Here is a 57671-nt window from a genome sequence, read left to right as displayed (position 1 = left end):
AATCGTCGGCATTTGCCCAATCAACGTATCAATGTCTTTTTCATACGCTAATCGACTTAACGACAGTAAAACTGGTTGGTCTGGAGTGATTCCCAGTTTCTTCCGTAATTCTGCTACATTCCCGCCATCTTCATAATGATGTAAATCGACTCCCGTTGGAATGATGCGAATTGGACTTTTTACGCCATAGTCAGTTAGTTTATCTAGCACGCGTTTACTTGGGGCTACAATCCCATCTAAATGACGGCAAAAGGCCAGCGTCCCCTCTTTAACGTGAATTGGTTTAAGTAAATGACCGTTGGCCACGTAATGAAGGTAATCTTCGTACATGGTGTGGTACGTGTGCACACATGGAATGTTAAGATTACGCGCCACAAACTTGCCAATCACTCCCATCGAAAACTCAGTTTGGGTGTGCACCAGGTCTAGATTTAATCCCTTCGCAATTTGGGTGGCCTGAAAAAGCCCCCGAACTGCAATCCGTCGTTCTGTAAACGAAATAAATGGAATGCTAGAAAAGCGATAAATGCCTGCTTCCCGTTCCTCATCCGCATTTGGGTCTGTGGTCGTAAAAATATAGACATGATTGCCCCGTCGTTCTAATTCATCCTTTAACGTTTTAATGGAAGTTGCCACTCCACTAACTTGGGGGAAATATGTATCTGTAAATAAGCCGATATTCAAGCGCCGGTTCTCCCTTTCAAATTGACGATAAACAACTAAATTATATTGGTTTCCCAGGTAGTTTGCAAACTATGACCCTAAAGAAAAAGAGTTGCCGGAGCAACTCTTGGAACCTCAAAATCGACTATTCGATTAATCCTTCTTCTTTCATGGTTTTAGCGATAGCTTCTAAAGCATCCTTAGCATCGTCACCATCAGCAGTAATGGTAATCACTGCGTTTTGGCCGACCCCAAGTGACATAACTCCCATGATAGACTTCAGGTTCACCGTCTTATCTTCGTATTCTAGCGTAATGTTAGAGTCGAATTTACTAGCGGTTTGCACCAAAAAAGTAGCCGGACGAGCATGAATCCCAGTTTCTGCAGTGATTTTAAATTGACGTTTTTCCATAATAAACGCACCCCTTTGTTAACCATATTTATACTCTAAGAGTACCAATATATCGGTCAAAATACAAGTTTTTGCGCCTTAGCGCAGATTATTAAGCTTTCCTTAATTATCCGCTGCATAGTGGTACACCACCACGCCGTTTTCAAACGCGGTCCCCACTACTCGTTTGCGCGTCGGATAATCCATAAAAGCCTGCTGGAAAACAAAGAACTGATCCGGTTGCACGGTGAGCTCCTGAATGGTTCCGTTTTGCAGCTGTTCTAGTTGTTCTGTAAACGCTTCCTTCGTTGCTTCGATTGGATTCGCTTCCTTTCCGTTTCCTCATTTATTTTACCATAGTTGCTCACCAATTTTCCCAGAGATGTAAATCCTTGAAACCAAACTCGAGGTGAGTATAATAATAAACACAAATAAAAGTCAACAAAGGTCAAAAATGATCATTGATCAAAAGGAGGTTGTACCATGGAAGGACAACAAGGTGCATACGGATTTGGAAATCTTGATGATTTAATTCGCTCCATGCAAGGAAGTAATCAAAACGGGGCTACCGGAACGCAAAGCAGTAACGGTAACAACGGTCAAAAAGGAATTTTAGCAACTTACGGAACTGATTTAACCAAACTCGCACGGGCAGGAAAGTTAGATCCTGTGATTGGCCGGGATGAACAGACAGCCCGGGCCATTGAGGTCTTAAACCGACGTTCTAAGAATAACCCTGTTTTAATTGGAGAAGCGGGAGTCGGAAAAACGGCGATTGTGGAAGGCTTAGCCCAAAAAATTGCCGATGGAACGGTACCGCAGAAATTGCAAAGCAAGCGGATCATTCAGATTGACATGGTTTCGATTATTCAAGGAACCGGAATTAGAGGTCAATTTGAAAAGAAAATGCAACAACTAATTAAAGAGGTCAAAGCTGATCCCAACATTATTCTCTTCATTGATGAAATTCATGAAATCATTGGAGCAGGTAATTCTGAAGGTGGCTTGGATGCCGGTAACGTTTTGAAACCATCCCTAGCCAGAGGTGACTTTCAGTTAATTGGTTCCACCACGCTCAAAGAATACCGCGAAATTGAAAAAGATTCAGCCCTGGCCCGGCGGTTCCAACCAATTATGGTCAACGAACCAAGTCAAGAACAAGCCATTAAGATTTTACGGGGCTTGCAAAAGAACTACGAAGATTACCACCTCGTTCACTACACGGATAAGGCCATCGAAGCAGCCGTGAACCTTTCCAACCGTTACATTCACGATCGGTTCTTACCAGATAAGGCCATCGATTTAATGGACGAAACGGGCTCACGAAAGAACTTAACGCTCAACATCATTGACCCCCAGGCGATTGAAAAAGAGATTGCCCAAGCGGAGAAGCAAAAGGAAGCTGCTCTTCATAAGGAAGATTACGAACAAGCTGCTTTCTACCGCGATCAAGAAAAACAGCTAGAAGCCAAACGGGAGCGGGGGGCGAAAAACTACAACACCAATAACAACACGGTTACGGAAAAAGACATGCAACAAGTGGTCGAAGAAATTACTGACATTCCCGTAGGTGACTTGGAAGACCAAGAAAAAGAACAACTCAAACAGTTAGATCACAACCTAGAGGAGCACGTGATTGGACAAAACCAAGCGGTTTCCCAAGTGGCCAAGGCCATTCAGAGAAACCGAATCGGCTTCAACAAGTCTGGTCGTCCGATTGGATCCTTCCTCTTCGTCGGACCAACCGGAGTCGGAAAGACCGAGTTAGCTAAACAATTAGCCAACCAGCTCTTTGGCTCCAAGGATGCTTTGATTCGGTTTGACATGTCTGAATACCGAGAACCACAATCGGTTGCCAAGTTAATTGGAGCGGCACCGGGTTACGTTGGATACGACGAAGCCGGTCAGCTAACCGAAAAAGTCCGGCGACACCCATACAGCTTGATTCTGTTCGATGAAATTGAAAAAGCTCATCCAGACGTTCTGCACACCTTCTTACAGGTGTTAGATGACGGTCGGTTAACCGATTCGCAAGGTCGGACGGTTTCCTTTAAGGACACGGTCATCATCATGACCAGTAACGCCGGGACCAACGCTGGTTCAAACGTCGGCTTTGGTGCTGAAGCAAGTGGCAAGACTCACTCTGTCTTAGACAAACTGGGTGCTTACTTCAAACCGGAATTCTTGAACCGGTTTGACGGCATCGTTGAGTTTAACCAGTTAAGTCAGAGCAACTTAGTTAAGATTGTGGACCTCATGTTAGATGACATGAACCAGAACCTGCAAGACGCTGGTATTAACGTGGCGGTTACCCAACCTGCTAAGCAAAAATTAGTGGAATTAGGTTACGATCCAGCCATGGGAGCACGGCCATTACGGCGGGTCATTCAAGAACAAATTGAAGACCCAACGGCGGGATACCTCTTAGACCACCCAGACACCAAGAAATTGGTAGCCGATGTTGAGGACGATCAAATTCACGTTGCCGCTCAATAATGACCGCAAAACCCGCAGCTCTGATGAGTTACGGGTTTTTTTGTGGTTAAAATTTCAATCTAAGCGCACCAAAAAAGGCTTCAGCTGCTAGCTGAAGCCTTTGTGCTTACAAATTTTTATCCATGTCATAGGTTAACTTCGATAGGGTTAAGCCCTTAGACATCAGGGTGTTCATAAACTCGTGCACCCGATCGCGCATTTCGTTTGTTAAACTCTGATTTTGTTTTTCCAAGAAAGTCGGAACTTCCGCTTCTTCCAGGTGCCGGGCTTGGTAGATGGTGTTTTCCAAGTGGGTTAAGAACATCTGGTTGGCTTCTGTCTTAAAATCCCGGGCCATTTGGATAAACTGCGGATAATGTGATTCTACAATCATCGACAGTTTCCGGTACATCCAGTACGCACTTTGATCATCCATCGTTAACGGCGTAGTTTCGTAGGTTGCTGGGGTGTGCTCAACGTTTGCAAAGAACGGCACATACGGACTAAAGGCCGGTACTCCAAAGTTTAGCCACATAATTGCCGCCCACTGCGGATTCTCGGCGTCATTACGGAATTGCAACACGTGTGAATTTTGCGTCCGGTTCATGGAGACCGGCCGGAACTTCGTCTTTAATTCCTTGGGTCCATTGCCTAACGGATCATAGTCTGTTTCGTTGTAATGGGAACTTAAGATGCTTTCCACGTCCATCACCGTGATTTTCCGACTGGACTTGCGCAAGAATGGTAAATCGTTAGACACCGGTGACTGTTCTACCTCAGGATTAAGAATCTTTTGTCCGTACCAAACCCGAGGCGTGTTGTAGTGGCGGTCCTTTTCGTTGCAAGTCCCAAAGATTCTGCGGAAATTAAAACCGTCGTCCACCGTTGGATTTAAATGGTACTTCTCGACAAATTCTTGAATTCCGTCTGAATACATGAATTGACCTGAATCATCAAAGTCAACCTCTTGAATGGCAACTTGGTTGGCAACCACGGCGTAGCAATCATCAGGAATCCGTTCAGCCACCCAGTGGTGTCCCGTTACGATTTCCATGTACCACACGTCATTGGCATCTGCAAATAGCACCCCGTTTCCTTCGGGAGAGCCATATTGCTTAATCAGGTTACCGAGGTATTCTACCCCTTCGCGCGCGGAATTAATGTAAGGTAATACCACTGATTGGAGGGAATCTTCGGCGATTCCATTCGGAACCCATGGATCGTGTGACAATGCCCGGGGATTCCCATAGACACTTTCGGTAGCACTCATCGCCACGTTTTTTTCGTTAAATCCGCTTTCAGCAAACACGCCGGCGTGCTCCACGTCTGCATTGGGCGTCGCTAAATACCGATATCCATCCGTGGGCAACCCCATCCTAAAATCATTTTGGTTAGATTGCCAGGTCTTGTTTGATTGGTGGTACGCTGGCACGACCGTAAATCGTTGGGGTGTCAGGGGTAAAAACGTATCATCGTTTCGTGCAATCATGGTAGATCCGTCCACACTGGCATTCTTCCCGACCATCACACTGGTACATGCTGATAAATGTTTCATGATAAAACCCCTCCGTTGCTTATAACTTCGCCGTTAACTTCACATCCGGATACTTACTTTGGAACCAGCGTTCCGCAAATTGATTTTCAAAGAGGAATAGCGGATCTCCCTGCAAGTCCTTCACCAAAATGTTTCGTGAAGAAGACATCTTTTCATCCAGTTGATCTGGATCAATCCAACACGCAATCTTATGTCCCATTGGTTCCATTAAGACGTCCGAGTTGTACTCGTTTTGCATCCGGAACTGAAAGACATCAAACTGCAGTTGTCCCACGGCCCCTAAAATGTATTGACCGGTATCGTAGGTGGTATAGAGTTGAATGGCTCCTTCCTGAACCAACTGTTGAATTCCCTTGTGAAAGGACTTCTGTTTCATTACGTTCTTGGGAGAAACCCGCATGAAGAGTTCCGGGGTAAACTGTGGCAACTTTTCAAACTGCAATGCCTGTTTTCCGGTGTAAATCGTATCTCCAATTTGAAAGTTTCCGGTATCGTACAACCCAATGATATCACCAGCAACCGCAGTCTGCACGTTTTCACGCGTGTTCGCCATAAATTCGGTCACATTCGAGAGTCGAATCGCTTTTTGGGTCCGATTTAAGGTCACGTCCATCCCTCGAGTAAATTCACCCGAACAAATCCGAACAAACGCAATCCGATCCCGGTGTTGCGGATTCATGTTGGCCTGAATCTTAAAGGCAAAGCCTGAAAATTCATCGGCCGTAGGTTCCACCTTGGTCCCATCAGTCGTCCGGTGAGGTCCAGGAGCCGGGGCTAACTTCAGGTACGCATCTAAAAAGGTTTGCACCCCAAAGTTCACTAAGGCCGAACCAAAGAAGACCGGTGTTTGGTCCCCATGTGCAATTTTTTCTGGATCAAACTGGTTCCCCGCTTCAGAAATCAAGTCCATCTCATCTTTGGCTTCTTGATAAATGTCGTCGCCCGCTAAATCATTGGGTTCCGTAATTTCACCGTCGTCGTTGAGTGGTAAGAACGTCCGCCCGTCTGATTCCGGTTGGAATTTTTCAATTCGGTGGTTGTAACGGTCATACAGACCCTTGAAAATTCGCCCTGATCCGATTGGCCAGTTCATCGGATATGCTTCAATGCCCAGTACGTCTTCGAGTTGATCCACCAGTTCCATCGGTGGTCGGCTATCCCGGTCCAACTTGTTCATAAAGGTAAAGATGGGAATCCCCCGCATCTTACAAATTTGAAAGAGTTTCTTGGTCTGGGGCTCAATCCCCTTGGCGGCGTCAATCACCATCACGGCTGAATCAACGGCCATCAGAGTTCGGTAGGTATCTTCCGAAAAATCTTCGTGTCCGGGTGTATCCAAAATGTTAACTCGCTTACCCGCATAATCAAACTGCATCACCGAACTTGTCACGGAAATCCCCCGTTTTTGTTCAATTTCCATCCAATCCGATTTGGCAAAGTTCCCACTCTTCTTGGCCTTAACGGTTCCGGCTTCCCGGACGATTCCTCCAAACAGGAGTAACTGCTCGGTAATCGTGGTTTTCCCAGCATCCGGGTGCGAAATAATTGCAAAGGTCCGACGCTTATCTACCTCTGCCTGTAACTGTTGTTTTTGCATCTTTTCCTCCTGTTACAATGATCTTCTAGTCAACTAGCAAAAAAATCCGGAAATCCGGATTTTTTGGTTAATGTTCATCATGTTGTAATTGCCAAATGTGATAAAAGAAGCCAATCACGACTTTGACGATGGCATAAATTGGAATTGCCAAAATCATTCCTAACAGTCCGGCAATGTTTCCGGCCGCTAACAGGATAATAATGATGGTTAACGGATGAATGTTCAAACTCTTCCCAATCACATTCGGGTATACGAAGTTTCCATCAACTTGTTGCACGATGATCACCACCACAATCGTCCAGATGGCTTGCACTGGACTCACCGTAATGGCCACCAAAAGCGCTGGTAAAATCCCAATGTAGGGACCCACGTATGGAATCAGGTTACAAAATCCCGCAAACACTCCGAGAAGCAGGGCATATTTTTGACCGATTAGAAAATAACCAATCGAAGTAAACGTTCCCACAAATAGACATTCAATCACCTGACCACCAATGTAGTGGGAAAGGGTTTGGTTCATTTTTCTTAATAAAATCCGGGTTTGTTTGCGGTGTCTGTCGGACAGACCGGGTAACATCTTTTCAAGGCTAGGCACTAATTTATCCCCATCCTTAAGCATGTAGAACAAAATAATTGGTGCCGTAATGATGGTTACGACCACGCTGGCAGCCATTGAAATAATATTCCCAGCACTAGACGACAAATGGGCTAGTAACGTTTTGAGATAAGCAGAGTACTCACTCTGAACCTTAGCAATAATTGGATCCCAGTTAATGTTCTTTAAAAAGCCATGCTTCGTTAGTTTAGTTAAAGATTCCTCTTGGTGGGCGGCAAACTGGGGCATGTTGCTAGCCATGTTTGCAATTTGCGACACTAGCCGAGGAATAAAAGAAACCAACAAGAAAACAATCAATCCCAATAGAACCACAAAAATAATGGCAGTCCCTCCCGAACGACTAATCCGTTTGGTTTTAGTAATCGGAACCTTCATCAAAAGTTCCAAAATTGGGTTTAACATGTAGTACAAAAAGCCCGCGATTAATAACGGAGCGAAGATGGTCGAAATAAAAATCCCAATGGGTCGAAAAATAAAATCAATTTTGGTACAACCATAAATAATGGCGACCACCAGAAGGACTTCGAGCGTCCAAAATAGTAGTCGGTTGCCTTTCACGTTTTTCATTGCTACTCCTCTATGTTATCTAAAAATTGGTCAATGTCAGCGAAGGAAAAACCCTGCCGCATGAGTGCTTGCTTGACCTTTTGCACTCTTTGAAACCGTTCAGCTCCGCGATAACGATGCCAGGCCTTGTTTCCCGCCTTTTCCAATAACGCAGTTTGTTCAGTCTCATCCACCGTATCGTCTAGTTCAGTAATAGCTTCGTCAATCGTTGCAAAGGAAAACCCCTTCCGGACTAAACTCAACTTGGTCTTCTCAATTCTTTTATTATATGGGTAACGTGCATACTGGTCAAACGCTTTTTGCGCCAATGGCCGTGCGTTTGTTGCCGCTCGGTCCTCCGCATAAAACTGGGCCACCATCGTTTGCGCTAAATCTTCACTAATTCCCTTTTGCATTAGGTAGCGAACGGCTGCGGTTGGCCCTTTCTTGCCTGCTAAAGCTGCTTGCTGCACGTAACGTTGGGCGTACTGCTGGTCATTAATAAGGTCTAGTTGTTGCAGGTGCGTTAAAACGGCCTCAACTTGATCCGCATCCTCAGACAACCCCTGTAATTTGGTACGGACTTCTGCTTCCGTACGACTCTGATACGAAATGAAGTCAACGGCCTTGGCAAACAGTTTTGACTGTTGATCTGCTGCCTGAATCGTTTGTACCAACGCCTTTGTCAGCGTTTGTGCCTTAAAGAGATGGTACTGAATTAAGACCTCCTCACTCACGGGAAAGGCGTATTCACCGTCTAGGTAAATGTTATAGCGACCCGGGCGTTGCTGGGCTTCCACCTTGGTCACTTTGTGTAACTGGCTTTGTTCGGCCATCAGATCGCGTCCTTTCTAAAATTCACAATCACGAACGGTTCTGCTATACTAAAAAGAAAAATCGAAGGAAGTGCCTCAATGACTAAAGCACACGTGGTTTTTGCAACCATCACCGGGAACAACGAAGACATTGCAGACATTGTGACCGAGGGCTTAGAAGACCTAGGTATCGTGGTGCAAGAAACCGAAATTTCACAAACGGATGCCGCGGAACTGCAAGATGCAGACATCGTGGTTATCTGTCCCTATACTTATGATGAAGGAAATCTCCCCGAAGAAGGGCTAGATTTCTTCGATGATCTTGCTGATCTTGATCTTAGCGGGAAAACGTTTGGCGTTGCTGGTTCTGGGGATGTTTTCTATCAAGAATTTTACAACGTCGCTGTTGATAAGTTTGCAGATGCCCTCAAAAATACGGGGGCTAAGCAAGGCGCTCCCAACGTCAAAATTAACCTTGATCCTGACGAAGCTGACATCGAAACGTTGGATCAGTTTTCCCAAACGCTCGTGGATAATGCCCATCAACAAGGTTAACTCCTTTTTCATTTGCCCTGCCGGTTTCGGTGCGGGCTTTTTTCATAGAGCGCTTTTAAGGATGTTTGGGCCATTGATTCTGGCAACGATCCACCAAAGTACTCCTGCAGACTCGCATTGACCACCGCTCCAAACAAAAGAATTGTGCCAGTAAAGTTAAGCCATAGCATCAAGACCATCACGGTTCCTAAAGTTTTGTAGGCCGAAATGTTATGGAAAAAGGAACTAATGATTAACGAAAAGACTTGGGTCAACGCCAACAGGCCGATTAAGGCCACAATGGCACCCCACACCGTATACTTGAGCTTTGTTTCCACACTAGGAACGAAGTAGTACAACAAGGTTAAAATAACGATTGAAATCCCTAAAGTTACTGGAAGCCGTGCGGCGTTCAGCAGATTAATGATACTCATGGGTACGTGCAAATCATGGTGAGCAAAGTTCAAGAGTACGCGTCCAAATCCCATTAACACAATCAACACAAATAATAGGACGACCAGTAACAACATCCAGATAAAGGAAGTCAACCGATTCATCAGTGTACTTTGTTCCGTTACCCCATAAATCCGGTTAATGGTCCGTTGAAAGGCCGCCATTGAACTACTAGCCGACCAGATCACAATGATAATCCCAATTGACAGAATACTCCCTCCGTCGCCGGTAAAGATCGATTTTGCAATCGGGGCGATTCCCTGATAAATCGAGTCTGGAACTGCAGACTGAATCAACGCTAGGACGTGATTAACGTTCGAGTTCGTCAGCCGAATAATTCCCCCAACAATGATTAAAATCGGGAACAGTGAGAACAAAACGTAGTAAGCAAAGACAACGGCCGAATCAGACACGTTTCCAAGCGTATAGCGTTTCAAAAGAATCTTTAAAAACTGAATGAGACGTTGTTTCCGGGTTGCCATTGAGGGTCCTCCCTTATGGTTAATTAGTTAAAAATTAATTAAACAATTAAGTACCATTGTAGCAGAAATTCACATTCCGCATTAACTTAATTAATGCTAGAATGAAATAAGTATTTTATCCTTTTCAATCATCGTTTGAAGAGTATCAAGGAGGAACTAATTTGGAAACAATCAGTTTGATTGTCCCTTGTTATAACGAACAAGCATCAATTCAACTATTTTTTGAAACGGTGGAAAAAGTTTTTCACCAAATGAACGCCGAAACCAAGCAATATCAACCGGACTATCTCTTCATTAATGATGGTTCGAGTGATGATACCATCAAAATCATTCGCGAACTGCACAAAGCTCACCCTGATACCGTCCACTTCATCTCCTTTTCCCGTAACTTTGGAAAGGAAGCGGCAATGGCGGCCGGCTTAAGAAACGCCAAGGGTGATTACGTCGCCCTAATGGATGTCGACTTACAGGATCCGCCGGAATTGTTACCAGAGATGTTGCACATCATTAATACTGAACCGTACGACTGTGTGGGTTGTATCCAGACCAGTCGGAAACAAAACCCCATCCGGGCCTTTTTATCCGCTAGTTTTTACAAAGTCATCGACAGTTTATCTGACGTTAAAATCAAACCCAACGTCCGGGACTATCGTTTAATGACCCGACGCTACGTTCAAGCCGTGAACGAGCTAACCGAATATAACCGGTTTTCAAAAGGAATCTTTAGTTGGGTCGGGTTCCAGACCAAGTACATTAAGTATCAAGGTCGGGAACGGGCCGCTGGTGAAACGCACTGGTCCATGTTCCAACTATTCGAATACTCCATTGAAGGCATCGTGGACTTTTCGGATGCCCCGTTACGGATTGCAACCTTTGTTGGTGGCTTTTCCTGCTTCTTAGCTATGATTGGCATCCTGATTGTCGTCGTGCGGGCCCTCTTCTTCGGAGATGCGGTCGCCGGCTGGCCGTCTCTCGTTTCCATCATCCTGTTAATGGGTGGAATCCAACTCTTTTGTTTAGGAATCGTCGGCAAATACATCGGCAAAATCTACTTAGAAGCTAAACACCGGCCGCAATACATTATCGAGGAGCAAGAATGATTGAAAAAGTAATGCAGCTTTACCGGAATCACAAGGATGTTATCCCCTATTTATTCTGGGGGGTAGCGGCCACGGTCGTAAACCTGGTAAGCTTTTATCTTTTGGATAAATACACTAGTTTAAACTACGTCATTAACTACTCCGTGGCGTGGGTCATTACCGTGTTATTTGCGTTTTATACCAATAAATACTTTGTTTTTCACAACCAACATCACTCCACTAAAGAGTTTTGGTACCAAATGGCCACCTTTTTTGCCGGCCGTTTTTTAACCTTCATCATCGGAGCGGGAATCTTAATGTTTGGAGTTAGCGTTCTGAAGTTTGATTCCAGCCTAGGAAAAAACCTAGTCAACGTGGTCCAAAACATCGTGGTGATTATTCTCAATTACTTTTGGGCTATTTTGGTTTCCTTTCGCAAGAAAGAAGAACAGTCCCACTAAGTCACTTACCATTGCTTAACCATTACAGCAGATGGGAGCTATCATGCCAGAGACAATTAAATCCGAAATCAACGGTCGCCCAATTGTCACCAAGTCATCGCTCGTTCAACTATGGCAACGCCTAGGGATCCAAACGGGAGACACGGTCATCGTCCATTCCTCACTCAAGTCACTGGGCTTTGTAATTGGAGGTCCGGAAGCGGTCATTCAATCGTTGCTGGAGACTGTGGGTTCAACGGGCACGCTAATGCTACCGACCCAATCCGTGGAGCTTAGCGACCCGGGAACCTGGGAATATCCCCCAGCTGATCCAGCTGATTGGCAATTTATTCGGGACAATCAAATTCCGTACAATCCGCTCACGACTCCGGTTTCTAAAGGGCTTGGCATTATCCCCGAGACCTTTCGCAAGTATCCGGGGGTGGTGCGTACTAATCACCCGCTTTATTCGTTCGCCATTTACGGTGCACGACAGGCAGAGTTGGCTCACCACGGTTTTGACTATGGCTTAGGTCCAGATTCACCACTAGGAACCCTCTTTTCTAAACAGGTGCCTGCCAAAATTCTCATGATTGGGACGAACTTTGAAACCAATACCTCCATTCATTTGGCTGAATATTGGTTACACCGTCCAACCGTGACTCAGCTAGTTAATGTCTTAGAGGACGGTCACAAGGTTACCAAACAATACAAAGATATTGATATGGATCTCTACGATGATTTTTTAGAAATTCAGTCCGAATACCAAGCCCAGTCCCCCTATCAATCCGAACCAATTTACCAGGGAGATGCGGAGGTTTATGATTTTCGAACCGTCGTAGAAACGGCTTATCGGCATTTTCAAACAAAGGAATAGTGGTATTAATGCAAAAAGCAGATTACAATTAGTAATCTGCTTTTTTTGATGTAATCTAACCTCACATTAAACCTAGGTTCTCGTGGTTAAACGCAGTATGCTAAAAATGATTTGTGTCACCAATTACCTAGGAGGATTCCCATGCCCAACCACTTACAGGTTAACTCAGAAATTGGCACCCTACGAGAGGTGCTGGTTCATCGTCCCGGACCGGAGTTAGAAAACATTACACCGGATACCATGAAAGACTTACTTTTCGACGACGTGCCCTTTTTAAAAATTGCGCAGCAGGAACACGATCAGTTCACCGCGCTATTAAAACAACATCACGTTAAGCCCGTCTACATCGAACGCTTACTAAAGGAAATCCTTCGCAATGAGGCCGTAAAAACTGGCTTTATCCAAGATTATCTGGCTCAATTTGCACTCGATCCCGTTCAAATTCAAGCAACTGCTGCTTATCTACAAACATTACCAGCTGCGGAGTTAGCCACAACCGTCTACGCCGGCTTACGGAGTGAAACAGTCGAACTGCCGGAAGACTACCACCAACCATTCGTCTTGCCTCCCCTCCCGAACGCTTATTTTACCCGGGATCCGCAGGCCACCCTCGGCAACGGATTTACCATTAATCCGATGACCTTTGCGGCCCGAAAACCAGAATCCTTCATCTTCTCCTGGATTGTCGACCATCATCCGCGCTTTCACGATACTCCTACCTGGTTACAACCTACCCTTCCGACCCACTTAGAAGGTGGTGACGAACTAGTGCTCAATCAGCACACTCTGGCACTTGGGATTTCAGAAAGAACCACTAGCGAAGCGGCGCTTACTCTGGCGGAGCATCTCTTTAACGATCCAGCATCAACATTTGAAACAGTCATTGCCATACACATCCCCCACAATCACGCTATGATGCATCTGGATACCGTGTTTACGATGGTTAATCGCGATCAATTTACCATTTTCCCTGGTATTATGGACCAGGATTATCAATTAAACATTGAAATCTTGCGTCCCAACGGGAAAGAAGGCGTAAAAATTAAACAGGCGCATCATTTACAACCGGTCTTAAAGGAAGCCCTTGGGCTCAGTGAAATCGACCTGATTGAAACTGGCGGTGGTGACGCAATCATTGCACCACGGGAACAGTGGAACGACGGGTCAAATAACCTGGCAATTGCTCCCGGCGAGGTCATCACCTATGACCGGAACTACCGCTCCATTCAATTGATGCGGTCGCACGGATTGACCGTCCACGAAATCCCCTCTTCGGAACTAGCTCGCGGTCGCGGTGGTGCTCGTTGTATGTCACAGCCGTTGTGGCGAGATGAGCTTTAACCATTTAATCCCAAGCAAATTAAAACAACCACCCGCAAATGCGAGTGGTTGTTTTGGTTAGTGTTCCTGTAGAGTTAACGGTAGATGCTTTAAAATCACCGTCGCCAGTATCAGCATCAAAACGGTGGGTAGTAATCCCACTAATAACACCGCTAAATCAAAATTACCGTACGCCACCGAGCGTAACGCCCGGAGCTGATACGTTAACGGATTAAGATTAGCTAATAGCCGTAGATAAGCGGGTCCATGCCCGTCCACGTAAAACGACGGCGCTGTGAAGGCAATCGGAGAAAATACCAGTTGCATCACCACGTCCCGCTGTTGATAGTTCTTAAACCACGCACTGCAAATAATTCCTAACGAACTCCAAAACAACAAAAAGAAGGATCCGACGAGGATTGCCATGCTAAAATCAGCGAGCTTAATTCCAATTCCAATGGCAAGCGCTAATAACGTTAAGATAGCGCACTGGTAAAAGTAGCCTAGAATGGGAAAAATGCTCATCCCCATAATGTAATAACCGGGACGGACTCCACTCATAAACTTAACCGCCAGCAAGCCAAATTGTTTGTCCACGGTGCTCCGGTAAATCGCCTGTGACATCTGTGTCATCATGATTAAGCCAATGACTCCCATCACAGCATACATTGCGTACGAAATTCGGTGCCCGGCATACTGAACGGAACCAGTCGTTGCCGAAATCCCCATCACCAAAAAGGCAAAATACAGAATGGGTTGCATCGTCATGGACACCAACAGACCTAAGTTACTGCGAAAGGCTTGAATCTCGTTGAGAACCACCACTAGTAATCCCCGTAGTTCCAAGGATTGGCGGCGAAATTAACTAGGATTCATCAGCGGCCTCCTCCCGTTTGAACTGGAGATACCGGGTACGCAGATTTGGTTGAATGGTTTCGATTTTGTCGACTGCTAACTGGTGATCCGTTAGAAATTGCAACAGCTCCAGTAACTCACCTTGTGATACCGTAATCGTGCCATCCGAAGTAACCTGATATCCCGCTTGGGGTAGCATTCTCGAAGCATTTTCATTTGCTATCGTGACCTGCACAGTAGATGCAGTCTTACCGTTATTGATGAACGTGGCTAACGAACCTTGGTATTGAACTTGGCCCTGATCCAGCAAAATCAGCTGATTGGCGTATGCTTCCACGCTGGTTAAATCGTGACTAGCAATTAACACCAATGCGCCGGCTTCAGCACGAGCGTGCAAGTAAGTAAATAACTTTTCAATCGTTTCCACGTCCAGCCCCGTGGTCGGTTCGTCCAGCAAATAAATGGCTGGTTGCTTGGCCAATTCGCGAGCTAACTGAACCCGTTGCTGCTGACCACCCGAAATGTGATCCATGGCTGCCTTTTGCAACCGTTCAATTCCTAGTAGTCGCAAACTAGCCTGCACGTTCTTCCGACTAGTCTTCCAGGATTGGCCTGCTAAAAGTGGTCCAAGGCGCACGTTATCGCGGACCCGCGTGTACCAATCGACTAACGGAAACTGCGGACAAAAACCAATTTGTCCAAAGACTGGTTGCTTAGCATCTGTAACTGTCATTCGGACTCTGCCCGAGAGCGGTTTTAGCACTCCCACCATGATCTTCATGAGGGTTGATTTACCGGCTCCATTAGAACCGACAAGAGCGTAAAAATTTCCGCCGGTCAACGTTAAATCCACGTCGCGTAACACCACCTGGGTGGCAGAATAACCCAGCCGTGGTGTGTGTAATTCAATTTTTGGCATCAAAAAGTCCCTTTCTCAATTAAATCAATCATTTTCATTAGTTTGATTTAAAATGGGACTGATTTTGCTGACATAATCAGCAATGTTTAGTTTTAATTAGTCCCATTATGCTTGGGATCTTTTTTTCACCATTGGTTTGGACTCCTTTAAGTTAAAATTCGGTTTTTACAGAACTAACATTCCCAGATGAGAGCTTTAGTTCTGAATTAAAGCAAATCATACTAAAAATCTGACCAAAAAGATAGATCTTTCCTGAATTAATTAGTGGCGGTTGTGATAATCGTGCCAAATGGATTTAATTGCATAACCTAAAATCAGCAACCACACAATTACAAAAAGGACACTGAGTCACGTTTGGTGGAAGTGATAATCCGTTTTTTAACCAAGCAAAAAGGGTACCCCGCAATCGGATTACCCTTTTATTTATAATTGATTTTTAAACAACCATATTCAGCAAGAGCACCACAATTAGTCCCGTTACCGAAATCACGGTTTCGAGCGTGGTCCAAATTCCTAATGTTTGTTTGATGTCTAAGTCAAAGTATTCTTTGAACATCCAGAAGCCGGCATCGTTCACGTGCGATGCAGCCAACGAACCAGCTCCGATGGCCAAAGCCATCATTACAGGATTTACGTTTAAAGATGACATTAATGGCATTACCAATCCAGCAGCCGTCATTCCGGCCACCGTTGCCGATCCCAGCGAAACCCGGAGAATCACAGCAACTAACCAACCTAAGAGGATTGGGGACAGGCTGGAGTGCATCATTAATCCCTTAACGGCATTCCCTACCCCACCATCAATCAAAACTTGTTTGAAAGCACCACCACCGGCGATAACTAACAGTAACATTGCAATTGATTTAACGGCATCAGCGATACTAGCAGAAATTTGCTTCATGTCGCGACCACGATGGAATCCCATGGACCAGATGGCAAAGAGCAAGGCAATTACCATCGCAATCATCGGGTTCCCCAGCATGGAAATTACAGCATCGAACCCTTGTGGATTTTTAACTTCTTTTCCACCATGAACCACTAATTGATAAATCGTGTTCAATGCCATAAAGATGGCTGGTAATAATGAGGTCAAAGCGGATAACCCAAAACTAGGCGTATCCTTTAAATCGTATTGTTTCACTTCACCAAAGGCCGGCAAACTTTTCTTAACCACGAATGCATTCGGGAAGAAGCGCCTCACAACCTTTGTCCACAATGGACCAGCAACGATCACACAAGGAATCGCTACGATAATCCCAAACAGCAGCACTTGACCAATGTTAGCGCCTAAAGCTGTCGCAACCGCCGTTGGAGCGGGTTGTGGTGGTAAGAATCCTTGCGTGGCAGACAAAGCAGCAGCCATCGGAATTCCCAGGTATAGGAACGGTACATCAGCTTCCAAAGCAACCGCGAAGACGATTGGAGTTAATAATACCAATCCTACTTCGAAGAATAATGACATCCCGATGATAAAGGAAGCCACCACAATGGCCAGTTGTAACCGTTTCTTCCCAAACTTTTGAATTAGAGTTTGGGCAATCCGATACGAACCACCAGAATCAGAAACGAGTCGCCCAATCATGGCTCCAAACCCGAAGACGACCGCTAGTTCTCCCAGCGTATTTCCAATTCCCAACTTAATGGAGGAAGCAATCGAAGCTGGATTCATTCCAAGCCCCAAAGCTACCAAAATTGCTACTACGATTAAGGATACAAACGTATTAAGTTTGAGTTTGATAATCAAAAATAGCAATAACATGATTCCTAAAATTAAAACTATAAACGGCATCATATTCTAGTTCCTCTTCTCTTTCTTTTTAATCGGTACCATTTTTAGCACAAAGTATATTGTATGCGTTTTCATTGCGTATTTCAAGCTTTTTATTATTAATTTTGTCAATGTTATTAATATGGTAAAATGAAAGTAAAATTACAAAGGAGAGTCCCATGAATTCAGAAAACAAGAAATTTTGCACTAACTGTGGTAAAGAAATCCCGCAAACCGCCCAATACTGCCCATATTGTAATACCAAACAACCTAGCTTAGAACCTACTTATCTAAACCGGAGTGACGTGCGAACCCACCAATGTCCCCGGTGTAAAAATTTGATTCCCGATGGGGTTTCGTACTGTCCCTACTGTGACGAACCGCAAACAAGAAGTCAGAGTAATTCCAATCAGCAACAAACTGACCAACCCGCTAAAGCGCAAACTAAGAATACGACAAATCATCAACCTCGTCCCCGCAAATCTCATTTCTGGCGTAACGTCATCGTGCTGTTAGTGGTAATTTTACTGGCTGTAATTGCCTTCTTCACGTATCAGAACTATCACAACAGTCAAGTGCAATCCCAAAATCAAGCCAATCAGGCTCAAACTGGTAAAACTACTAATACGAAAGATCAGGACAACCAAAGTAAACCACAAAACAACATTGTTGAAATCGTGAAGTCCTTTACCCAAAACAACAAATACGAGTCGGGACAAGATGCGGCCCAAGCCGTACAAAAGGTCGTCGATAAAGTCCCAAATAGTGAAGGAACAAATGCTACTTGGGATCCAAATGCCCAAACGGTTAACGTGAACATCCCAGCTTCTTCCCCTATCGTCAAGAGTGTCGATTCTTCATCCCCGCAAGTTTGGGACACCGCCGTCAAGGCCTTACAGACCATTTCCAAAGAAATTAGCAATAATTCCACTGGCAACGATGATTACTCAAACATTAAGGTGGTGCGTGATGATACCGGCCAACCAATTTTACAGGTGGACAAGGGAAACGTATCGTTGAATAGTCGAACTAAATAATTAAATCAAAGCATCGCCAGATAGTATCTGGCGATGCTTTTTAGTTAGTAATCAAGCTAAGGTGTAAAAGTAAAATTTGAAAAAACATTCACAAACATTAGAAATTCATGCTAAAATAAAAATCGTTTGATATTAACGCATAAGCTTAGAATAGCTTTAATCTAATCTGGAGGATTGTATGACTATTACTGATGCATTCGTGAAGACTCTAACTAATCCCAGTATTGTTAGTGCCATCACTTCAACGATTTTTATTATTTTACTAGGGTTCTTTTTGCGGAAAAAGAACATCTTTTCCGAACAATTTGGAAAAACCTTAGCCAAGGTGACCCTTACCGTTGCCATCCCTGCTTTAGCCCTTAACTCCTTCATGGCACCCATTGACGGAAAAACGTTATCAGAAGGAATGAGTGTCTTAATTTGGGGCTTTTTAATCATCATTATTTTCCTCATTGTCGCTCCCTTTCTTTACATTAAGTTACCTAAATCAGAACGGGACGTAATGGGAATCCTAACCACCTTTGGTTCCACGACCTTCTTCGGAATTCCCATTGTGGGCGCAGTGCTAGGCCCCAAAGGAATTATGTATAGTTCCATCTTTAACATCGGCTATCGGGTTTTCTTGTATTCATACGCCTACATCAAAATGTCTGGCCTCAAAATGGAATTAAAGAACGTCAAAAAGATGTTGCTTAATCCTGTCGTAATTGCTACTTTCCTAGGTTTGATTTTATGGTTAATTCAAGACTACGTTCCTCACGTAACGGTTCCTACTTTCGTAAAAGGCGTTATTGATCAAAGCGCAGGAACTCATTCGGTAGCATTCTTCCGAATCGATCAAACTGCATTGTGGCTGTGGACTCCACTTAACTACCTGGCCCAATTAGCTTCACCATTAGCATGGCTTTCAATTGGGGTAACCCTCGGTTCTCTTTCTTTCAAACAAGCAGCCGGCAGCAAAATTTCTTGGTACTACGGTTTTAACAAAGTAATTCTGGTTCCATTAGTAACGTTAGTCCTAGCCGGTGGCCTCTCTGCACTGGGAATCCTGCCCATGAGCTTTATCGCCATCGCTACGATGGTCATTATGATGGCCACTCCAACTGCAACCGTTGCCTCTGCGTACGCCATTAGCTTTAATCGCAATGCTATCCTAGCTTCCAATGCCTCTCTGATTTCCACGGTCTTAGCCGTAATCATGATGCCGATTTGGATTGCACTTCTACAAGTAATCAATAGCACGGGACTACTGAAATAGAAAGGAAAACCACCATGGTAAAAATCACTGCATACGGGGTTCGCCCCATTGAAGTTGCCTATTTTAAAGAATTAAATACCCATGATTATGAATTGAACCTTGTTCCAGAACTACTAGACCACGAAAACGCCACTGCGGCACGGGGATCAACTGGTGTTTTACTGCGGGGAAATTGTTTAGGCGATCGGACTAACCTCGAAAAATTTAAAGCGTGGGGAATTAAATACGTCTTCACCCGAACCGTCGGAGTTGATCACCTAGATTTGACCGCTACCAAAGAACTAGGGTTAAAGGTAGCCCGGGTTCCCGCCTATTCCCCTTACGCCGTAGCAGAGCTAGCTTTAACGCTGGGAATGACTTTATTTCGGAAGGTAGCTCCAGAAATTACTAATACCCATAACGGGAACTTTAAAGTTTTGGATCACTATTTTAGTAAAGAAATTCATAGTTCCACGGTAGGAATCATTGGCTGTGGTCGGATTGGATCCGCGGAAGGCAAATTATATGCTGGAATGGGAGCCACTGTAATTGGTTATGATCCCAACTCAGCTGATCCCCACCAAAAAAATGGAATTACACTCGTTGGGCTTCCCGAATTACTCGCAAAGGCGGATATTGTTTCGCTCCACGTGCCCTTAATTCCTGGGAAAACGGAAAATCTCATTGATCAAGCTGAATTACAAGCTATGAAATCAGATGCAATCCTAATCAATACCGCTCGGTCTCAGGTTGTTAACTTACCTGCCGTTAATTGGGCCCTAGCCAATCAAGTGATTGGGGGCTATGGTGCCGATGTAGTGGTTGATGAAGCCCAAATTTTTGGAAAGGAATTCGATCATTTAGCCGCACTCCCCAATCAAGAAGTGCTCCAGCTAAGCCAGCAATTTCCGAATGCCATTATCACTCCCCACGTCGGCTCCTTTACGGAACCAGCTTTAAAAGACATGATTAGCATTAGTTATCAAAATTTTGCCACAACCATTGCTACTGGAACTTGTCCGAATGCGGTTCTTTAAATTTACCCTTGACAGTTCCGCCTAATCATTGTTTAATTAAGCCAACTTAACTTAGAAAGGAAAATTCATCATGACCAGTCAGTCACTTCGACCAACCAGCTTTTATTTTTACTTTACTTGGAATCCGCGCAGATCTAAGTAAGGTAATTTTTGGTTGCCTAGTTAGATCTGAAACGATTTTAACTAGGTTGGTCCGTTTGGATTGGAATTTTCTGGAAAAACTAGCCTAGTTAGAATCTCGGTTCTAACTAGGCTTTTTGTTTAGCATTGTTTAATTTAGAAAGGACCGCTTATGCCAACTTCGCTCAAAACTGCCACCAATAATATTTTAAACGGAATCTCGATTGGATTAATTGTGGCCCTCGTACCGGGTGCCATCCTGAATGCCATTGTGAAACCGTTGGTACCCCACGCCCCCTTTTTAAGCATCATCCTCGCTATGACCGGGATTGCGGCCATGCTACTGCCGGCCACCAGTGCCGTTTGTGTCGGGATGCTGGCCAAGTTCACGCCGATTCAGACTACTTGTTTAGCCCTTGCAGCCGCAGTTGGAGCTGGAAACGCCCACTTTAACCAAGGACAAATCGCTGTAACCGGGAGCGGAAACGTTTTAAACATCGGAATTACCATCGCGATAGCCTATGCCCTCATCATTTTCGTGGGCAAACGCCTTAAAGGTTACACAATTCTGTTATTGCCCACTCTAACGTTACTGATTGGCGGTGAGATTGGACTCGTGACCCTTGGACCAGTGACCGCCTTTACCACGGCCATTGGAAAACTAATCATGCAGTTCACGGGTTTACAACCGTTAATCATGGGCGCCCTCATGGGCATCTGTTTTGCGATTCTCGTCCTTTCCCCGATTAGCTCGGTAGGAATTGCCACTGCAATTGAAATTTCTGGTATTGCCGCTGGTTCTGCCAACCTGGGAATTACGGCCGCCGCCTTCACCGTTGCCATCGCGGGCTCATCGGTGAATTCCCTGGGGACCACCATTTCTCATTTCGTCGGAACCCCCAAAATTCAGATGGCCAACGTGTTAAAGAAACCGAAGTTGTTTATTCCTTCCATAATTAATGCCGCCATCGTGGGAAGCATCGGGGCGCTGTTCAACGTCAAAGGAACTCCAGTCAGTGCCGGATTCGGCCTTTCTGGCTTAGTTGGACCGCTGGCCAATTTAGACGCCCATCCGCATGCCACGGGAAGTGCCATCATCGTGAGTCTATTATTATTCATCGTCTTACCGGTTGCGCTCGCATTTCTCAGTCGCTACCTCTTTACTGACAAGCTCCATCTGCAAACGGCCGAAGATTTTCACATTGATTACCAATAATTTTAAAAGGAGATTTTACCATGCCTAATCCATTAGTGAACCACATGAACTATGAAATGCTCGAACTGTCACCCTCCGCCATTTTAAAATTCAATGACGACGTAAGCCAAATTCCTGATCTGATTCCTTTGACCCTCGGGGAACCTGATTTTCCGACCCCCGAACATGTTAAACAAGCGGCCATTGCCAGCATTAACAATGACGAAAGCCACTACGCTCCTACCCGGGGAACCGCGGCACTCCGGCAGGCCGCAGCCGACTTTTTGCACCAACGCTACGGCTTGAATTACGATCCGGAAACCGAAATTATCATGACCGCTGGGGCAACTGGCGGAATTTACGCAGCCCTCACCTCGATTCTAAATCCTGGTGATGACGTTTTGATTCCCACTCCCATCTTTCCGCTTTACATTCCAGTTACCCAGTTACGCGGCGCCCACCCCGTCTTCATGGACACCTCTAGGACCGGTTTTGTACTGACCCCCGAACAGCTTGAAGAAACGCTAGCAGCGCATCCCAACACTAAAGCTATCGTCTTAAACTTCCCATCCAACCCGACGGGAAAAACCTATGATCGCGCTGCTTTAGAAAAATTAGCTAAGATTATCAAGCAGCACAACATCTTCGTCATTTCCGACGAAATTTACAGCGAACTAACTTACAGCGGCCCCCACGTTTCGATCGCGAGCCTCCTGCCCGACCAAACCATCCTACTTAACGGAGTCTCTAAGTCTCACGCGATGACCGGCTGGAGAATCGGCATCATGGCTGCGCCTAAGGACATCACCGATCAACTTGAAAAAATTGATCAATTTACAATTACGTCTACCACAACCAACGCCCAAGCGGCCGCGACCGAGGCCCTCCAAAACGGAGCAGCAGACACGGCTGCCATGAAGGCCGAGTACGAAAGACGACGGAACTTCATCGTTCCCGCACTCCAGGACATGGGCTTTGAATTAGCTAATCCCGATGGCGCTTTCTACATCTTCGCCAAAATCCCGTCAGATCAAATTCAAGATAGCTTTGAATTCAGCTACGACTTAGCACGTAAAGGTAAAGTAGCGGTCGTGCCTGGGAAAGCCTTTGGACCTGGTGGAGAAGGTTACGTCCGGATTAGTTACGCCACTTCCATGGACAATCTACAAGCAGCAATGGAAAGAATCCAAGCATACTTAAACCGCAACGAATAGAAAAAGCCTCGTCACGATTGTGGCGAGGTTTTTAGTTGGGCTATAAACGCTGTAATGCTTGTTGTAACACCTTGATTTGAGCTGCATAAGTTGCAATCCCGTAATCAACGGTAAACTGTTGATTGGCCGTAATGCCATTTTGCTGCCATTCATCGCGGTTAGCATGGAGCGCATCCAGCTTGAGCTGCTTAAAATCTAATTCTTGTTGCAATAAATTCCGTTGTTGCTGCTTAGTGAGTTGATCCCCAAAGTACAGCTTTAACAAGAAATCCGACTTAAAGGTCTCACCCTTTAAATCAGCATGCAACGCCTTTTGAAAGACCTTTTTTCCCGCCGGCTGAATCGAGAAGACGTTTTTATTGGGCTTTTCCGTTTGGTTAACCTGCTGCTTGGTTACTAATCCCTCTTCTTCGAGCTTGCGCAGTGTGGGATAAATCATTCCATAACTACCATCATAGAAGTGGTTTAACTGCTGTTGAATGATTTCGTTAATTTCATAGCCAGTTAGCGGTCCTCGGGTGTCAAGCAATCCCAAAATTATTTCTTTTCCCTTCATTCCATCGGCCCTCCTGTGTTACTTCGTTGTTGTTATTATAAGCGTCTTTGTCGGGAAAAGAAAAACTTTTTTCTAACCTGAGAACGCTTAAATAAGAATCCGGTTAAAATTGCCAGACCACTCACTGGTAATGTTCGTTGGTACAGCCGTTGAAAGGCGCTCACAAAGTTAGCCTTCGTTTCCTTTTTAATCAAACCAATTTGGTGTTGCAGCCGTGGATCAGGAACTGACCGCGCGGTGAGCGACGGTTGCTGGTGTCGAATTGCTTGTTGGATTTGCCGTTCAATTACGTGCGTGACAGATATGGGAAATTGTAACCGCTCAATCCGCCGGTTGGCATCCATAATCGATTTTTGTTGGGCTTGTAGTAAATTGGTGTGTAGCGCCGTTACGAAAATGGCCACGGCTAACACGACCCCTACTTGGCGGAGCACCCCAGCAACGCTTTGCGAGGCATTCAACAGTTTCCCCTGAAAATCAGCAGCTGCAATAATCGTAATTGGTCCGGTAATTAAGCCAAAACCAGTTCCCAAAAACATTCCCGCCAGGATGGCGCCACTAAGCTGCTGTAAAGCATGCGTTGCAAAGCCCAGGTAACTCACAAAAATCAAGAAAAATCCGATTGTCACCAGCCAGCGTGCCCCGATCCGTTTCAAAAGCAAGCCCGCTACCGGCGCACTGATAAAAATCATCAGCGTAATTGGCAAGAGCAACAGGGATGCCTTTAACGAACTATAGTGTTCCAGACTAACGTAGTAGGTCGGGAGAATGACCGTCACCGCCACTAATAATAAATTACTAAGGATTAACACGACTGCCGCCCCGCGAAACTGCTGCTTTTGAAATAACGCCAACGGAATAATGGGGTCGGCTGCCACCCATTTTTCAACTCCGATTAATAGTAATCCCGCTACCAACGAGCTTACCAATAAAGTCAGCGTCGTAGCAGACCACCAGCCCCAGTCCCGACCGTTCACTAGGGCGGTAGTAAAGCTTAAAATGCCGATCATGATTAACAACGCCCCGAGCCAATCAATCTGGACAACTGAATGCCGGTCTCGTGGTTGTTGCTGCCGTAAATTCCAGGCACAAACCACTAACATCATGGCTACAATCGGGAGATTAATCCAGAAAATCCACCGCCAGCTCCAGTAGTTGGTAATTACCCCGCCAATCACCGGTCCAATGGCTGCAGCTAGTCCCTGCGTAACCCCGAGCGCCGCAATGATCTTGGTCCGGTCGCCGTTACCCACGGATTTAATCCCAAGCGTCATCGAAAGCGGAAACACCACGGCTGCCCCGATACTTTGCACGGCACGACTGGCAATCAAAAAGCCAGTGGTCGACGCACATCCTGACAATAGCGATCCGATTCCAAAGGTTACGATTCCGAGCCCGTAAAGTCGTTCTTCCCCAACTACTTCCCCCAGTTTCGTTAGCGGAATCGTGAGGGCCGCAAAGAGAATTGTATAGATGTTTAGCGCCCACGATAAGGTGTTCAGCTCCACGTGCAGTGAGGTTGCGATGGTCGGCAGAGCCACGTTCATCACCGTGGTATCTAACATGCAGATGAAAATCCCGCTCATGAACACGAGTTGCTTAATTAGTTTGGCTGTCATTAATTTGCTCCTTTTATATTAATATTGTTAATATACATTAAAACAATATAAAAGACAACCATTTCCAGCAAAAAAGTCAAGTGCTTAGCTGAGCACCTGACTTACTTTAGTTACGAAAATAATCTTACAATTGCCCGCAACATCCAAATGAAAAAACCGCCGAACGCAAAAACTAACCACCAATCTAGATGAATGAATTCCCAAAAGTTCATGCCCGTTGCTTTAGTTTTCTGTGGTTCAGAGGCCGGTTGGGCAAAAACCAACTCATCCAACGAACAATCCAAAAGCTGGGTTAGTTTAATCAACGTGTTTAAATCCGGTGTGGCGGTTCCTGCTTCCCACCGTGAAACTGCTTGGCGGGAAATAAACAGCTGCTGGGCTAAATCTTCCTGTGAGAACCCCTGTTTCGTTCGTAATTTTTTTAACTGACTAGCAAAATGATTTTCCATTGTTTCACTTCCTTCCAGGTTAATCTCATTATTCCGAATTAGCTTTCATTTGCAAAGCATTTTTCTGATTTTAGCGGTTGCAGCTTCGTTTCACCCCGCAATTCTGCGTTGCAAATGCGCAACTACCCGTTAACAGCCACAACTACATAAAAAATGGATAGAATGAAGTCGGAATTGCATCGACTTCATTCTATCCATCAAATTAGATTGGCTTTATTTAAGTTTTTGAATCACTTCAAGGTTTACTTACCTTTATTTTTCCGTAATGTTAGTTCCAAAATATTTCAGCGAAAGTCGTTTCAAAGTCCCATCTTTACGTTCTGATTGGATGGCCTTATCCATTTTAGCCTGAAGTTTAGCATTCTTCTTATTCATCATTGGTGCGATTGCACTGGGTTTAGTAACATTTTCAGGAATTTCAATGTAAGTCAAATCGGTATTCGAATGACTCTTCTTCCAATATTCAAAGGCTTCTCTTGAGTTAACTGCTCCCACTACTCGACCCTGGTTAATCATGTCCATTGAGGTTTGAAATTCAGGTGAAGAAATTGGATTAGCACCTAACTTTTTAGCGTTATTCCAGTTATCAGTTCCCGTTCCTTCAGCAACTTTCTTCCCCTTTAAATCCTGGGGAGCTTTAATCGCACCATTCTTTTTCGTGATAATCACAGACTTAGAATAAACATACGGGGTAGCAAAGCGGAACTTTTTTTGCCGTTCTGAGTTTTCCGCCAAATTATTGAAAACTACATCGTAATTATTAGAGTTCAAACCAGCAATCAACGAATCCCAGCCGGTCGTCACAAACTTAGGCTTTAAGTCCATCCGCTTAGCGGTTTCTTTTGCTAAATCAACTTCAAATCCCGTTAGTTTTCCATTTTGTCGGTAAGAATATGGCGCATATGTTCCTTCCAGCCCGATTGTTAAAACATGTGGAGTCTTAGTTTCAGCTTTCTTCTGGCCACAAGCAGCTAATACGAACGCAGCTAATCCAGCCATTAAAATCAGGGGCCACTTCTTTTTCATGAACCATCCTCCATTAAATTATGCTTAACCTAGTTTTTCCTTTAGCTTAGTAACCCTTCGGCGTCTTCCAGAAACTCTGCTTGTTGTGATCCTTCAGGTACTGTTTAAATTCTTTAGAGTGGTAAGCCTTTTTAACCGCTTTGGCCCACTTCTTGTTTTCACTCTTCTTATCTACAGCGGCCACGAGGTAGTAGTCCGGTTTAATATCTTCCGGCAATAACATCGTCTTCGTGGAAATCTTAGCTGGATAAGCAGTTGAACCTGGTAAAATTACGTAGTCAAAATCAGACCGTGATCGTGGAATCTGCACGTCTTGCATTTCTGTAATCTTTAAATTGTATTTGTTTGTAGCAATGTCCTTGCTAGTCGCTTTGATTGGGTCAACCCCCGGTTTCAAAGTAATCCAGCCAGCCTTAACTAACACGTTATAGGCCCGTGCCATGTTGGACGGATCATTAGGAATGGCTACTTTATCTCCGTCACTAACTTCCTTTAGACTATGTTTCTTGGCGGGATAAATTCCAGTCGGAACCGTCGGAATCTTAGTCAAAGCAGCTAAATGAGCATGCTTTTCATGATTGAAGTTGTTCATGTAAGCCGTGTGTTGGTCCACGTTCAGGTCAGCTTCGCCGTTATTAATGGCCACGTCGGCTAAGGAAAGGTCACTAAAGGACTGATTCTTAACTTTGTAGCCTTCCTTTTCGAGGATTGGCTTCACTCCCTTCAGGAATAATTCACTGTAAGGACCGGGCGAAGAAGCTAACCGAATCGTCTTCGAGTCATCCTGCTTGGGTTTGATGATAAACGTAAACACAAAGATTAGGGCGAAAATAACAATAATTCCGCTGATAATGTACTTTTTCTTCATTATAATGAGACCCCTTTATTTAATTACCAGTTTCTGCGGTGGTTCAAATCTAGTAACAATGTTAACAGGCTTGGCCACCGCGATATTTTCCTAGTAACGTAACTAATTTTTGATTCATTGTAATCCTCCTCAAACAAAAAAGGTCCTGTCAATTCATACTGACAGCGACCCCTTTTTCGTAGGTTGACAAGTAAATCCGCGAAAATGTGTTCTAGTTCAATATGAATTTTCCCAAAAATCCAGCGTCACCACTAATCAACGAGAAAATCCATCGGCTTTCAGCATTGATTAGTTAAGCATTGAACAACAACACATTGACATTAACATTAACATTCTCCACGGATCTCCTTTACTAATTTTTAATAAGTATAACACGAATCATTGACTAAAGCCAAACTTTTTTAATTTTTCTTTAAATTTAAGCTTGATTTCCCGAATAATATCGACACGAAAAGCCCAGGCAGCCACCCAAAAATATAGGAGCCAGAAAGCGATCAATGCAATTATTTTTAACAGTAACATCATGATTTCTCACTCCTTTTGGGATTAGCCAACCTAGTTGCGTAAATAACTGACTGGTTTCTGGACCTCAATCTTAGTTCCATCAAATTCACGCTGAACGTATTTTTGCACGGTTTTACTGTGATAAATCTGCAACAGTTTTTTGTACTGGTGTTTCTGTTGCTTTGAGGCATTTTTGGCGGTCGCTAGCACGTTAATATTGGCCTTGGTCGACTGGTTGACCTGCTCATGGTACAAGGAATCAGTCAACACGTTCAAATGCCCCTCCAGCGCAATCGTGTTACTAATCAACGCCGCGGCCACCTTCTGATCCTTAATTACCCGGGGGCCGGTCGTATCATCGATTTCCTGGAACTTAAATTGATGCGGATTACTTGCAATTCCGTTCAGCCCCGACAACGTGCTAAAGTTGGGCTTCAACTTAATTAAGCCGGCTTGAGCCAGTAACTTCAAGCCCCGGGCGGTATTAGCGGGATTATCCGCAATCGCAATTGTGCTGCCATCCGGAATTTGGTTGAGTTGCTTGTATTTCGTGGAATAAATCCCCAACGGTTCCAGGTACGTGGTTCCGATGACGTCGAGTTGCTGCTTCGGATTCTTCTGGTTATAGGCCTGCAAGTAAGCATCCGATTGAAAGGCATTCACGTTCACTTTGCCCTGTGCCGTGGCCGTGTTAAGCGCCACTCCGTCGGTGAAACTCTTAACTTGCAACTTGATGTGCGCTTTTTTCGTGGCCGGTTGCTTGGCAATGTAATTCCAAATTTTAGCATCCGAACCAATTGTTCCTAACGTAATTTCATCCTTTTGCTGGTGGGCATGCCCCCAAAAGGTCCACACTCCCAGGATCACCACTACGAGGACGATCCCAATTCCAATGATTCTTCCTTTTTTCATGAAAATACTCTCCCTTCTAGTTTTTTACCTCGCAACTAGTGGAAGCGCATCCCTCCGTCAATCAGAATGGATTGGCCGGTAATGTAATCGGCATTGGGTGAAGCTAGAAAGGAAATCACCTGAGCGACGTCCTCGGGAGTAGCGGCCCGTTTTAAGGCAATTTCATCCACTACTCCCTGGCGTTGTTCATCGAAAGTCGTATTTTTTAGTTTCGCAGTTGTTTCGTCAATCCCGTCCCGTAATGGAGTCAACACAATTCCGGGATCATAGGCATTCACGGTGATGTGATCCGGCGCCAGTTCCTTGGCTGCCGACTGTCCCAGTCCTCGAATTGCGAACTTTGAAGCTGAGTAGGCTCCTTGTAAGGCGGATCCCTCCACGGAAGCTAGGGAAGCAGCGTTAATAATCTTGCCGCCGGTGCCCTGCTTTTTAAACTGGGTGGCTGCCGCTTGAATCCCCCAGAAGGTTCCCAGCAGGTTAACGTTCAACAACCGTTTAACCTCCTCTGGATTACTGTCCACGATGGACGCAATGAAGGCGATTCCGGCGTTGTTGACAAATAAATCCAATTGGCCGAAATCCTGCACCACCTCGTTGACTAAGCGAAAGACCTCGTCACGTTCTGCCACGTCGACCACGTACGAACGGGCGGTTTGATTGTCTTGCTGATTGATATCATTAGCGACTTGATCTGCAGTGTCTGAATCAATGTCTGATACCGCAATCGCATAACCTTCTCCGGCTAATTGCTTAGCAATCGCAGCTCCAATCCCGCGACCGCTCCCGGTAATAATTGCTACTTTTTTCGGCATCGTTAGTCCTCCTTCTTTTCCGGCCAAATTTGGTTGGCCGTTTCAATCACAAGTTTAATTTTGTCCCACTGTTGAGCTTCCGTAAGGTGATTTCCTTCTTCCGTTGAAGCAAAACCACACTGAGTACTCAAGCCCAACCGGTCTAAATCGACGTACCGACTGGCTTCTTTTATGCGTTCCTTCAGCGTTTCTGGCTTTTCTAATTCTGGTCGTTTGGAAGTTACTAAGCCCAGCACCACGTTCTTCGTGGCTGGCACTTCCGCCAATGGTTGGAAGTCCCCGGACCGCTTGTCATCAAATTCGAGGTAGTAATTTTCCACGTTTTCCTTGTTAAACAACGTCTTGGCCACTGGTTGGTAACCTCCTTGAGCGGCCCAGGTTGAAGCGTAGTTTCCGCGACACACGTGCGTGCTGGTCCGTAAATCCGCCGGCAAGTCCACGAGTGCAGCGTTGTTAAAGGCCACGTATTCCTGTTGCAACTGCTCAATGTCTTCGGCTTGATCCGTCATTAACTTCCAGAAATCATGATCCGCTAACATTCCCCAGGTACAATCATCGAGCTTCACGTCCCGACAGCCAGCTTCGTACAACGCTAAGATCAGGTCCCGATAGGCTGTTCCAATGTCATGCACTAAGTCCTGATGATTCGGATAATACTTTTGGACCGCCGCAATGTTTTCGGGACCACGAACCAATTCGGCGTATAGTTGCGCGGGAGACGGAATGCTTTGCCGTGCGGTGATGCCTGGATAGTTTTTTACTACCGATTGTAAGTAACAAAAGGCCTGTAAGTCGGGATGGTTAGGATTAAACTTGATCTTGCCTTCCACCTGAGCCGAGTCGTTTCGGGTTTCTACTCCATGAAACTGGTAGCCGTGTTCCTGGTGGGTGTGCTTGATCCCATCAAAGCCCCAGAAGGTATCTAAGTGCCAGTAACTACGGCGGAATTCACCGTCAGTCACGGTTTTTAAGCCCACTTGGACTTCCTTTTGAACTAAATCAGCAATTTCCTGATTTTCCACGTCCGTTAAGTCATGGTCACTAATGTTGCCTGCTTGCCGATCGGCGCGGGCCTGCTTTAAGCGTTCCGGTCGTAAAAAACTGCCTACAATATCAAAATGGGTCGCTGTCATAATTAAATCCTCCTAAACTAATTTCCGTTCGTACGGGTCAGAACTAATGCCTTGGGCTAAAATGGCACGGGACCATTCCTTAGCCGAGAACAACGAGTGGTCGCGATAGTTCCCACAGCTATATTTGTCGGTTCCCTGCACGTCGTCCCATTCAATCTCATCTCGAATTTCTGTGAGAGCTGCTTTGAGGGCTTGTGCTACTTCCGCGGTCGTCGGGGTGCCCCACACAATCAGGTGAAACCCGGTTCGACATCCAAACGGCGAACAATCAATCACCCCATCGAGACGATCCCGTAGCAGTCCGGCTAGTAAATGTTCAATCGTGTGCAAACCGGCCGTCGGAATCGCATTGGCGTTGGGTTGCACCAGTCGTAAATCGAAGTTAGAAATCACATCACCCTGGGTTCCCTCCTCAGCTGCAATCAACCGTACATATGGAGCCTGTACCTGCGTGTGATCTAACGTGAAACTTTCTACTTTTGTCATCAAAAAAACTCCTTTCAAATCTTAATCAACCAATTTTCCAATTAAACGCGCCACAAAAGCCGGGAAAACAAAAAAATCCGCTCCTAGTCATTAACTAGAAGCGGATTTCTCCACGGTACCATTCTACTTTGATAGCTACTTACGCACCTATCCTCGCCAACGTCAAAAATTAACGCGTGCAGTGAATAATGGTTGCCACCCCATCAGCATTTAAATCTCAATGCTGCCAATTTGCGGGCCATATTCGCAAACGTCGATTCGATCTACTCACAGCAACCGTAGACTTTCTGAACTATCGAACGTTTGTTACTATCCCGTTCTTTTTGTTTATGTTTTACATTTAATTGTTGGTATTTATTATATATAGTTCGGATATTTTGTCAACCAGGAAATTCAAATTAATGGCAAAAAAAGAGTCCACCACCTTGTGATGAACTCTTTTAATCGTCTAATTACCAGGGTTTAAAGGATCACTATGCGTCGCACGAAATTCTTTTTTCGCCTGAGCTTCTGTCTTTTTATACTTGGGCGTAAAGTCTTTACTAACTTTGTCAATTTTTTGCTGGGTCGTAGTGGCATCCGCCTGGGCTTCTTTTCGCTGATTATAAATTGAAACGTTCCAAGTTACCAAGCCAGCTAAAATAACCACAGCAACCACCACGATTATCCGGGCGGGAGTCACAATTTGCTTTAACTTTTTCATCATCGTCTCTGCTCCTTAAAGATTTGGATGAGGTGGAACCGAACCTTGTTTGAGTTCAGATCGCCCTTATTTAAGTCCACTTTAAATAAGTACCGGTTGGTGTGTAAGCGCCGATGGTGCCGGCCGTAAAAGGTAACCGTTACGTTGGAGTAGTAGTAATGCCCGTTCCGTGCCTCGGGGCTACTGTAGTTATAGATGCTGACGTTATTTAATTGGGTCGTGCCCGGCACCGAGTTAATTAAAGCGGTTGCATCAGCATTTGACATGTATTGCTTTTGGACGGTTTTAATCGCCTTTTGCTTAGCATCGTCAGTCGGATAATTGCCAAACGTCTCCTGCATGACCTTTTTCAAAACGTCGTTGTTAGTTTGTGCAATCGTCTTCACGTTTTCATACGTCAAATTCTCCTGGTACGTTACGTCATCAGTCGTCATTTCATCGTATGATTTTTTCAACATGTGATACTTGGTATGCAAATTATCCGCTTTGGTTTGCTCCTGATAAAGCTGATATCGATTGACTCCGGTTAAAATCCCCACAATCACAACCACTAGAATTAGGAGACCAATCCCAATTCGTTTACGGTATTTTTTGAACGTTTCCACGACGTCCACCCCTTCTACTCTATTTTATATTTATTTAGTATAGCACCAGTTGATGGTTTCCGGTGGAAAGTTTCTCATGATCTTGGTTAAAAAAGAGTTAAGCAGCTTCGTTCCGTTCTTATGACTTCTCTTGTAAAATAGAACCGTTGAACTACTTTAAATTTCGTGAAAGAAGGATCATCATGCCGAAAAAAATTGCGATTCCAAAAAACCTTGAACCCGCAGGAAAACAGCTCTTAAAGGAACACGGCTTTACAATTGTTGAACTCCCCGACCAAAAGACGAGCACCTTACTTAAACTAGCTCCGGATGCCTTTGGAGTGATTCTCTATTCAGCTCCCTTCCCGAACGATACAATTGAACACATGCCGGACCTCAAAATCCTCGCACGCTACGGAGTGGGTTATGACAACCTTGACGTTCCGTACTTAAACAAGCATGGAATCTTCGTTACCATCACGCCACTTGCGAATGCCAGCACGGTCGCCGAAACCACGATGGCCTCGATTCTAGCGTTGTCTAAGCACCTAGTTCCCGCTACTAACGAAATGCGGGCAGGTCATTGGACCGAAGCGCGTAGCCACGTCGGCTTCGACCTCGCTGGTAAAACCCTAGGGATCATCGGTTACGGCCGGATTGGTAAAATGGTCGAAAAGAAGATGAGCGCCCTCGACATGCGGATTTTAGTCAGTTCACCCCACGCCACAAAAGCGGAGTACGGAACCGTGGTCGATCGCGATACCCTGCTACAAGAAGCAGATGTGGTCACACTTCACATGCCGGTCTTACCAGCAACCAAGCACTCGATTGCCGCACGCGAATTCAACCTGATGAAAGATTCCGCCGTCTTGGTTAATTTTTCGCGGGGAGCAATTATCAACACGCCTGATTTAATCACGGCGCTCCAAACCGGCAGCATTAGCGGGGCCGCCCTCGACGTCTTTGACGAGGAACCATTGCCGCTAAATAGTCCGTTGTACCAACTCGATAACGTTTTAATGACACCACACATTGCTGCCAACACCGTGGAATGTAACGACCGAATGGCCACGGATGCCGCTAAAGAAATCATCCGCGTCGCTGCTGGTGAACAACCACAATGGCCGGTTCACTAACCCAAGCAAAAAACACGAAACTCAACTGAGTTTCGTGTTTTTTAGTTAGATAATTCCAGAAAAAAACCGGATGCTGAATGACCCCACTCAGACTCGAACTGAGATCTGCCGCTTAGGAGGCGGATGCCCTATCCAGTTGTGCTATGGGGCCAAAAGCTTCCTGGTTATTTTCTCATGAAATTTTAGTTTCGTAAAGGTCATTAACGGCGCGGCTTCCCCTTATTCTTTCGGTCTCGTTTCCGGTTTTTCTTCCGCTTGCGTTGCTTAGGTGGGTTGGAAACCGGGCGGTCCGTGGCCGCTGGTTGCGCAGTCTGTTGCTGTGCTGCTCTAGCTATCGGTGTCGTTTTCTTGGGTTTTACCGGCGAAACTGACAGTGCGTCCACGTGGTCCACTAACTTACCGCGGTAGTAGTAAATCGGTTGGAGGTCGTACTCCGTGTCTTTCAAGAGCTTCTTTAGATCCCGGAGATCGTGATCATCACCAAAGTTGATGACCAGGCCTGGTTCCCCCATCCGACCGGTCCGACCCACCCGGTGCACGTAAGTCGTGGCGTCATCCGGCAGGTCATAGTTAATGACCGACGGTAGCTTCGGAATATCCAAGCCCCGGGCCGCCACGTCAGTCGTTAGCAAGAGCTTGATCTGCCCCTTACGAAAGGCCTTGAGCGCCCGTTCCCGTTGGAGTTTGTTTTCCGTTCCACTCAGCTTTTCTGCCGGTGAGTAGCCCTGGTGCTTAAAGAAGTTATAGGCCCGGTTTAACTCCGTGGTTTGGTTGAAAAAGACCAACGCCTTAAAGTTTAGTAACTTGGTGAGCCGGTTTAAGACGTCGTTTCGTTTCCCCCGCGAGACTTGGAATTGGCCGTGGCGCACTTCACCCCGACTTTGGTCTTGAGCACGCACGTCAATAATGTCAGCCGGTTTTCCCATTTCCTCATCGAGGTGGTGAAGAATCTCACTATCGGTCGCCGAAAAGTAGGCAACCTGGGAATCCCGAGGCACCATGGCAATGATTTGGCGCACTTTTTCTAAGGAATCATCCTGGAGTAAGTCATCCGCTTCATCGACGACCACGGTTTCAATCCCTTGCACCTTGAGCTTGTGGTCTTGTAAGAGACTCAACACTCGTCCGGGGGTTCCCACAATGATTTCGGGCCGTTTTTTCAATTTTTCCTGTTGGCGCTTGACGTTCGCGCCCCCAATGATGGGTAACACCTTGGCATGAAACGGTGCTCCCCAGTCTCGGATAACATTCGTCACCTGCATCGCCAATTCCTGCGAGGGTTCTAACACAATGGCTTGGGGCCCTTCGCCGGGCATCAGATTCGCCAAAATGGGCATTAAAAAGGCAACCGTCTTCCCCGAACCGGTTGGCGAAAGCCCTACGATGTCAGTTCCGCCGTCAATCATCGGTTCGTAGACGGCCTTCTGAATTGCCGTGGGCGCAACATATCCCAGTTGGTTAAAGCGAGTGGCAAATTGTTCTAACACGATTAATCTTCCTCCAGTTTAGTGGGGTATTCGATTCCAGCAAAGTTAGCCAGGCGGTTCAAGACCAGGTTCACGTTTTGCATTTGTTCTAACCAACGGTGGTAGTCCGCCTGGTTCTGTTCGTTATCAGGACCATTCAGAACCCGGGCAAAGTCACTCATTTCCGGAATCATCGGGTTCTTCCCGTACAAGGGACTCAAAATCTGACGTTGGTTTTCGCGAATGATGGAGGATTCCGTTACTTCCCCCGCGCTATCAAACGTGATGATTTCGCGGCCGTGATAAATTTCAGAATTATGGGTCGAAGCCGAGATTTTACTGAAGTTCAACGTGACGTCAAAATCCCCGTAGTTTAAGACTGCGGTTCCTTTCCCATCCACGCCGGTAGAAATCATGGTTGGGTAGTAGGCCAAGCGTTCGGGAACTCCAAACAAGCCGACGGCATCATAAACTGGGTACACTCCGAGGTCTGCTAACGCGCCACCCCCGAATTGCGGATTAAAGACGTTGGGCGTTTCTCCGTTTAAGACCTTGTCGTAACGGGATGAGTACTGGCTAAAGGTAAAGTCAGCCCCGTCAATTCCATCAACATCGTTCAGATAGTCAGCCACCACTTGAAAGGCCGGCATGTGAACGTTGCGAGCGGCTTCAAAAAAGTGGGCTTGTGGATGCAGAGCTAACTCATCCAAAATGTTTTGGAATTGGTATTGGGTTAAGACCGCCGGTTTTTCCACAATCACGTTCTTATCGTGTTGAATTACTTGGATAATTTGAGAATGGTGCAAAACGTTTGGTGAAGCAATGTAAATCACATCCACGTCATCCGCCGATAAAAATTGGTCTAGGTCAGTATAAACCGTCACGTCCCCGTGTCCGTTCGCAATCTTTTCACCGCTAGCTTCGTGACGGGAATAAACGGCCGTCAACAGGTAGTCCCCGGTGGCATGGGCCGCTTCGATCATGCGTTCCGTAATCCAGTTGGTACCAATCGTTCCTAGTTTAATCATTTAAATCACTCTTTCTGCTTTCATTTTGTTTTAACACTTGCAGGTACTGATTCCATTGTACCTTACTCCCGTGAAAGGCCGTCATCCGAAAATCGCTACCCTTACCGTTATTATAAAGCTGATCCTGCTTGGTTAAACTGGCAAAGGTCACGTTTTTGCCGGTTTTAGTCCGTGGTAGCATGAATTCCGTATCGGGTAGGTCACGTAGCGTGCGGTAGTTCGCAAAACTAGTCTTAATGAGGACCGGACGGTTGGAATAACGCGCCGTCCAGGCGACCAGTTCTCGCAAACGTCGTTTCAAGCGCTTTTGATCCACATTTTCCGCGTTATAATCGTTGTAATAGGACACGTTAATCATAATGGGCAGATCACCGATGTTATTGCCCAACGTTCGTTTCAGGTTTTGTTCCTGGTCTGGAATCGAACTACTAAAACTGTACTGGTGATAAACGCCCACCTTCAGCCCCGAACCAATGCTCCGGGTGTAATTATCGTTAAAGTCATCATCAGTAAACGTGGCTCCCTGGGTGGCGCGGATGTAAACGTACTTCATCCCGTTCGTTTGCAACTGGTTAAAGTCGGCATACTCATCCGTCTGGTCTAACATCACACCACGCACCGGGTAGTTGCGTAAAAAGGCCTGTTGGCGTTGATGGCGATTGAGAACCAGGTTGAAAACGAGTCCTCCTGCTATCAGGAGCACGGCCATGATGCCAAGGGTCACCAGGCGATGCTTATGTTGCTGACTGCGATGATAATCGGTTCGCTTCACTGTGTTTCTCCATCCCCATCCACTTCGTTTTTGGTACCCTTATCTTACCATGATTGGCGTGCTCTCGCTTGAAGTGCTCCCCGATTTCCCATATAATGTAAGCGTTACAATAAATCAACAACTAGTTGGCTGACCCAGCCAAAATACGCAGCTAAGGGGAATTATTATGGAATACGTAATTGGGCTTGACATTGGAACCACCAGTACCAAAACGGTGCTCTACGACGAAGCAGGAAAGGTCCGCGGCTACTCCAACGACTTGTACAACTTGTATCAAGATACTCCAGACATGGCCGAAGAAGATCCAGAAGAAATTTTCAGTGCCATCATCTCTGGGCTATCCAAGGTGATCGAAAAAGCAGACCTCAAACCGGGTGAACTCAAGGGCGTTTCATACTCTTGTGCCATGCACAGTTTAATTTGTCTGGATGAAAACTACAAACCCCTCACCCGCGCAATTACGTGGGCCGATAACCGGGCCGTTCAATATGCTGACGAACTGAAAAACAACGGCATCGGCATGGAACTTTACAAAAAAACGGGAGTTCCGGTGCACCCAATGACCCCACTGACCAAGATTATGTGGATTCGTAACGAACGCCCTGAAATCTACAAAAAGACCCGATACTTTGTGGGCATCAAAGAGTACGTGAACTACAAACTCTTCGGCACGTTAAAAGAAGACTACTCGATTGCAAACGCCACGGCCCTCTTCAACATCTTTAACATGGACTGGGACGACCAAGCCATGTCAGTTGCCGGGGTAACGCGCGACCAGTTACCTGAATTAGTGGACACCACCTACCAATTCCAAGGTATGAACGAACGCTACGCTAACATGATTGGCATCGACAAGGATATTCCGTTCGTAATCGGAGCTTCTGATGGTCCGTTGGCAAACCTCGGGGTGGATGCCATCAAACCTGGTGTCGTTGCCGTTACAATCGGAACTTCTGGTGCCGTCCGAGTTGTTAGCGACAAGCCCCGGATTGACCCGAAGGCCCGGGTATTCTGTTACTACCTTGCTAAGGACATGTGGGTAATCGGGGGACCCGTTAATAACGGTGGAATCGTCTTCCGTTGGATTCGGGACCAAATCTGCTTGCCAGAAAAAGTGACGGCTGAAGAGATGAACCTCGATGCTTACGACTTGTTAACCAAGATTGCTTCCTCCATTCCAGCTGGTTCTGACGGCTTGATCTTCCTTCCCTTCTTAGGTGGAGAACGAGCTCCAATTTGGGATGCCGACGCGCGCGGAACCTTCTTCGGTTTAACCCGGCAACACACGCGGGCGAACATGATTCGGGCCGCTCTCGAAGGAATCGTCTACAACCTGTACACTGTAATGCTGGCCCTTTCCGAAGTGGTGGGTGAGCCAACTAAGATTCAGGCTACCGGTGGTTTCGCCCGTTCCGAACTCTGGCGCCAAATGTTAGCCGATGTCTTTGAACAAGACGTTAACATCCCTGAAAGCGTGGAAGGAACGGCCTTGGGAGCTGCTGTGTTAGGAATGTACAGCCTCAAGATGATTGACAGCCTGTATGACGTTGACAAGTTTGTTGGTGTTACCAACACGCACAAACCGAACCCCGAAAATTACAAGGCTTACCGAGAATTAGTTCCAATTTACATTCGGTTAAGTCGGGCTTTACAACCAGAATACAAGAACATTGCCACGTTCCAGCGGCAAAGTGAAAACAACCATGACGATGAGCGAAAGTAATTGATAAAATGACCTGTCCCCTTGAGGATGGGTCTTTTTATTTGCCGTCATAATTGACACCCGTAAGTTGGATATTTATACTTACTAATAATAAGAAAATAACCATTAATTAACGTCCTAATTAATTTGTAACTTGCTAAAGGAGTTTATCATGAAATTTGATACGAAGTTATTGCACGGTGGAATCAGCGAAGACCCGACTACGGGTGCCGTTTCGATGCCCATCTACCGGGCCAGCACCTTTCACCAAAAGGAACTTGGTCACCCCGACTGGGAATACTCCCGGACGGGGAATCCGACCCGTCAGGCCTTAGAAGCTTTGATGGCTGACTTAGAGGTGGGGACCGCGGGTTTTGCCTTTAGTTCCGGTTCCGCCGCCATTCACGCGGTGCTGTCATTATTTTCTGCCGGTGATCACATTATCGTGGGAAACGACATTTATGGCGGGACCTTCCGTCTCATCAACCAAGTGATGAAGCGCTTTGGTCTCGAGTTTTCAACCGTCGATACCACTGATTTGGATGCGGTTAAAGCGGCCTTTCAAGATAATACCAAGGCCCTGTACCTCGAAACGCCCACTAATCCATTGCTGCGGGTTTCCGATTTAGTGGCCTTGAGTCAGATTGCCCAACAACACGGGGCTTACACCATCGTGGACAATACCTTTGCAACGCCCTACAACCAACAACCGTTGACGCTGGGTGCTGACATCGTGGTGGCTTCCGGGACCAAGTACCTCGGTGGTCACAGTGATTTGATTGCCGGAATTGCGGTGACCAATGATGACCAGTTAGCGGAACGAATCGGCTTCCTACAAAATTCGATTGGGAGCGTTCTGGCACCGGAAGAAGCATGGCTGTTGCAACGAGGAATTAAGACGCTGGGAGCGCGGATGCGAATTCATGAAGAAAACACCCAAGCAATTTTCCAGTTCCTCAGTCAGGATGACCACATTAGCAAGATTTACTACCCAGGTGATCCCAACAATCCGGGCTATGCGACTGCCAAGCGGCAGATGCGGGGCTTTGGTGCCATGTTGTCGTTTGAACTCAAGCCGGAGTACGAACCCAAACAGTTTATCGATCATCTGCAGTTGATTACCCTCGCTGAAAGCCTGGGTGGCGTGGATAGTCTGATTGAGGTTCCATCCATCATGACCCACGGTGCCATTCCGCGTGAAGAACGGATTAAGGATGGAATTCAGGACAACTTGATTCGGCTGTCGGTCGGAATTGAAGATCAAGCGGATTTGATTGAGGATTTGCAAACGGCGTTGCGTAGTTTGAATCACTAAAAAACTAGCTAGATAATGAAAAAGTCGAGGAGCTCGGTGCTTCTCGACTTTTTTGCGGTTAACTAGTCAATTATTTAAAAATTTCTTTGCAAAAACTTAACTTTTGCTTAATTTATTGTTAAAATGAAAAACGCTCAACTATTTTATAACTATTATTAATTTCAAGGAGACTTTTGTTTTATGAAACTTAAGCTTAACTATTGGGTTGCCGTTGATGACATCATCAATGCCTGCGTTTTTATTGTATCTTGGTTTTTAATCTTAGGAGCATCCTTTTCTGATGCTTTTGATAAAACCTCAGATTTAGCTAGCATCAGAATTTTCCTAGCTTTGTTGGCTTGTTTGGGATTAATTCTCCATCTGGTGCAACTCCAACAATGTCGCCGTTGGAACGTTTCAATCGTAGGCGCTATTTTAGGGATCATTGGAAACTGTTTATTTTTAATTGCACCTTTGTTTGCATTGCCCGCCTTCGTTCTTTTAATTATTGCGGCGGTTTTTGAATTTATTAATAAAGTTAAATCTCCCACCAAAACTCCTGTTAAAAAGGTCTGGTACAAAACGTGGTGGGTCTTGCTTTTAACTATTTTAGCAGTGCTCCTGTTTGTTTTTGCAGCAGTTTCCGCTAATCAAGATCAAAATGCCAGCGATCAACAAAATAAAAATACGCCTAATTTAACCAAAGAGGCCGAAAAAAATACCGAAAAGAATCCAAAATTACAAAAGAAAAACAAAGATTTAATTCACTTTAGCAACAACGTAATCATGACTCCTAAAGGTAAAATTGAAGTCTTAAAAGAGGCTTCCGGAAAAACTACGCATGGTAAATTGGGCATGATTTTTATGTATAAAATTACTAACAATACTGATCAAACTCTAACTCCAAAGCAAATTTTGGAAGATAATCAAATCAACGTTTACGAAAAGGATTCCGGCTCAGAAAAACCAGCCCCAAAAATCTTTGGAACCATGGAATTCGCAAGCATGCAGGATCCTGACGATGCTAGTAACGCAATTGATGATGCCATCAATAATGACTATAACAATTGGGACAAAACTGAAATTGCTCCCCACCAATCTGTGACCATGAGTGACGGTCAGATCTGGGAAATTAATAATGGTAAAACTGCCGTTCTCAAAGTGGGAGACAGCATTAATAACGTCGATAGTTCTAAAATCAATTCCAAACAAAATAGTTATGAGGTCAACAATGCAGTGGAAAAAATTGACATCATGAAGTGGAATGGTTAATTTTTCAATTTAAACAGCAAAATCCAGAAAACCACATTGGCTTTCTGGATTTTTTGTTTTATTCAATAAGCACCTTTATAAACATTTACTTAAAGGCATTATCTATTATTCCATCAAAATTTATATACATTGGATAGTATGGTCTTTCAATTTGATACAAATCAGATTTATCACTATGTTCAACATATTGAAATCCATTTTTCTCATAAAAGTATCTCGAATCATCTAATGCTTTAACGAAAATAAAATTGACACAAACATCATTTGAAATCAATTTTAAAAATTTGAAGAATAAGTCATTTATAATCTTAGTTCCTAGACCTTTATTTTGATATTCTTGGTCAACAGCTAAATCACAGATTTCTAAAACTGGGAAATTAAGCGATTCAAAATTAAATTTTTCAAAATCTAAACCAGAATTCCAAGGCATTTGCATTAAATAACTAATATCATCCTTATTCTTCTCCAGCTTTAATTCTAAATTACTAACTTTATTAGTACAAAAGCCAGCCAATCGCTCAAAATCCTTTTCAATCCAGACATTCGTAGTAGATAGAAATTTCAAACTATCATCTATCGCATATTTACAAAGAAATTTATTTAATTTTGCTTCACCACAATCGAATTTATGCAAATTTAAGTTAAATAGAGTCGCTGTAATCGCTCCACCATAACAAAAACCCATTATCTTTTAACTTCCAATTTTTTTAATGCTTCATTAACGATCTTTTTATCATGGGGCTTTGATTCAATAAAATTATTTTTAATCCGGTTAAAACTATCACGATTATTAACAATAATCGTATTAGATTTATCTATATATTTAAAGTTATTCATAATAAACCACCATCCCATTCATTTGTTCAACAATTGTATAATTTTAACATTTTAAATACAACGATTGTATAACCAAAGTGGTTTATTTATGACTTAAAACGGTTAATCAATCGCGCGTTTCATTTCCCGCACGTAGGCCGTTAATTGCTCCGGTGCTTGGTCACCCGCCTTCTCAATCAGTTCCACGATTTGACTCCCGACAATTACCCCGTCGGCCACTTGACTCATAGCGTGGGCCTGTTCCGGTGTATGAATCCCAAAACCAATTGCAACGGGAGTATCCGTGTACTGACGAATCTCATCTGTCACCGCCCGCAAATCAGTTTGAAAGTTATCCCGTGTTCCAGTAGTTCCCATGGACGAAACCACGTAGATAAAACCGGTCGCCCGTTGCGCAATCTTTTTAATTCGTGACTTAGAAGTCGGCGCCACCAATTGAATCAGATCTAGATCAAATTCCTGTGTGGCTGCCAGTAACTCATCCTGTTCTTCGTACGGTAAGTCTGGAATAATCATTCCGGCCACGTTTAATTCCGCACACCGGCGGCAAAATTCCTGATACCCAACCTGATAAACCAAGTTAGCGTAGGTCAAAAAGACCAACGGCACGTTCGACTGCTCCCGGACCCGCCGAATCACAGCAAAGACGTCATCCGTCGTCACCTGCCGGTCCAGCGCGCGCTTATCGGCTGCTGCAATCACCGGACCGTCTGCAACCGGGTCCGAGAATGGAATCCCAATTTCGATCAGATCCGCCCCGCCAGCGGCAAGTGCCAGAATGTTATCCACGGTCGCGTCCAAGCTCGGATCTCCGGCCACAACAAACCCAACAAACGCCTTGTGGTTTGCAAAAATCTGTTTCACTTTACTCATCAATCTTCACCCCTTTGTAGCGTGCAATCGCAGCGACATCCTTGTCACCCCGCCCGGACAGCGTGCAAATAATCGTCTGGTCCGGTCGCATCGTTGGTGCTAATTTTTCCACGTAAGCAACCGCGTGCGAACTTTCAATTGCCGCGATGATTCCTTCCGTTCTGGCAATAAATTCAAAGGCCTGCACGGCTTGGTCATCCGTAATCGGCACGTACTGGGCCCGCCCGGACTGGGCTAGTGCTGCATGTTCAGGGCCAATCCCCGGATAATCCAGACCGGCCGAAATCGAATACACCTCATCAATTTGCCCGGCTTGGTTTTGTAGAAACTTAGACTTCATTCCATGAAAAATTCCATCGGTTCCGTTGGTAATCGTGGCTGCTTGTTGCTTCGTGTGCACACCCTTGCCGGCTGCTTCACACCCGATTAATTGAACCGTTTCGTCATCCAGAAAAGCAGCAAAACTCCCAATCGCGTTACTTCCACCACCAACACAAGCCACCACGGCATCCGGCAGCTTCCCGGTGGCTTCCAGAATCTGTCGTTTGGCTTCAATGCTAATCACGCTTTGAAAATCCCGGACCATCATGGGAAACGGATGAGGGCCCACCGCAGATCCCAATACGTAGAACGTATCAGTTACATCAGCGACCCAAGCTTGCATGGCCGCGTTGACCGCGTCCTTCAGGACCATCGAACCGCTGGTCACCGCGTGGACCTGAGCACCCAACAATTCCATCCGAAACACGTTCAAGCGTTGCCGTTCAGTGTCTTCTTTCCCCATGTAAATTTCACAATCCATCCCTAGCAAAGCGGCTACCGTTGCGGTCGCGACGCCGTGCTGGCCGGCTCCGGTTTCAGCAATTAGCTTGCGCTTGCCCATGTAGCGCGCCACTAGGGCTTGCCCCAGGACGTTGTTAATCTTGTGGGCTCCAGTATGATTCAGATCTTCCCGTTTAAAGTAAATCTGAGCGCCCCCTAATTTTTCCGTCATGTGCTGAGCGTGATATAACAGCGACGGCCGATTGGCGTAGTTATCCAATAAGTCGTGTAATTCCCGTTGGAACTTCGGGTCCTCGCGTAATTTTAAATAGGTGGTTTCAATTTCATGCAGTTCCTGCATCAGGGTTTCCGGAACAAATTGCCCCCCGTACCCGCCAAATTTACCGTTGGTTGTCATCCTGATTTCCTCCTATAACTGGTGCACTAAGTCCGTTAGTGCTTGCATTTTCGTTACATCCTTCTGTCCGTTGGTTTCCACCCCACTCGAAACGTCCACGACCGCAGGCTTTACGATTTCCACGGCTTCCCGAACGTTAGTTAAGGTGATGCCACCGGATAAAATTTCTGGTTTAGCTAAATGATGTGCTTCAAATTGCGTGGGAGCTTGGCCTCGGCCGCGACTAGCGTCAAACATCACGTAGTCAGCAGCTGGATCAATTTCCGCGGTCGTTTGGACCACTTGAATTAGTTGAACGTGGTGTTGGTGCAACTGATTGATCAAATCCGGAGGCAAGCTGCCGTAGTACTGCACCAGTTGAATCACCTGAGCCTGCACGGCCGCCAGCACCGTTGCCAAGTCAGCACCGACAAAGACCCCAACCGCTGGGATGGTGGGCTCTAAGGCCTGGGTTAACTGACGAGCGGTTGCTAGGTTCACCTGCCGTGGACTCGAGGCAAAGACCAAGCCGACAAAATCCGGTTGCACCTGGTTGACCTTGTCAATATCAGCGAGCGTGTGGAGACCACACAGTTTAATTTTCACCATCACGCAACTCCTTCAATTTAGCCATGGGATCCGCCGCCAGCATCATCGTTTCACCGACCAGAACGCCGTCCACCCCGAGGTTCCTCAGCTCGCGGATGTCAGCCGCCGTTTTAACCCCGCTTTCCGCAATCATCAATGTGTCGTCAGGAACCACTTCTCGAAGTTGCTTGGCATTGTCAAAGTTCACCGTAAAGTTTTTCAGATTCCGATTATTAATCCCGATGATCCGTGCCCCCGCGGCAATTGCCCGTTGGACCTCCGTCGCATTATGCGCTTCAAAGATGGCAGATAAACCTAAATGATCTGCTAGTGCGAAGAACTCGCGTAGCTCCTGATCGGATAAAATCGCGCAAATCAACAGAATGGCACTCGCTCCCACGCGTTTCGCCGCATAAATCATGTACGGATCCACCGTAAAGTCCTTGCGTAACACCGGCAACGAGACAGTTTGCGTAACGACCTCTAAATCAGCCATGCTGCCCTTAAAATAATCAGGTTCCGTCAGTACCGAAATGGCATTGGCACCCGCCGCTGCATAATCCCGGGCTAGTTGGGGAACGTCAATCGTGGTTTTAATGTCTCCTTTAGACGGAGATGCGCGCTTAATTTCACAAATAAAGCTCAGTTGGGGTTGGCGCAGGGATTGTTCAAACGGAAAGTCGGTGGTCAGGTCCAGTTCTTCTACCTGGGATCGTAATTCTGCCAGCGGTTGCTGCTCTTTAGCTCGGGCAACGCGTGCTTTAGTTACGTTGGTTAAGTCATCTAAAATCATGCGTCATCCTCCTCGTTGGTTGCGGCCACAAACTCCGCTAGTTTTTGCGTGGCCTTGCCACTGTCAATCGTTGCTGCAGCTACCTTTAAGCCGTCCTCAATCGTTAAATCAGGTTGAGCCACGTGTAAGGCACAAGCGGCGTTTAGTAGCACCACGTCTCGGCGGGGACCTTGATCGCCCCGCAAGATGGCGCGGGTAATCTCAGCGTTTTCTTGTGGAGTGCCACCGACTAAGTCCTCCGGTTGACACAGGGAAAGGCCCAGTTCTTCCGGATCAATGATTCCCGTGGTAATTTCGTGTTGATGTAACCGGGCAAAGTGGGTTGTGGTCGTCAGGGTCACTTCGTCTAAGCAGTCATCACCGTGGACCACCAGCGCCTCTTTGACTCCCAGTTGGTCTAACACCTGCGCCATTGGCTCTACCAAACTGACGTCGTTCACCCCCAATAGTTGGTAGGTAGCGCCAGCCGGATTGGCCAGCGGTCCCAGGTAGTTAAACAGAGTGGGAATCTCTAGGTCGCGACGCACCGGCGCCACGAAACGCATGGCTTGATGATACTTTTGCGCAAATAAGAAACAAATCCCTTCGGTTGTCAAAGTGTGAGTTGCTTGGGAAGGACTTGTTGCTAGGTTGACGCCCAGGGCTTCGAGCACGTCTGCCGCCCCACTTTTACTGCTGGCGGCGCGGTTACCATGTTTAGCCACCGGGACGATGCCGGTAGCAGCTACCACTAACGCCGTGGTCGTCGAAATGTTAAAGGTATTGGCGTGGTCCCCACCCGTGCCGACAATTTCGAGCACGTTCTGATGCGGTTGAATCTGGGTGGCGTGTTCGCGTAACGAAGCAGCGGCCCCACTAATTTCAGCTACCGTAGCACCCTTACTGGCGAGGCCCATTAAAAAGGCAGCTTGTTCGCTAGGGGTCGTTCTATCGTTCATCATTTCGTCTAACACAGCATGGGTTTGGGCGGCGGTTAAATCGTGGCGTTGGCTCAATAACGTAATTGCGGTTTTAATCATGGTTAACTCCTTTTATTATTCCTAGTGTCGATCAGCTTCAATCCGGCGTTGCCATCGTTTGCTTTTCATGAGTTGTATTCCTCCCTGAATTTTCCAACCAACAAAAAAACCGCCCTTAACTAACTGTTGTAGTTAAGGACGGTTTCCCGCGGTGCCACCTTGAATTTGGGTAAAAGACGGTCCTTCCCAGCGAAAGATCGTAGTTTACCCCACTTATCAGAGGACCATCATCCTCCTGACAACTGACGTATGTCTGCACGTCAAACCATACTTGCACTGCGTTCCGGTTTGCCCTCGATGGTCCATTTAACTAACTGCGTTCGGCTGCCATTCTCACCACCGGCAACTCTCTGGGCGGGCACATTAGTTTTAATCTCCATCTCAACGGTTTCTGTGGGTTGGATTTAGTTGTTGCTAATCATAACGAGCAATGAAATCCTTGTCAAGAATAAATTTAAAATTTTTTTAGCATTGACATTAACTTTGAAATGTTTTAGGCTAAGAAAAATCAATTTGAACCGTCGATAACTACAACCAAACTAGTTATCCAAACCGATGACGTGGAGATCAAGATTACGCGGCCTTGTCAGCGAACTGATGGTGGTGAGAGATCAGTCCAAGCAACCCGTAGTTAAATGGACCACCGAGGGCACTATCAAAGGCCGAGCGCCGAGTACTTAGTGACGTGTTGGAATACGTCAGTTTCCGGGAGAATGATTGTTCTTCGCTGAGGAGGGTGGGGCTTTTTTAAGCACCTCCAATTAAGGTGGCACCGCGGATTAAACTGTCCGTCCTTAACAATTACTTGTTATGGGCGGACTTTTTTATGCTCTTTATTTTGGAGGTTACACAATGACAAACTATGTAAGACACGTTGCTAAGTATTGCGACCCTGACTTTAATCCCACTCAGATCATGGCGCAGGCTCATCAAGAACATCCCGGCGCTGGTTACCTGTTTGATCTCACGGGGCAACCACCCTTTGATCAACAGCACATTATTTACCTTGGCTTGCATCCGCAACACCAAATTACCTACCGGGAAGGCGTGATTACAACCAACGGGCACTCTATTTCAAAAAAACTGCAACCCTACCTCGAACAATTACTGCAGAAATATCATTTCGATGCAGCAGACCAACCGCTTCCCTTTTCTGGAGGATTGGTGGGGTACCTGGCCTATGATTATAGTCGTGAACTTGTTCCCAACATTCCGGCAGTGGCTAATCCATACGATTTTGCTGATGCCGCCTTTCTCCTCTTCACAGAAGTAGTGGGCTTTGCTCCAGAAACGAACGAAGTTACTCTGATTCAGAATCTGCCCGAGGGTGAACCGGACACGTTAGCGGAATTGCAGCAGGAGCTGCAGCGCTTACAGGCTAGTTTTACCACTGAACCCACATTGCACCTAACGCATCCCCTGCAACCAAGCTACGACCAACCGACCTATACACGATTGATTGATCAAGTTGTCGACCATATTTATCGGGGTGACATTTTCCAACTCATCTTGTCCAATCCCCTGGTCGGTCAGGCCGCGGGGAGTCTGCTCGCGTTGTACCAGGAGCTCACGGGTAACTACCATTGTTACTTCAGCTGTGGCGACTTTCAAGCAGCCACTGCTTCGCCCGAAACCTTACTACGAAAGACGGGATCGCACCTCGCCACTTTTCCGTTAGCCGGAACGCGACGACGCGGAAAGGATGCTGACGAAGACGAACAAATGGCGCAAGAACTACTAAGTGATCCCAAGGAAAGTGCCGAGCACAACATGCTTGTCGACTTGGGTCGTAATGATCTGGGAGCTGTGAGCCAGTTTAACTCTGTTCGGGTGACCGAGCACATGCAATTGCACAAATATCAACAGGTCATGCACCTCGCTTCGACCGTTGAAAGTGAGATTGAGCCCGAGCAGTCTGCACTTGATGCCCTGAAAGCCGTCTTTCCCGCCGGAACCTTATCCGGAGCGCCCAAGAGTTCGGCCCTCAAAATCATTGCCCAACTCGAGCAACAAAAACGCGGGCTCTACGGTGGGACCTTTGGCTACCTCGACTTTAACGGCGACTGTAACTTTGCCATCGGAATTCGTTTGGCGCAGCAAAAAGGTGACCAGCTACTAGTCCAATCCGGTGCCGGCATCGTGGCCGACAGCGTTGGCAAGCACGAATATCAAGAATGTTTCAATAAAACCCGGGTGGTGCGCCAGGCACTGGCGCGGGCCACTCATCAGGAGGTCCTCGCAGATGATTTTATTGATTGATAACTACGACAGTTTTACGTATAACCTGTACCAACTGCTTGGTCAGTTTACAACCGACATCCAGGTAATCAAAAACGACGAACTGACGGTGGCTGAGATTCAAGCGTTACATCCAGCCGGAATAATCCTTTCTCCCGGTCCCGGAAATCCAGACGACGCGGGAGTTAGTTTGGACGTGGTGCGCCAGTTACACGGTCAAGTCCCGATGCTCGGAGTCTGCATGGGCTTGCAGGTCATGATTCAAGCTTGTGACGGACAGGTAGTTCCCGCCCAACACTTGATGCACGGAAAAACTTCCCGGTTACAATTGGACCCGCATAGCGTTCTTTTTCGCGGAGCTGGAGATGCCGGAACCGTGGCTCGTTATCACTCCTTAGTGGGCGAGCGTGCTTCTCTTCCGGATATATTTAAGGTTACCGCTATCGATGAAAATCAAGAATTAATGGCGGCTGAAATTCCCAGCCAACGAATGTATGGCGTTCAATTTCATCCGGAATCAATTTTGACGGAGGCTGGTTTGGGCGAACGGATTGTGGAGAATTTTTTACGGGTGGTTGATTAGATATCTAATTAAGGAGTGGGGCAATAATCATGCATACGAAAGCTTTACTACAAAACTATGCTGCTTGGCTTTTAAACAACTTTAAAATTGATTCTCTCAATGAGGACACAGACATCGTTACAACCCCCTACCTTAATTTTATGAATGATTACATTCGCTTTTACGTTACATCTCAAGGCCAAAAGTTAATCCTTAGCGATGACGGTGAAACAATTACCGATCTTATATTGAATAGTATTGATATCAATACTCCACAACGAAGAAAAGAGATTGAGAACATTACCAATCAATTCAATGTTTCCTTAGTAGATGGAGACAATTTAACGATTACTGGTAATAAAGACAATTTTCCGTTGATGGAGCATCAATTAATTTCAACTTTAATTAGAATAGATAGTTTAAACATGTTAAAACGCCAAAATGTGGCCCAATTATTTAAAGAAGATGTTTTAAAATATTTTACTAATAATGATTTTGGTGGCTTAGATAACTATGAGTTAATTGGTTCTAGTGGAGTTAACTATAAAATTGACTACTCAATTCCTCCTCATAAAAAGAATCCACTCAAATTAATTAACATTCAGAACACTCTAAACAATAATCTAATTGCTGCTTCAGCATTTGAATTTCAAGATATTCAAACCGTTGTTTCAAAAGATATCAATTATTTCATCGTTTATAATGACGAACTTGGCCAACCAAGTCCACGAGCTAAAAAAATTGCCGAATCAGCTCAAGTTAATCTCCTTTCTTTTACTGATAAAGCTCAACTAGATCAATTAAAAAATTCATAATCAATAAAAAAAGGTTGGAATCAGAATCGATTCCAACCTTTTTCAGCATTCAAAGCTAAATTAAAACTATTCTACTCCCTTCGTTGCCGCAATCAGATCCAGTCGACGTAACCTTCTCCCCAGTAACAATACCGTCGAAAAGGCCGCCACAATCACAATCAACGAAGCACTGACTAAACTAACCTTCGTAAGAAACGGATAGTAAATTAACTGACTCGTGTTGAAAGTGGTGACGTACCGTGCCAGGAACCACTCGCCAAATGGAACACCTAAGAGCCAGCCCACGGTTGTAATCATCAGGGTTTCCACGATGGTTAAATTCCGAATTTTTCGGCGGGAAAAACCTAAAATTTCTAAAGTAGCATAACTCCGTGATCGTTCCGTAAAACTTAGTGAACCGAGGTTATACAAAATTACAATCGTAAGCAGGATTCCAAACACTTGGACCATCAAAAAGATACTGTTCAGATTGGCAACCATCGCCTTGGCATTTTGCCGCTGTTCGGTTAGGCTTACCACATGACTAACAGCTGGACTGTTTTTAACAGAAGCAGACAACTGGGAACGTTGCGTCAAAATCGAAGTGGGAAGAAATGTCATCCCCTGTTTCTCCCAAGTAGATTGGGTCAGATAAAGTCCTTGAGGTGCATTTGATTTCACAATGCCTTTGATTTTAAGCTTCAAGGTCTTCGAACTGAGCGAAGGTTTGAGGGTCACTAGCTCATTCCGATGTAAATGGGCCGTTTGAGCAATTCCCTCCGTTACATACACCCCACCATTTTGCAGTTGCTGATGGCTAGTAGTTGCCAGATGCACCGGAGCATTCTTGCTTAAAATGGTTAATGGCCGGTCAAATTGTCCCCGCGGTTGTAGACTCGTGGTAATGGTCTCAATCGGCTTCCCATCGGTTTCTTGCACCAGCCGCTGTAATTCTGTTGCACTCGCTGGCTGCTGCACATTAATTTTTTGCGTATATGCATATTCATGGCCATAAGTTTGCTCAACCTGGTGATCCATGGAGTTCTTCGTACCAAATCCGGTCATTACTAGTGCTAAGCCACCAATAATTCCAACTAAGCCCATCGCAGTTTGAATTTTATTGCCCAGATTATCTCTAATTGACCAACGATTTCCAAACGGAATCCGGCGCCATAACGAGTTCCAATGTTCCAACCAAACTCGGTGTCCAGCTTGAGCAGTGCTCCCTTTCCGAAAGGCCTGAGCCGGTAGCAAGCCATGGTTAACCTGAGCCGCTAAGTAGGCCGCCAGCATACAGATCAGAGTCACCCCAAGCGCTACGTAAAGTGGCATCGTGGTATAAGCAATTTGCCAGCTAGGTAAGGTAAACATGGGTTTTTGGGAATTCATGACAAAGGTCGAGAGAAAAGGAGCAGCAATTAAGCCACCAATGGCTCCCATTCCGCCGACTAAAAATCCATACATCGAATAATAAACGGTCAAGCGACCATTTCGATATCCCAATGATTGTAACGTGGCTAAATCCTGTTGTTGTTGGTCAATTACCTTCCGAATCGTTGTATACATTGCCAGGATGGCTAGCAAAATAAAGATGAACGAAAAGAGCAACGAAAGATTCCGAATCTGGCCCACCCGATCAACGGCAGTGGCAATCCCAATGTTCGATTTCCGCGTTTGTAAAGTTAAATAACGATTCTGTAGTAAGGAACGTAACCGCTTTTCAACTTGTTCTGGGTGTTTAGTTTGTAAATCAACGACGTTTTGGGTCGGAGGCACTTGCAACTGGTTGGTTAGCGTGGATCGACTCACGTACCCATACCCATAATTTTGCGCCTGAGGCGAAATAAAGTCGTTCGACCCGGTATAGTACATTTTGTCAGGAGCATTGATTATTCCCGCTACCTTAAGCCGCGCTGCTTGCTGGTTAACTTTAACGGTGAGATGACTCCCCACCCGTAAGCCATTTTCTTGAGCAAAACGTTGATTTAAGTAAATTCCCCGCGGATGCTGAGGCAAGCGCTGTCCATTAACCTGATAAACTTGTGAAATCTGTTGATTTCCCGGGGTGGCAACGGTCAAATAACGTTTTTTCCCTTGGAGCTGAACGTCTGTTTCCACCTCCGTTTTAGCAGCAACCTTCTTTACTCCGGGTAATCGACGAATCTGATTCAGATCATCAGAACTTGTGGAAGTTGTCCGTAACGTTGCACTTGCTAAGTGAGTTTGGGCAGCATAGTGATTAATGTTTTGCTTCATCCCATTCCATGTTCCTTCCAGTCCGGTATAAAAGAGAACACTGAGAAAGGCCATCAGAAAGACCGAGAAGAACTGGGTCCAATTTTTCCGGACCGTGCGGAATAATTTTTTGACTAAAAATCTCATCCCCAATCAACCTCCTCCACAGTTAATGGATTAGCATTGTCGCTAACCTTTTCCACTTCACCATCCCGAATCCGAATAACTCGATCCGCAATTTGCGCCACTAACGGATTATGGGTCACAATTACAACCGCAGTTTGCGGATTCTTACTGGCTTGCAATAACTTAAAAACTTGCTGAGACGTTTGGGTGTCAAGCGCTCCTGTGGGTTCATCACACAGTAAAACCCGGGGATGCTTAGCGAGGGCACGGGCAATGGCGACTCGTTGCATTTCTCCCCCTGATAGTTGATCAGGAAAATTTCGTTCTCGCTGCTGAAGCCCCACTTGTGCTAAACAATCGTTTATAGGTTGTTGATACTGTTTGTTTACCAACTGCGCCGCGATCGCAACGTTTTCTGCCACCGTTAAATTAGAAATCAAATTATAAAATTGAAACACAAAGCCGACCATTTTTTTGCGATATTCGGTTAATTCCCGGTCTGATTCTGTATTAATTACATTCCCATCGTAGGTAACAGAACCGGTGGTCGGACGATCCATTCCCCCCAAAATGTTCAGCATCGTACTTTTCCCAGAGCCACTTGGTCCCAAAATAACCGTTAGTTGATTGGGTTGAATCTCAAAACTAACGTCATTTAATGCGTGAGTAACCTCTGTCCCAGTTTGATAGGTTTTACTGATATGGCTTAGTTTTAGCATGAAATAATACCTCTCTTTCAAATCAAAATCGTGATAATATTCTTATTTTTTCTAGAATAGTTGGTTTATGGTATTGATCAATTATTCTTTGTGATACCATCTCTCTACTTTTTTCAATTCTCTTATTAGCTTCATTTATCGCATTTTCACTTGATACGATTTGAGGTAAATCTAGAATTTTTATTATTTTATTTATACGCTCTATTTGACTGCCACCAACAACATCCATAGGAATACCTAATTTTTTATAGGAATTAAAGATATCTTTATCAGATAATCTCCTATATTTTTCTGATACAGGTCTATGTCCATCTGGTGACATTTTAAATTCAATTGGAAGATGGATAACGTTAGTATAAGTATCCTTGGCATACTTATTTACAACTACCCCATAAGATTTTAGATATTTTTTCATAAATCTATTAGAATTAAGCCCCAAAATAAATTTAATTACTTGATGATACCAAGGCGCTCCTGGATTAATCCCTATTTGAGTTCTAACCGTTCCATATATCCATTCATTTAAAACGGATCCATCAGAAATAAAATCATTATTATTCGCAATTAATTTCTCTTCAGCTTTGATTCTTTCTTTAAATCTGAATAAACCTAATGCAATTAACTCTGTCATATCCATATCTTGAAACCTTCTTCCAGGATAAAGATAAGTCAAAATTTCTCTAGCTGATAAAGAATTTATCATTGGAATTCCCGTAGCAATCGATAAGGCAGTAGTCGTCGTGGTTTTTCCAGTCGAATAAGTTCCTGAAATAACAATATGTTTCTTTTTATGCATAATTTCTCCCTATTCTTTTAAAGCTGTCTTTGCACTGACATCAACCAAATTTCTTAAATCGCTTCCTTCCATATCAAATGAATGCCAAATTTCATTATTCTTATTTATACTTTTGTTCTTTATAACTTTTAACATAAGCGTGTCTTTTTCATCAGTTTTAAGTAAACCATTTACGTTCAAATCAATTTTTAATTTTCTAACCCAAAAATTATTAGATTTTTCCCTAGATGTTTTAGCCAAATTAAATGCTAAGACTTCTCCTAACTGCGCGAAGACAATTAACCAAGACGCTAAATATACGTTTGTTTTTCCTAAATTTGATTCAGGAATATATTTGCAAGTTAAGGAACTATCACCGTCGAATTCAATATTTTCAATATAATTGGTTATATTTTTATATTCATTAAATTCATTAAAAAAGCCATCTCCATAATTTAAGAATCTACTTTCTATTTTCATATCTCCAATACGTAAAAATAAATAATAATCACTTTCATGATTTTCAATAGTACCTTCAACATGAATATCTTCAATATTTTCAACTGGTATCGTTCCGGTTTTTATTTCAAAATAATATAATATATAATTTTCGGTTTTTTTATTTTCATTAAATAAAATTAATGAAAAAATTTTATTTGTTATATCTATTGCATCGATACTAGTCAAATGTTGATTTTGTTGTATACTGTTTTTACTTGACCAAGTACTACATCGAGAGACTTTTGCACAAGCTGTATAATGGGTCTTATCTAAAAATTTTAATTTTTTTATATAATGAGATATTTTTTTATATCCGTTTCCAAAATATCTATATTCATAATTACCTAAAATATTGTCAATGGAATAATTCATAATGATTAACCTCCTTTTATAATATTTATATTAAATGCTATACTTTAAAAAAGAAAGTAGGGTAATTTTTTACAGTATATGTATTCTAAAGAAAGAAGGGATTGTAATGGAAACAAAACGTCATCTTGATGATTGTCCAATTCAACCAGTTGTGGATATTATCAGTGGTAAATGGACTGCTTATGTCTTATGGGAAATTTATAATGGCAATAATCACTACGGAAGCATGGCGCGTGCTTTACCAGGAATTAGTAGTCGTACCCTCTCTACTAGATTGAAAATGTTGGAAAGCCGTGGAATTATTACCAGAACCATTTTTGACACTAATCCTCCAACGGTTGCCTATAAACTAACCAATAAAGGAAACGAGCTGGCTCCAATTCTGATTTCTATGAAAGAATGGTCTGAGCGATTTAAAAACGGTGATTGATAGCAAAATAAAAAGCAGTCTAATGAGAACTGCTCTAAAGAAAAAACTTTAATTAATTTTACATTTCAATATTTTTATACCTTATGTCGTATTTTATACGGCTATTATTTTGCGTAACTAAGTTAATAAAAATTTAATCTTCAATCAACAACGACCAAATCCTGATTGTCGCTAAAAGCTGCGTGGAGGTTTTATCATGGACAATAACTCTTATTTTGACGGCAAACTTCATCAAATGATTGGTTGGTCATTATTAAGTATTATTATTACCATATTCACCCTAGGAATTGGTTATCCCTGGGCAGTAGTTATGAAACTAAAATGGATTAACAAACACACAGTGGTGAACGGACGACGCTTACAATTTAACGGAACCGCACTAGGTCTCTTTGGCAGTTACATTAAATGGTTTCTTTTATCAATCATAACTCTAGGAATCTATGCATTCTGGTTAAATATTAAGTTATATCAATGGAAAGCAAAAAATACCGATTTTGCTGATTAATTCACCAAGCATTTAACTAAAAAATTTAACTTTAAAAACAAAATAAATCCTTGGAGCTTATTTATGCAAAAATTTTTAACAATCACAACGGCAACATTAATGTCCTTATCGTTAGCAGCTTGTTCTTCTACTAGTAAGACAAATGATAGTAAGAAAGACAACGCAAAGACCACCAAGAAAGTTACAAAACCAAAAAAGCATAAAGATAAAAATGAAAGTAAGCAACAATCCACTAAAAATGACAATTCAAAAGAACAAGATCATAATGCTGGGGACGCCACTCAATCCAGTTCCTCTAATTCCCAATCAAATAGCTCAAACAACGGACAAAATCAAGCTACTTCTAATAACCAGAGTGAACCAGCTACAGTTAAAAACTCACAACCGGTAGCAAGTTCAAATTCCAATAGTAATGAACAACCAATAACTGCACAAAATGCAGATAATCCTTATACTAGCTCTCCACAAGTATCAGCCGTCAGGAATAGTAATCCGCAAGAATACGATGCTGAGCAAGCACGAGTGGATAGCGGAGAATCATCAATTTCTGAAGAACCTTTATTAAGTAAAGCACAGTCTGATTATCAATCATCATTTACTGGAAATTAAGAATGGCTTTTTATTAAATTGTTTTAACCTCATATTTACCTTCTCTTAACTTACGTTTGCTAGAATAAGCTGAAAAATTCATCGAGGTAATTATGAACTATAAACCGAAGCTGACAGAAACCGAACTCATAAGTCACATGAAAGCCAAAGGAATCACATTTAATGAAATCAATGAGCAGCAGGCGAAGCATGTTTTAGTTCACAAAAACTATTATTTTAAGTTAACTGCCTACCGAAAAAATTTCACGAAACGTAACGGAAAATATCAAAACCTAGATTTTGCTTATTTAGTTGATCTAGCCTCCATTGACATGCAACTACGGGAATATTTATTGTCACTTTCTTTAGACATTGAGCACAGCATCAAAGTAAAAATTTTAGCTTTAATCACGAATGATTCCACAGAGGATGGTTATTCCATTATCAAAGATTTTAAGCAATACAATGAATCAGCCTACAAAAATACTGTGAAATACCTAAAAAACAATCGCTATATGAATGATTTTTACAATAAACACCACGACCACATTTCAATTTGGGCACTGTTAGAAGTAATGACATTTGGAGCGTTATCTTATTTTGTGGACTTTTATTATCAACGGACCAAGTATAAGTCCGTCAAAAAAATCAAAAATTACTTTAAATACACCAAAAACATCCGCAATGCCTGCGCCCACAGTAATCCCTTACTGGTTAATTTATTTTCGGAAAAAGAGTTGGTTCCGAAGCCAACTGCCCAGGTGACCACTGCTGCAACCTTGATGGGCATTCCTAAATCCGAACTACACGATATGAAGGTTAATGACCTAACTTCCCTCTTCTTTTTACACTCATACGTTAAGGATGGTTCGGTTGGCAAACGGCGAGCACAGCAAGGCAACGCCCTAATCAAGCGCTTTAATCGTCACTCCGAATGGTATGAATCCGTTAGTTCCATTAAAAAAATCAAGAAAATTTTAACTAAATTAATTGACTATTTAGAAAAACAT

The 57671-nt window shown here is 44.6% G+C and carries 59 protein-coding genes and 1 tRNA gene (2 of these 60 running past the window's edge); 22 read left to right on the top strand and 38 right to left on the bottom strand.

Annotation, left to right across the window (positions count from 1 at the left end; genetic code table 11):
• The 3 genes from M3M37_RS01190 to M3M37_RS07435 form a co-directional block, all read right to left on the bottom strand.
• On the bottom strand, positions 1-684 hold the 5' portion of the coding sequence (locus M3M37_RS01190; protein WP_252795366.1) for a glycosyltransferase family 4 protein. 483 nt of this gene lie to the left of the window's left edge; only the first 684 of its 1167 coding nucleotides appear in the window; it begins with the start codon at positions 682-684; the stop codon falls past the left edge of the window.
• Between the two features lie 124 nt (positions 685-808).
• Complete coding sequence (locus M3M37_RS01185; RefSeq protein WP_252766983.1) at positions 809-1075, bottom strand: phosphocarrier protein HPr; 267 nt, start codon at positions 1073-1075, stop codon at positions 809-811.
• A 102-nt stretch (positions 1076-1177) separates the two neighbouring features.
• On the bottom strand, positions 1178-1300 hold the full coding sequence (locus M3M37_RS07435; protein ID WP_274705545.1) for a hypothetical protein: 123 nt from the start codon (positions 1298-1300) through the stop codon (positions 1178-1180).
• A gap of 237 nt (positions 1301-1537) precedes the next feature.
• Here M3M37_RS07435 and M3M37_RS01180 point away from each other — a divergent pair, with 237 nt between their 5' ends.
• A complete protein-coding gene (locus tag M3M37_RS01180; protein WP_252795365.1) occupies positions 1538-3550 on the top strand; it encodes an ATP-dependent Clp protease ATP-binding subunit in 2013 nt (670 codons plus the stop codon).
• A 106-nt stretch (positions 3551-3656) separates the two neighbouring features.
• Here the strand turns inward: M3M37_RS01180 and M3M37_RS01175 are convergent, their stop codons facing one another.
• The 4 genes from M3M37_RS01175 to recX all read right to left on the bottom strand — a co-directional run bounded on the left by M3M37_RS01175 (position 3657) and on the right by recX (position 8679).
• Positions 3657-5084: a C69 family dipeptidase gene (locus M3M37_RS01175; RefSeq protein ID WP_252795364.1), complete on the bottom strand. Its 1428-nt coding sequence runs from the start codon at positions 5082-5084 to the stop codon at positions 3657-3659.
• A gap of 19 nt (positions 5085-5103) precedes the next feature.
• On the bottom strand, positions 5104-6681 hold the full coding sequence (locus M3M37_RS01170) for a peptide chain release factor 3 (protein ID WP_252795363.1): 1578 nt from the start codon (positions 6679-6681) through the stop codon (positions 5104-5106).
• A 67-nt stretch (positions 6682-6748) separates the two neighbouring features.
• Positions 6749-7864, bottom strand: a complete 1116-nt coding sequence (locus M3M37_RS01165; RefSeq protein WP_252795362.1) for an AI-2E family transporter — start codon at positions 7862-7864, stop codon at positions 6749-6751.
• A gap of 2 nt (positions 7865-7866) precedes the next feature.
• Complete coding sequence (gene recX, locus M3M37_RS01160; RefSeq protein ID WP_252795361.1) at positions 7867-8679, bottom strand: recombination regulator RecX; 813 nt, start codon at positions 8677-8679, stop codon at positions 7867-7869.
• 78 nt (positions 8680-8757) lie between these two features.
• Here recX and M3M37_RS01155 point away from each other — a divergent pair, with 78 nt between their 5' ends.
• Positions 8758-9213: a flavodoxin gene (locus M3M37_RS01155; protein ID WP_252795360.1), complete on the top strand. Its 456-nt coding sequence runs from the start codon at positions 8758-8760 to the stop codon at positions 9211-9213.
• Between the two features lie 8 nt (positions 9214-9221).
• On the opposite strand, the gene M3M37_RS01150 is transcribed toward M3M37_RS01155, so the two are convergent.
• Positions 9222-10127 carry a YihY/virulence factor BrkB family protein gene (locus tag M3M37_RS01150; protein WP_252795359.1) on the bottom strand — a complete coding sequence of 302 codons (906 nt, stop codon included), beginning with the start codon at positions 10125-10127 and terminating at the stop codon, positions 9222-9224.
• Positions 10128-10288: 161 nt separating this feature from the next.
• Here M3M37_RS01150 and M3M37_RS01145 point away from each other — a divergent pair, with 161 nt between their 5' ends.
• The 4 genes from M3M37_RS01145 (at position 10289) to M3M37_RS01130 (ending at position 13864) form a co-directional block, all read left to right on the top strand.
• The gene (locus M3M37_RS01145; protein ID WP_252795358.1) at positions 10289-11227 is read left to right on the top strand and encodes a glycosyltransferase family 2 protein; all 939 of its coding nucleotides are present in this window, start codon (positions 10289-10291) and stop codon (positions 11225-11227) included.
• Positions 11224-11667: a GtrA family protein gene (locus M3M37_RS01140; protein WP_252795357.1), complete on the top strand. Its 444-nt coding sequence runs from the start codon at positions 11224-11226 to the stop codon at positions 11665-11667. The genes M3M37_RS01145 and M3M37_RS01140 overlap by 4 nt, the downstream gene beginning before the upstream one ends.
• Before the next feature lie 43 nt (positions 11668-11710).
• On the top strand, positions 11711-12523 hold the full coding sequence (locus tag M3M37_RS01135; protein ID WP_252795356.1) for an AAC(3) family N-acetyltransferase: 813 nt from the start codon (positions 11711-11713) through the stop codon (positions 12521-12523).
• Positions 12524-12664: 141 nt separating this feature from the next.
• Positions 12665-13864 carry an arginine deiminase gene (locus M3M37_RS01130; protein WP_252795355.1) on the top strand — a complete coding sequence of 400 codons (1200 nt, stop codon included), beginning with the start codon at positions 12665-12667 and terminating at the stop codon, positions 13862-13864.
• A gap of 57 nt (positions 13865-13921) precedes the next feature.
• On the opposite strand, the gene M3M37_RS01125 is transcribed toward M3M37_RS01130, so the two are convergent.
• From M3M37_RS01125 to M3M37_RS01115, 3 genes are all read right to left on the bottom strand, one after another.
• Positions 13922-14668 (bottom strand): ABC transporter permease, encoded by a 747-nt coding sequence (locus M3M37_RS01125; protein WP_252795354.1) that lies wholly within the window; start codon positions 14666-14668, stop codon positions 13922-13924.
• Positions 14669-14708: 40 nt separating this feature from the next.
• On the bottom strand, positions 14709-15617 hold the full coding sequence (locus M3M37_RS01120) for a metal ABC transporter ATP-binding protein (protein WP_252795353.1): 909 nt from the start codon (positions 15615-15617) through the stop codon (positions 14709-14711).
• A 436-nt stretch (positions 15618-16053) separates the two neighbouring features.
• Complete coding sequence (locus tag M3M37_RS01115) at positions 16054-17406, bottom strand: gluconate:H+ symporter (protein ID WP_252795892.1); 1353 nt, start codon at positions 17404-17406, stop codon at positions 16054-16056.
• A gap of 158 nt (positions 17407-17564) precedes the next feature.
• Between M3M37_RS01115 and M3M37_RS01110 the strand changes: the two genes are divergently transcribed.
• From M3M37_RS01110 to M3M37_RS01090, 5 genes are all read left to right on the top strand, one after another.
• On the top strand, positions 17565-18422 hold the full coding sequence (locus tag M3M37_RS01110) for a zinc ribbon domain-containing protein (protein ID WP_252795352.1): 858 nt from the start codon (positions 17565-17567) through the stop codon (positions 18420-18422).
• A 178-nt stretch (positions 18423-18600) separates the two neighbouring features.
• Positions 18601-19680: an AEC family transporter gene (locus tag M3M37_RS01105; RefSeq protein WP_252795351.1), complete on the top strand. Its 1080-nt coding sequence runs from the start codon at positions 18601-18603 to the stop codon at positions 19678-19680.
• Between the two features lie 14 nt (positions 19681-19694).
• Positions 19695-20696 carry an NAD(P)-dependent oxidoreductase gene (locus tag M3M37_RS01100; protein WP_252795350.1) on the top strand — a complete coding sequence of 334 codons (1002 nt, stop codon included), beginning with the start codon at positions 19695-19697 and terminating at the stop codon, positions 20694-20696.
• 292 nt (positions 20697-20988) lie between these two features.
• Positions 20989-22032 carry a PTS sugar transporter subunit IIC gene (locus M3M37_RS01095; RefSeq protein WP_252795349.1) on the top strand — a complete coding sequence of 348 codons (1044 nt, stop codon included), beginning with the start codon at positions 20989-20991 and terminating at the stop codon, positions 22030-22032.
• Positions 22033-22052: 20 nt separating this feature from the next.
• Positions 22053-23225, top strand: a complete 1173-nt coding sequence (locus M3M37_RS01090) for an aminotransferase class I/II-fold pyridoxal phosphate-dependent enzyme (protein ID WP_252795348.1) — start codon at positions 22053-22055, stop codon at positions 23223-23225.
• Positions 23226-23265: 40 nt separating this feature from the next.
• Here M3M37_RS01090 and M3M37_RS01085 read toward each other — a convergent pair whose 3' ends face one another.
• From M3M37_RS01085 to M3M37_RS01030, 12 genes are all read right to left on the bottom strand, one after another.
• Positions 23266-23781: a PadR family transcriptional regulator gene (locus M3M37_RS01085; protein WP_252795347.1), complete on the bottom strand. Its 516-nt coding sequence runs from the start codon at positions 23779-23781 to the stop codon at positions 23266-23268.
• Positions 23782-23816: 35 nt separating this feature from the next.
• Positions 23817-25400, bottom strand: coding sequence for an MFS transporter (locus tag M3M37_RS01080; protein WP_252795346.1), 1584 nt, complete (start codon positions 25398-25400; stop codon positions 23817-23819).
• A 110-nt stretch (positions 25401-25510) separates the two neighbouring features.
• Positions 25511-25849 carry a helix-turn-helix domain-containing protein gene (locus M3M37_RS01075; RefSeq protein ID WP_252795345.1) on the bottom strand — a complete coding sequence of 113 codons (339 nt, stop codon included), beginning with the start codon at positions 25847-25849 and terminating at the stop codon, positions 25511-25513.
• Positions 25850-26101: 252 nt separating this feature from the next.
• On the bottom strand, positions 26102-26875 hold the full coding sequence (locus tag M3M37_RS01070) for a transporter substrate-binding domain-containing protein (RefSeq protein WP_252795344.1): 774 nt from the start codon (positions 26873-26875) through the stop codon (positions 26102-26104).
• Positions 26876-26921: 46 nt separating this feature from the next.
• Complete coding sequence (locus M3M37_RS01065) at positions 26922-27743, bottom strand: MetQ/NlpA family ABC transporter substrate-binding protein (protein ID WP_252766959.1); 822 nt, start codon at positions 27741-27743, stop codon at positions 26922-26924.
• 378 nt (positions 27744-28121) lie between these two features.
• Positions 28122-28268: a hypothetical protein gene (locus tag M3M37_RS01060; RefSeq protein ID WP_252795343.1), complete on the bottom strand. Its 147-nt coding sequence runs from the start codon at positions 28266-28268 to the stop codon at positions 28122-28124.
• A 30-nt stretch (positions 28269-28298) separates the two neighbouring features.
• Entirely contained in the window at positions 28299-29159 is an 861-nt protein-coding gene (locus M3M37_RS01055; protein ID WP_252795342.1) for a MetQ/NlpA family ABC transporter substrate-binding protein, read from the bottom strand.
• Between the two features lie 35 nt (positions 29160-29194).
• Positions 29195-29971: an acetoin reductase gene (locus M3M37_RS01050; RefSeq protein ID WP_252795341.1), complete on the bottom strand. Its 777-nt coding sequence runs from the start codon at positions 29969-29971 to the stop codon at positions 29195-29197.
• Positions 29972-29973: 2 nt separating this feature from the next.
• On the bottom strand, positions 29974-31104 hold the full coding sequence (locus M3M37_RS01045) for a 5-methyltetrahydropteroyltriglutamate--homocysteine S-methyltransferase (protein ID WP_252795340.1): 1131 nt from the start codon (positions 31102-31104) through the stop codon (positions 29974-29976).
• Positions 31105-31116: 12 nt separating this feature from the next.
• Positions 31117-31590 carry an S-ribosylhomocysteine lyase gene (locus M3M37_RS01040; RefSeq protein ID WP_252795339.1) on the bottom strand — a complete coding sequence of 158 codons (474 nt, stop codon included), beginning with the start codon at positions 31588-31590 and terminating at the stop codon, positions 31117-31119.
• Positions 31591-32038: 448 nt separating this feature from the next.
• Positions 32039-32296: a hypothetical protein gene (locus M3M37_RS01035; RefSeq protein ID WP_252795338.1), complete on the bottom strand. Its 258-nt coding sequence runs from the start codon at positions 32294-32296 to the stop codon at positions 32039-32041.
• Positions 32293-32898, bottom strand: coding sequence for a hypothetical protein (locus M3M37_RS01030; RefSeq protein ID WP_252795337.1), 606 nt, complete (start codon positions 32896-32898; stop codon positions 32293-32295). The genes M3M37_RS01035 and M3M37_RS01030 overlap by 4 nt, the downstream gene beginning before the upstream one ends.
• Before the next feature lie 182 nt (positions 32899-33080).
• Between M3M37_RS01030 and M3M37_RS01025 the strand changes: the two genes are divergently transcribed.
• Positions 33081-34013 carry a phosphoglycerate dehydrogenase gene (locus tag M3M37_RS01025; protein ID WP_252795336.1) on the top strand — a complete coding sequence of 311 codons (933 nt, stop codon included), beginning with the start codon at positions 33081-33083 and terminating at the stop codon, positions 34011-34013.
• Between the two features lie 78 nt (positions 34014-34091).
• On the opposite strand, the gene M3M37_RS01020 is transcribed toward M3M37_RS01025, so the two are convergent.
• From M3M37_RS01020 to M3M37_RS01005, 4 genes are all read right to left on the bottom strand, one after another.
• Positions 34092-34164 (bottom strand) — tRNA-Arg (locus M3M37_RS01020).
• 49 nt (positions 34165-34213) lie between these two features.
• Positions 34214-35500: a DEAD/DEAH box helicase gene (locus M3M37_RS01015; RefSeq protein ID WP_252795335.1), complete on the bottom strand. Its 1287-nt coding sequence runs from the start codon at positions 35498-35500 to the stop codon at positions 34214-34216.
• Positions 35501-35502: 2 nt separating this feature from the next.
• Positions 35503-36507, bottom strand: a complete 1005-nt coding sequence (locus M3M37_RS01010) for a Gfo/Idh/MocA family protein (protein ID WP_252795334.1) — start codon at positions 36505-36507, stop codon at positions 35503-35505.
• Complete coding sequence (locus tag M3M37_RS01005; RefSeq protein ID WP_252795333.1) at positions 36500-37279, bottom strand: GH25 family lysozyme; 780 nt, start codon at positions 37277-37279, stop codon at positions 36500-36502. The genes M3M37_RS01010 and M3M37_RS01005 overlap by 8 nt, the downstream gene beginning before the upstream one ends.
• A gap of 166 nt (positions 37280-37445) precedes the next feature.
• Between M3M37_RS01005 and gntK the strand changes: the two genes are divergently transcribed.
• The 3 genes from gntK (at position 37446) to M3M37_RS00990 (ending at position 41547) form a co-directional block, all read left to right on the top strand.
• On the top strand, positions 37446-39002 hold the full coding sequence (gene gntK / locus M3M37_RS01000) for a gluconokinase (RefSeq protein WP_252795332.1): 1557 nt from the start codon (positions 37446-37448) through the stop codon (positions 39000-39002).
• Between the two features lie 151 nt (positions 39003-39153).
• A complete protein-coding gene (locus tag M3M37_RS00995; protein WP_252795331.1) occupies positions 39154-40296 on the top strand; it encodes a trans-sulfuration enzyme family protein in 1143 nt (380 codons plus the stop codon).
• A gap of 180 nt (positions 40297-40476) precedes the next feature.
• The gene (locus M3M37_RS00990; protein WP_252795330.1) at positions 40477-41547 is read left to right on the top strand and encodes a DUF6056 family protein; all 1071 of its coding nucleotides are present in this window, start codon (positions 40477-40479) and stop codon (positions 41545-41547) included.
• Positions 41548-41632: 85 nt separating this feature from the next.
• On the opposite strand, the gene M3M37_RS00985 is transcribed toward M3M37_RS00990, so the two are convergent.
• The 7 genes from M3M37_RS00985 to trpD all read right to left on the bottom strand — a co-directional run bounded on the left by M3M37_RS00985 (position 41633) and on the right by trpD (position 46816).
• Complete coding sequence (locus tag M3M37_RS00985; RefSeq protein ID WP_252795329.1) at positions 41633-42232, bottom strand: GNAT family N-acetyltransferase; 600 nt, start codon at positions 42230-42232, stop codon at positions 41633-41635.
• Entirely contained in the window at positions 42232-42384 is a 153-nt protein-coding gene (locus tag M3M37_RS00980) for a hypothetical protein (protein ID WP_252795328.1), read from the bottom strand. Before M3M37_RS00980 ends, M3M37_RS00985 begins: the two co-directional genes overlap by 1 nt.
• Before the next feature lie 102 nt (positions 42385-42486).
• Positions 42487-43257, bottom strand: coding sequence for a tryptophan synthase subunit alpha (trpA, locus tag M3M37_RS00975; RefSeq protein ID WP_252795327.1), 771 nt, complete (start codon positions 43255-43257; stop codon positions 42487-42489).
• Positions 43250-44437 (bottom strand): tryptophan synthase subunit beta, encoded by a 1188-nt coding sequence (gene trpB / locus M3M37_RS00970; protein ID WP_252795326.1) that lies wholly within the window; start codon positions 44435-44437, stop codon positions 43250-43252. Before trpB ends, trpA begins: the two co-directional genes overlap by 8 nt.
• 12 nt (positions 44438-44449) lie before the next feature.
• The gene (locus tag M3M37_RS00965; protein ID WP_252795325.1) at positions 44450-45025 is read right to left on the bottom strand and encodes a phosphoribosylanthranilate isomerase; all 576 of its coding nucleotides are present in this window, start codon (positions 45023-45025) and stop codon (positions 44450-44452) included.
• On the bottom strand, positions 45012-45797 hold the full coding sequence (gene trpC / locus M3M37_RS00960) for an indole-3-glycerol phosphate synthase TrpC (RefSeq protein WP_252795324.1): 786 nt from the start codon (positions 45795-45797) through the stop codon (positions 45012-45014). The genes M3M37_RS00965 and trpC overlap by 14 nt, the downstream gene beginning before the upstream one ends.
• Positions 45794-46816: an anthranilate phosphoribosyltransferase gene (gene trpD / locus M3M37_RS00955; RefSeq protein WP_252795323.1), complete on the bottom strand. Its 1023-nt coding sequence runs from the start codon at positions 46814-46816 to the stop codon at positions 45794-45796. The genes trpC and trpD overlap by 4 nt, the downstream gene beginning before the upstream one ends.
• Positions 46817-47668: 852 nt before the next feature.
• On the opposite strand from trpD, the gene M3M37_RS00950 reads away from it, so the two are divergent.
• The 3 genes from M3M37_RS00950 to M3M37_RS00940 are packed head-to-tail and all read left to right on the top strand — an operon-like array spanning position 47669 to position 50431.
• Positions 47669-49075, top strand: coding sequence for an anthranilate synthase component I family protein (locus M3M37_RS00950; protein WP_252795322.1), 1407 nt, complete (start codon positions 47669-47671; stop codon positions 49073-49075).
• Positions 49059-49637 carry an anthranilate synthase component II gene (locus M3M37_RS00945; protein WP_252795321.1) on the top strand — a complete coding sequence of 193 codons (579 nt, stop codon included), beginning with the start codon at positions 49059-49061 and terminating at the stop codon, positions 49635-49637. The genes M3M37_RS00950 and M3M37_RS00945 overlap by 17 nt, the downstream gene beginning before the upstream one ends.
• A 29-nt stretch (positions 49638-49666) precedes the next feature.
• A complete protein-coding gene (locus M3M37_RS00940) occupies positions 49667-50431 on the top strand; it encodes a DUF1828 domain-containing protein (RefSeq protein ID WP_252795320.1) in 765 nt (254 codons plus the stop codon).
• 66 nt (positions 50432-50497) lie between these two features.
• Here the strand turns inward: M3M37_RS00940 and M3M37_RS00935 are convergent, their stop codons facing one another.
• From M3M37_RS00935 to M3M37_RS00920, 4 genes are read right to left on the bottom strand one after another with little or no spacing between them, the layout of a single operon-like run.
• A complete protein-coding gene (locus tag M3M37_RS00935) occupies positions 50498-52792 on the bottom strand; it encodes an ABC transporter permease (RefSeq protein ID WP_252795319.1) in 2295 nt (764 codons plus the stop codon).
• Complete coding sequence (locus M3M37_RS00930; protein WP_252795318.1) at positions 52789-53490, bottom strand: ABC transporter ATP-binding protein; 702 nt, start codon at positions 53488-53490, stop codon at positions 52789-52791. The genes M3M37_RS00935 and M3M37_RS00930 overlap by 4 nt, the downstream gene beginning before the upstream one ends.
• Before the next feature lie 22 nt (positions 53491-53512).
• Positions 53513-54286, bottom strand: a complete 774-nt coding sequence (locus tag M3M37_RS00925) for an AAA family ATPase (RefSeq protein ID WP_252795317.1) — start codon at positions 54284-54286, stop codon at positions 53513-53515.
• A gap of 9 nt (positions 54287-54295) precedes the next feature.
• Positions 54296-55138 (bottom strand): AvrD family protein, encoded by an 843-nt coding sequence (locus M3M37_RS00920; protein ID WP_252795316.1) that lies wholly within the window; start codon positions 55136-55138, stop codon positions 54296-54298.
• 106 nt (positions 55139-55244) lie between these two features.
• On the opposite strand from M3M37_RS00920, the gene M3M37_RS00915 reads away from it, so the two are divergent.
• From M3M37_RS00915 to M3M37_RS00900, 4 genes are all read left to right on the top strand, one after another.
• Positions 55245-55568, top strand: coding sequence for a winged helix-turn-helix transcriptional regulator (locus M3M37_RS00915; RefSeq protein ID WP_252795315.1), 324 nt, complete (start codon positions 55245-55247; stop codon positions 55566-55568).
• Between the two features lie 196 nt (positions 55569-55764).
• Positions 55765-56073 carry a DUF898 family protein gene (locus M3M37_RS00910; protein ID WP_252795314.1) on the top strand — a complete coding sequence of 103 codons (309 nt, stop codon included), beginning with the start codon at positions 55765-55767 and terminating at the stop codon, positions 56071-56073.
• A gap of 63 nt (positions 56074-56136) precedes the next feature.
• Complete coding sequence (locus tag M3M37_RS00905) at positions 56137-56682, top strand: hypothetical protein (RefSeq protein WP_252795313.1); 546 nt, start codon at positions 56137-56139, stop codon at positions 56680-56682.
• Between the two features lie 92 nt (positions 56683-56774).
• Positions 56775-57671 carry the 5' portion of an Abi family protein gene (locus M3M37_RS00900; RefSeq protein WP_252795312.1) on the top strand. The gene runs 3 nt beyond the window's last position, so the window shows 897 of its 900 coding nt (coding positions 1-897); its start codon is at positions 56775-56777; its stop codon lies off the right edge, out of view.

Source organism: Fructilactobacillus carniphilus (assembly GCF_024029675.1).
Lineage (GTDB): Bacteria > Bacillota > Bacilli > Lactobacillales > Lactobacillaceae > Fructilactobacillus > Fructilactobacillus carniphilus.
The sequence above is the reverse complement of the archived record's forward strand: the minus strand, read 5'-3'. Positions and strand labels throughout refer to the sequence as shown.

What these genes read in the sequence shown, in the direction of transcription:
- M3M37_RS01185 (WP_252766983.1), bottom strand. Translation starts at nt 1,075, where the DNA reads ATGGAAAAACGTCAATTTAAAATCACTGCAGAAACTGGGATTCATGCT.
- M3M37_RS01180 (WP_252795365.1), top strand. Translation starts at nt 1,538, where the DNA reads ATGGAAGGACAACAAGGTGCATACGGATTTGGAAATCTTGATGATTTA.
- M3M37_RS01175 (WP_252795364.1), bottom strand. Translation starts at nt 5,084, where the DNA reads ATGAAACATTTATCAGCATGTACCAGTGTGATGGTCGGGAAGAATGCC.
- M3M37_RS01170 (WP_252795363.1), bottom strand. Translation starts at nt 6,681, where the DNA reads ATGCAAAAACAACAGTTACAGGCAGAGGTAGATAAGCGTCGGACCTTT.
- M3M37_RS01165 (WP_252795362.1), bottom strand. Translation starts at nt 7,864, where the DNA reads ATGAAAAACGTGAAAGGCAACCGACTACTATTTTGGACGCTCGAAGTC.
- recX (WP_252795361.1), bottom strand. Translation starts at nt 8,679, where the DNA reads ATGGCCGAACAAAGCCAGTTACACAAAGTGACCAAGGTGGAAGCCCAG.
- M3M37_RS01155 (WP_252795360.1), top strand. Translation starts at nt 8,758, where the DNA reads ATGACTAAAGCACACGTGGTTTTTGCAACCATCACCGGGAACAACGAA.
- M3M37_RS01150 (WP_252795359.1), bottom strand. Translation starts at nt 10,127, where the DNA reads ATGGCAACCCGGAAACAACGTCTCATTCAGTTTTTAAAGATTCTTTTG.
- M3M37_RS01140 (WP_252795357.1), top strand. Translation starts at nt 11,224, where the DNA reads ATGATTGAAAAAGTAATGCAGCTTTACCGGAATCACAAGGATGTTATC.
- M3M37_RS01135 (WP_252795356.1), top strand. Translation starts at nt 11,711, where the DNA reads ATGCCAGAGACAATTAAATCCGAAATCAACGGTCGCCCAATTGTCACC.
- M3M37_RS01130 (WP_252795355.1), top strand. Translation starts at nt 12,665, where the DNA reads ATGCCCAACCACTTACAGGTTAACTCAGAAATTGGCACCCTACGAGAG.
- M3M37_RS01120 (WP_252795353.1), bottom strand. Translation starts at nt 15,617, where the DNA reads ATGCCAAAAATTGAATTACACACACCACGGCTGGGTTATTCTGCCACC.
- M3M37_RS01115 (WP_252795892.1), bottom strand. Translation starts at nt 17,406, where the DNA reads ATGCCGTTTATAGTTTTAATTTTAGGAATCATGTTATTGCTATTTTTG.
- M3M37_RS01110 (WP_252795352.1), top strand. Translation starts at nt 17,565, where the DNA reads ATGAATTCAGAAAACAAGAAATTTTGCACTAACTGTGGTAAAGAAATC.
- M3M37_RS01105 (WP_252795351.1), top strand. Translation starts at nt 18,601, where the DNA reads ATGACTATTACTGATGCATTCGTGAAGACTCTAACTAATCCCAGTATT.
- M3M37_RS01100 (WP_252795350.1), top strand. Translation starts at nt 19,695, where the DNA reads ATGGTAAAAATCACTGCATACGGGGTTCGCCCCATTGAAGTTGCCTAT.
- M3M37_RS01095 (WP_252795349.1), top strand. Translation starts at nt 20,989, where the DNA reads ATGCCAACTTCGCTCAAAACTGCCACCAATAATATTTTAAACGGAATC.
- M3M37_RS01090 (WP_252795348.1), top strand. Translation starts at nt 22,053, where the DNA reads ATGCCTAATCCATTAGTGAACCACATGAACTATGAAATGCTCGAACTG.
- M3M37_RS01085 (WP_252795347.1), bottom strand. Translation starts at nt 23,781, where the DNA reads ATGAAGGGAAAAGAAATAATTTTGGGATTGCTTGACACCCGAGGACCG.
- M3M37_RS01080 (WP_252795346.1), bottom strand. Translation starts at nt 25,400, where the DNA reads ATGACAGCCAAACTAATTAAGCAACTCGTGTTCATGAGCGGGATTTTC.
- M3M37_RS01075 (WP_252795345.1), bottom strand. Translation starts at nt 25,849, where the DNA reads ATGGAAAATCATTTTGCTAGTCAGTTAAAAAAATTACGAACGAAACAG.
- M3M37_RS01070 (WP_252795344.1), bottom strand. Translation starts at nt 26,875, where the DNA reads ATGAAAAAGAAGTGGCCCCTGATTTTAATGGCTGGATTAGCTGCGTTC.
- M3M37_RS01065 (WP_252766959.1), bottom strand. Translation starts at nt 27,743, where the DNA reads ATGAAGAAAAAGTACATTATCAGCGGAATTATTGTTATTTTCGCCCTA.
- M3M37_RS01060 (WP_252795343.1), bottom strand. Translation starts at nt 28,268, where the DNA reads ATGATGTTACTGTTAAAAATAATTGCATTGATCGCTTTCTGGCTCCTA.
- M3M37_RS01055 (WP_252795342.1), bottom strand. Translation starts at nt 29,159, where the DNA reads ATGAAAAAAGGAAGAATCATTGGAATTGGGATCGTCCTCGTAGTGGTG.
- M3M37_RS01050 (WP_252795341.1), bottom strand. Translation starts at nt 29,971, where the DNA reads ATGCCGAAAAAAGTAGCAATTATTACCGGGAGCGGTCGCGGGATTGGA.
- M3M37_RS01045 (WP_252795340.1), bottom strand. Translation starts at nt 31,104, where the DNA reads ATGACAGCGACCCATTTTGATATTGTAGGCAGTTTTTTACGACCGGAA.
- M3M37_RS01040 (WP_252795339.1), bottom strand. Translation starts at nt 31,590, where the DNA reads ATGACAAAAGTAGAAAGTTTCACGTTAGATCACACGCAGGTACAGGCT.
- M3M37_RS01035 (WP_252795338.1), bottom strand. Translation starts at nt 32,296, where the DNA reads ATGATGAAAAAGTTAAAGCAAATTGTGACTCCCGCCCGGATAATCGTG.
- M3M37_RS01025 (WP_252795336.1), top strand. Translation starts at nt 33,081, where the DNA reads ATGCCGAAAAAAATTGCGATTCCAAAAAACCTTGAACCCGCAGGAAAA.
- M3M37_RS01010 (WP_252795334.1), bottom strand. Translation starts at nt 36,507, where the DNA reads ATGATTAAACTAGGAACGATTGGTACCAACTGGATTACGGAACGCATG.
- gntK (WP_252795332.1), top strand. Translation starts at nt 37,446, where the DNA reads ATGGAATACGTAATTGGGCTTGACATTGGAACCACCAGTACCAAAACG.
- M3M37_RS00995 (WP_252795331.1), top strand. Translation starts at nt 39,154, where the DNA reads ATGAAATTTGATACGAAGTTATTGCACGGTGGAATCAGCGAAGACCCG.
- M3M37_RS00990 (WP_252795330.1), top strand. Translation starts at nt 40,477, where the DNA reads ATGAAACTTAAGCTTAACTATTGGGTTGCCGTTGATGACATCATCAAT.
- M3M37_RS00985 (WP_252795329.1), bottom strand. Translation starts at nt 42,232, where the DNA reads ATGGGTTTTTGTTATGGTGGAGCGATTACAGCGACTCTATTTAACTTA.
- M3M37_RS00980 (WP_252795328.1), bottom strand. Translation starts at nt 42,384, where the DNA reads ATGAATAACTTTAAATATATAGATAAATCTAATACGATTATTGTTAAT.
- trpA (WP_252795327.1), bottom strand. Translation starts at nt 43,257, where the DNA reads ATGAGTAAAGTGAAACAGATTTTTGCAAACCACAAGGCGTTTGTTGGG.
- trpB (WP_252795326.1), bottom strand. Translation starts at nt 44,437, where the DNA reads ATGACAACCAACGGTAAATTTGGCGGGTACGGGGGGCAATTTGTTCCG.
- M3M37_RS00965 (WP_252795325.1), bottom strand. Translation starts at nt 45,025, where the DNA reads ATGGTGAAAATTAAACTGTGTGGTCTCCACACGCTCGCTGATATTGAC.
- trpC (WP_252795324.1), bottom strand. Translation starts at nt 45,797, where the DNA reads ATGATTTTAGATGACTTAACCAACGTAACTAAAGCACGCGTTGCCCGA.
- trpD (WP_252795323.1), bottom strand. Translation starts at nt 46,816, where the DNA reads ATGATTAAAACCGCAATTACGTTATTGAGCCAACGCCACGATTTAACC.
- M3M37_RS00950 (WP_252795322.1), top strand. Translation starts at nt 47,669, where the DNA reads ATGACAAACTATGTAAGACACGTTGCTAAGTATTGCGACCCTGACTTT.
- M3M37_RS00945 (WP_252795321.1), top strand. Translation starts at nt 49,059, where the DNA reads ATGATTTTATTGATTGATAACTACGACAGTTTTACGTATAACCTGTAC.
- M3M37_RS00940 (WP_252795320.1), top strand. Translation starts at nt 49,667, where the DNA reads ATGCATACGAAAGCTTTACTACAAAACTATGCTGCTTGGCTTTTAAAC.
- M3M37_RS00935 (WP_252795319.1), bottom strand. Translation starts at nt 52,792, where the DNA reads ATGAGATTTTTAGTCAAAAAATTATTCCGCACGGTCCGGAAAAATTGG.
- M3M37_RS00930 (WP_252795318.1), bottom strand. Translation starts at nt 53,490, where the DNA reads ATGCTAAAACTAAGCCATATCAGTAAAACCTATCAAACTGGGACAGAG.
- M3M37_RS00925 (WP_252795317.1), bottom strand. Translation starts at nt 54,286, where the DNA reads ATGCATAAAAAGAAACATATTGTTATTTCAGGAACTTATTCGACTGGA.
- M3M37_RS00920 (WP_252795316.1), bottom strand. Translation starts at nt 55,138, where the DNA reads ATGAATTATTCCATTGACAATATTTTAGGTAATTATGAATATAGATAT.
- M3M37_RS00915 (WP_252795315.1), top strand. Translation starts at nt 55,245, where the DNA reads ATGGAAACAAAACGTCATCTTGATGATTGTCCAATTCAACCAGTTGTG.
- M3M37_RS00910 (WP_252795314.1), top strand. Translation starts at nt 55,765, where the DNA reads ATGGACAATAACTCTTATTTTGACGGCAAACTTCATCAAATGATTGGT.
- M3M37_RS00905 (WP_252795313.1), top strand. Translation starts at nt 56,137, where the DNA reads ATGCAAAAATTTTTAACAATCACAACGGCAACATTAATGTCCTTATCG.